Here is a 57,671-nt window from a genome sequence, read left to right on the forward strand (position 1 = left end):
AGACCAGCAGTGGGCCACGCTAACCCAGTTGAGGACCTGGCATACCAACCTGATCAACACAAACATCCGCTAGCGACACGACCCGCCTTCCCGAAACCCGGTATACACCGAGGCCACCAGCCTGAAACCCCTCAAACCAACCTGAAAGATGGGAGCTGGGCTCAACTAGAACGACCTGCGGGCCTGCGCTAGGGTGGAACGCGCTGTCACCAGCCGCGTTGGCGACAGGCCGCCTTAGCTCAGTCGGCAGAGCGATTCACTCGTAATGAATAGGTCTGGGGTTCGATTCCCCAAGGCGGCTCCCATGTAAGGCCAGATCAGAGGGCCAGGCCTAGCCCGGCCCTTTCTCCGCTCAGTGCTGGCGTGCGCCTATCATGCGTCTAAGGCATGGCTTTGGCTCACCTGAACCGGGTAGACCAACCAGGGGTGTGGCATCCGCGGTTTTCCTCTGCCGGTGTCGTTCTGTGCCCGCGAACGCCCGCACTGTAGGGAAAGCATCTTGGCCAGGGTTAGCTGTTGACAAATAGCTCGCCTGGGTCGACGCCCAGAGCGGCCGCGAGCCGGTGGATCACGTCAAGTGTCGGATTGCGGATACCTCGCTCAACTCCAGAGACATAGGTGCGGTCTAGGCCGGCTGTATGGGCGAATTGTTCCTGGCTCAGCCCCTGGACTGCACGCAACGCCCGCAGGCGAGCGCCGAACGCGGCGCGGTGAGGAGATGGACCTGGCACAAGCCCCACGGTTACGTATAGGCTGACGATAAGTCTACGGACTATGAGTCACATCGACGCGGGGAGTCCCAAATGCCTGTATTCGCTTACCAACCGTGCATCGGATGCGTCAAATGCGCTCCGGGCGTAAGAGGCGCAGGGCGCGCAAGCTGGATTTGGCTGCTGCACATTGTCACATTCGGTATCACTTTGATCGTGGCAAAGGCTATGCGCTGTCCAAGATGCTCACATACAAGGTTTGTCAACAGCCATGTTCCCACCGGGACTGCCGAGGTCTCACTCTGACGCTCGCGTGGATTACGGCCCAGGACATCAAGCCGCGCGACGTTGTCAAATGCGATGAGTAACGGCCAGGCGGAGCAGCCAAAGTGTGTCGATACGTCGGTGCGCGCAGGAGTAGGAGCAAGGGCCAACGCTCACATCCTGTTCAACAGTGGATGAGGCCACTTTGGGAAGGGCGCTTTGCCGGCGGCGGCTCGCCGTGCTCGCCCTGGTCACACCCTTTGGTACTTGGTCCAGAGCCGCCGTTGGGTCGAGCCGCTCGGGGTGGTGTGTGAGTGTTTCCCCATTTTGCCGGTGGCCGCCGGAACCCCCTTCTGGCCGCATTCTTGACGCCACTGACGTCGGCGGCCAAGGGCCAAGCCGCAGCACCACCGGGCGGTCGCTCCGGGCCTAACTAACTTGGCATCAAAGCAGGTCGAGGGGCCACGACCTAGCACCAACGCAGGTCAAGCCGCCACGACTTAGCACCAACGCAGGTCAAGGGGCCACGACCTAGCACCAACGCAGGTCCGAATTCTGGAGGCAACGTGTCTGGCCTGGTCACGGCCACGACCCCAGAGCCCCGACCTGTTTTGGTGCTAGGTCACGGACGGTCAGCCTGTTTTGATGCTAGGTCACGGCCGGTCAGCCTGTTTCGATGCTAAGTCACGGACAGTCAGCCTGTTTTGGTGCTAGGTCACGGCCGGTCAGCCTGTTTTGATGCTAGGTCACGGACGGCCAGCCTGTTTTGATGCTAGGTCACGGCCGGTCAGCCTGTTTTGATGCTAGGTCACGGACGGTCAGCCTGTTTTGATGCTAGGTCACGGCCGGTCAGCCTGTTTCGATGCTAAGTCACGGACGGTCAGCCTGTTTCGATGCTAAGTCGCGGCCGGTCAGCCTGTTTCGATGCTAAGTCGCGGCCGGTCAGCCTGTTTCGATGCTAAGTCGCGGCCGGGCGACCTGTTTCGATGCTAAGCCATGGACGATGAACCGGCGACAGTGACAGCGCTGGCCGTGTTCGGCATGGGAGGCGGCCAGACCGCGTCAAATCGGGTCTTTCCTGCGCCCAATGACGGCGCAGACTGCCGCCTACCCCTCGACGAACAGCTTGAAGAGCGGCGCCAGCTGGGCAAACTCGATCAAGAAACCGTCGTGGCCATAGTCCGAGCGCACCGTGAACAGCGGCAAGGCTTTCGGGATGTGCTTGGCCACGGTGGCCGATTCGCCCGGCAGGTACAACCGGTCAGAATCGACCGCCAACACCAGCGCCTCAGCTGTGACCTGACCTAGCGCCGCCTCGACGCCACCGCGATCACGGCCCACATCGTGCGACAGGATCGATTCGGTGAGGCGAATATATGAATTGGCGTCAAAACGCAGCGCCAATTTGGCGGCCTGGTACTCCAAATAAGACTGGACGGCGTAGCGACCGCCACCGCCCAGAGGCTGTTCGCCACCCTGGGCGTCTTGGCCAAAGCGGGCGTCGAGTTCGGCAGCCGAGCGGTAGGTGGTGTGGGCGATCTGCCGGGCAATGCCTAGTCCAATGTGGGGGCCGTCCCCGTCTGGTTGGTCGTAGTAGTCGCCGTCCAGATAGAAGCGGTCATTGCGAATGGCCGCGATCTGGGCGTGTGCCCAGGCGATTTGGTCAGCCGAGGACCGGGCCGTGGTGGCTATAGGAACGATCTTGGCCACCCTGTCCGGGGCGCTGACCGCCCATTCGAGGACTCTCATGCCGCCCATCGACCCGCCAACCACCAGCGCCCAGCGATTGATGCCCAGATGATCTGCCAAGGCCATTTCCACTGCGACCTGGTCTCGGATGGTGATGTAAGGGAAGCGGGCTGCCCATGGACGGCCGTCAGGGGCCAAGGAGGCCGGCCCGGTGGTGCCCTGACAACCGCCCAGGGTATTGGGGGCCACTACGAAATAGCGGTCGGTGTCGACTGGTGCGCCGGGGCCAATCAGGCCGGTCCACCACCCGGCAGTGGGATGGCCCGGCCCGGCCGGGCCGCGAATGTGGGAATCGCCGGTCAAGGCGTGCAACACCAGCACGGCGTTGGTCTTTTCCTGGTTCAAATTGCCCCAAGTCTCAAAGGCCACCGTGACATCGAGACTGCCGCCACGCTCGGGCTCAAAACGGCCTAAGTCAGCGAACTGCCTTTGGCCCACCGGATCGCCGGGCTGCCAGGCGCCAGTTGCCGGCACGGCCTGGCCGGGCTTGGGCGAAAGGCCCTCGAAACCAGGCTCCGGCGCGACTGCCGGGTTCGGCTCCAGGCCCGCCTGCGGCATCGGCCCACTCGCTGGCCCACTGGCCGGCCCCAAGCCAACACCATCTTCGCCACTCACTATTCTGATCCTTTCGACGCAAGGCCGGCCCGCACCCGGGCCGCGGCTTCGAAACCCAATTCCAGGTCGGCAAGAATGTCTCCTAGTCCCTCTAGGCCCACCGACAGCCTGACCAGTCCGGGAGTGACGGCTGAGAGCTGCTGTTCGGCGGGAGAGAGTTGCGCATGGGTGGTTGAGGCCGGATGGATTACCAGTGAGCGGACATCGCCAATGTTGGCCACGTGAGAATGCAGGTGGAGGGCTTCGACAAAGGCCTTGCCAACCTCGGCGCCGCCGTCCAGTTCGAAACTGAACACCGCGCCGGCACCCTTGGGACAGTATTTCTGGGCCAAATGGTGGTAGGGACTGGACGGCAGGCCGGCGTAGTTGACGCCCAGCACGTCCGTCCGGGCTTCGAGCCACTGGGCCACGGCCAGGGCGTTGGCCACATGCCGCTCAATTCGCAGGGACAGGGTCTCGATGCCCTGCGCTATCAGGAAGGCGTTGAACGGCGAGATGGCCGGACCCAAGTCACGCAGCAGCTGGGTCCGGGCTTTGAGGATGTAACTCAAATTGGCGCCAAAGTCGCCGCCCGGGCCAAACTTCTGGCCAAAAACCAGCCCGTTGTAGGCCGGATCGGGTTCGGTGAAACCTGGGTATTTGCCTGCCCCAGCTGCCGCGTAGTCGAAACGACCGGAGTCGACAATCACCCCGCCCAGCGCCGTGCCGTGCCCGCCCAAGAACTTGGTAGCCGAATGAACCACCACGTCAGCGCCCCATTCAAACGGCCTGATCAAGTACGGCGTGGCGGTGGTGTTGTCAATGATCAACGGCAATTGATGATCATGGGCCACCGTTGCCACGGTCTCAATGTCGAAGATGTCGGTCCTTGGATTGGGAATTGCCTCGCCAAAAAAGGCCTTCGTGTTTGGCTGCACGGCGGCGTGCCAAGCCGCCGGATCGGTTGGGTTGGCCACAAAGGTGGTGGTGATGCCGTAGCGGGGCAGGGTGTTGGCTAGCAGCGAGTAGGTGCCGCCGTAAAGCGAGGGGCTGGCCACAATGTGGTCGCCACTTCCGGCCAGGTTCTGCAGAGCCATGGCAATAGCGCTAGCTCCAGAGGCCGTCAGCAGGGCGCCAACGCCGCCTTCCAGCGAGGCCACGCGCTGCTCCACCACCTCTTGGGTGGGATTGGTCAGCCTGGCATAGATGGGGCCCAGCTCATCCAAGGCGAACCGACTGGCCGCCTGGTGGGCCGAATCAAATACAAACGCGGTGGTTTGAAAGATCGGCAAGGCCCTAGAGCCGGTGGTTTGATCCGGCGCCTGGCCGGCGTGGATTTGGCGGGTTTCGAAAGACCATTGTTGGGCCTGAGACTGTGACATTGTGCTGGCTCCTTGGGGGTGCGCTTGAAGGCTTATTTGACTGGGCGCACGCCCCTCGGTGGCTGGTTAGTCTTGGCCACGCGGCAGCAAAGCTACAGAGGTTTTGGAGAAAACGGGCAGTCGAGAACGCGCGCTATGGGGTTAGCGGCACATTCGACGGCTCAACATGGACCCAACCCTAGACCATGCCTGGCCGGGAGACGCCAGGACGTCCGCATGTCGAGACAGTTTTGTGTCCGATGCCGGCCCTCGCCCTGGCGTTGACCTAGCCTTGGCAATAGGAGAGGTAAAGTTGTGGCACACCTGGCCACGAGCCAGCCAGGAACCCGGTGATAGCCAGGTTCCGGTCGCGTTGGCCTCGGTCGGCAGACCGCTGACCTAAGGAGACGCGGCAGACAAGCACAGTTTGGTGGTGGTGAGCTGGTTTCGATAGCCAGTTCACTCAAGTAACGGGCCAGCCGGCCCGTGATCATAGTGACCAAGGCCAGCCCAAGGGAGGCGACAATGACAACTTTGTCAGTTGGCGACGCGGCGCCAGATTTCGATCTTGCAACTAGCGAAGGCCCCAATCTGTCACTGGCGGACTTTACCGGTCGCCGGTTTGTTCTCTATTCCTATCCCAAGGCCGGCACTCCAGGCTGCGCCATGCAGGCAAACGATTTCCGTGATGCCAGTGACGCCTTCGAAGCAGCGGGCTACGCCATCATCGGGATTTCGCCAGATCAACCCGCGGCCCTGGGCCGGTTCGCCGAAGACCTCAACCTCGATTTCACTTTGCTGTCTGACCCTGACCACGCCGTGCTCGAGGCCTACGGCGCCTGGGGCGAACACGAGTTGTTTGGCCGCAAGGTGATTTCGACCATTCGGTCCTTCTTCGTAGTCGAGGCCGATTCAAAGCTGGCTTTGGTCGAATACTCGGTCAAGGCCCCCGGTTCGGTCGCCCGCTTAGCCGAGAAGCTAGGGGTCGCCTGGCCCTGAGGTCGAGCCTACCCATAGGCCGACCCCTGATCAGCTCTCTTGCAGCGAGGTCGAGCCCTCGCATAACCCTCTTGTCGCGAGGTCGAGCTTTGGCATAACCCTCTTGTCGTGAGGTTGAGCTTTGGCATAACCCTTTTGTCGCGAAGTCGAGCATCGGCACAACTTGCCATGTGGCCAGGTGCGCACAACCTCTCCAATGGTTGATGGTGTCGCCGAATTGGGCGTTAACGATGTTGTTAGTGTTGAATTTGTGGGACATGGGTTTATTGTTAACGGGTTCGTTCGATCTGGGCAGCCATTTTTGGGCTGACAGGCAAGGAGATCTATGCGTCGCCTAACCTCGCGAGGTACCCGTTTGGGCCTTGCGCTTGGCCTGGGGCTAAGCCTGACGGCGGTGGGCCTGCCGGCGTTGGCTGACCCAAATGACTCAGATCCAGCTGTGGTTGAGGCACGTCGCCAAGAACAACTGGCCGCCGCCTCCGTGGCCCAGATCGAGGCAATGCTGGACTCCCTCAGGGAAGACACAGCCCTGAAACAAGCTGCTGCCGGCCTCGCAGCTGAGGCCTACAACAAGGCCAAAGAGGACCTCGAACTGGCGACCGAGGCCGCCGAAAAGGCCAAGACCGACTCTGAAGAGGCCCAAGAGGCTTTAGCTCAGGCGCGCGGCGCCCTGGCGCGAGTGGCTGTGGCGTCGAGTCAATCCCAGGCCGGGCTGGGTCCAATGGAGCCGTTCTTGGCCAAGGACGGTTTCGTTGAGGCAATTGACCGCAGCGCCATGCTGTCTCTGGTAGGCACCCAGGCTGGCCGGGCCAAATCCCGCCTGGAGGTGGCTGAGCAAAGCGCCTCGTCCGCTGCCCTCAGGGCCGAGCAGGCCGAGGAGCTGCGGGCCGAAAAGGCCAAGGAAGAAAGCAAAAAGGCCGCGGTTGCCCATCAGGCGGCGCTAGACGCCGCCGAGGCCCTGACCGCAGCTGAAGTGGAGCACACCCGTCTAATCGAGGTCTTGGCTGAGAAGAAGAACTCGACTGTCCAGGCCGAACGGAAAGCCGAACAGCGACGCATTGAAGAGGCCAACAGACGAGCTCAAGAGGCACGCGAACGTGAAGAACGGGCCGCGCTTAGACCGCCACCTTCGCCGCCCGGTGGTGGTGGCGGTGGCTCCGGTGGCGGTGGTGGCTCCGGCGGTGGTGGTGGCTCCGGTGGTGGCGGCGGCTCCGGCGGTGGTGGTGGCTCCGGTGGTGGCGGCGGCGGCGGTGGCTCCGGCGGCGGTGGCGGTGGCTCTGGGGTGGCCTCAGATGCGGCTGCAGCTGCGGCGGTGGCCTGGGCGCGCCAACAAATCGGCAAACCCTATGGCTGGGGCGGCACCGGCCCATACAGCTTTGACTGCTCGGGACTGGCCATGATGGCCTGGCGCAACGGCGGCGGCAAATCGATTCCCAGGGTGGCAGCCGACCAGTACTACGCCGCTACCAAAGTGTCATACAGCGCCATGCGGCCGGGGGACCTGATCTTCTGGGGTAGCCCAATCCACCATGTGGCGATCTACTCCGGCGGCGGCAACATGATTGAGGCGCCCAGTTCCGGACAGCTAGTGCGCGAAATACCGATCCGCTGGGCCGGTACTGTCACCTGGGCAGGCCGCTACTAACCGGCCTTGAGCCCAAAACCCCAGCCGCAGGTGATACCCGCGGTCAGACAACTGGTCAGTGAGCGGTGCCAGCTGCCTCTGCGGCCTTGAGGCGCTCGTAGGAACGATGAACCTCGGCCTCGGCGCCGGCCCGGTCGGTCCAGTGAGAACCCTCAACGGACTTACCCGGTTCAAGGTCCTTGTAGATCTCAAAGAAGTGCTGGACTTCAAGGCGGTGGAACTCGCTGATGTCATCGATGTCCTGCCGCCATGAGGCGCGTGTATCGCCGGCTGGCACACAAACAAGTTTGTCGTCGCCGCCGGCCTCGTCGCGCATGCGGAACATACCAAGGGTCCGGCAACGGATCAGACAGCCAGGGAAGGTCGGTTCATCTAGCAGCACCAAAGCGTCGAGCGGGTCGCCGTCCTCGCCCAAGGTGCCGTCGATGTAGCCGTAGTCGTCCGGATAACGAGTGGCGGTGAAGAGCATCCGGTCGAGGCGAATGCGACCGCTGACGTGGTCAATCTCATACTTATTGCGGGAACCCTTGGGGATTTCGATGGTGACATCAAACTCAAGCGGTTGACCGGCGGGGGTCTCACCGCGCACGGTCTTAAGTAGTGGGGTGTACGTTTTTTTTGGCGCTGCCATCTTGCGTCTCCCTGGCTTGGGTGAGTGTGTGTATCCAACACTAGTCCGGACCGGGCCATCCGCCTCAGGAAATACCTGTCAAGCTAGTGATTGTGAAGGTCCGCCGAATCATCCAGGTCGGGGTGGTCGTGGCCGCGCTCACCCTGTTCGGCTGGTTGCAGACGGACGCCACTTCGGCCGCCTCACCAGGACCAATGCTCTATCAGCCGGAACCGGTTGCCCAGCCGCTGGACTTAGAGGCGCCCATTGCGACCACTGACCAGGTCCAAGGGCTGGCCTCGAGTCTGTTGACACCGGAGCGGACCGGCGCCGCGTTGGGCCTGGCGGTGTTCGATCTGGTCACTGGCGAGGCCATCTACCAGGTCGATGCCAACCAGGGCCACATACCGGCATCGACCATGAAAATCCTGACCGCCACGGCCGCTCTCGACACCTTTGGTTCTCAGGCCACGCTGGCGACCGAAGTGCTACTTTCGGTCGTCGATCAAGGGCAGGCCACGGTCTACCTTAGAGCCGGCGGTGATGTCACCCTGAGCCCGGATCAAGGCCAGGTGGGGGAGATCATGGGCCGGGCCGGCTTGGCCGAACTGGCCACCGAAGCCGCCGTCAATCTCAGATCGCGCGGTGCAGGCGAAGTCGCGGTCATACTCGACGACACGATTTTCACTGGACCGACCACTTTACCTGACTGGGGTTGGTGGCCCGGGGCCCCCTGGGCCGGCCCCATTACGGCAATGGCCATCAACGGCGGCCACGACGGCGCCGGGTTTGATGACACCAGCTACTCGATCGATTCGGCCTTGGCCGCCGCCCAGCAATTCGCCGCCCTGCTAGGTCAAGCCGGCCAAGACGACCAATTGGCCTTGCCCACCTTCGAGGTCGCTGGGCCAGTCACACGGGGCCAGACCTCCGGCGGCGCCCAAGTCATCGCCAGGGTCGAATCAGCTCCAATTGGCCAGCTGGTGGCCTACATGCTGGAGCATTCCGACAACGTCTTAGCCGAGGCCCTGGGCCGTGTCACGGCCGTTGAGCTGGGTTTGCCCGGTTCGTTCGAAGGCGCCGGGCAGGCCATTGTCCAGGTGGTTGGCGAACTTGGCCTGCCAACCACCGCGCTGGTGGTGATGGACGCCTCCGGGCTGTCGCCGGGCTCGCGCGTACCACCGGCCACCTTGGCTGAACTGCTGGCCGCGGTGGCCAAACCGGCTGACCTTGAAGGGTCAGCTGAACTAATCGGCGTCTTGAGAGGACTGGCCGTGGCCGGCCTAGAGGGCACCCTGGCCGGACGGCTGACAGAGGCCCCGGGGGCTGGCAACGTCAGAGCCAAAACCGGCACCCTCACAGGTGTGGCCGCACTAGCCGGAATTGTCCAGACCGCCCAGGGTCGCGAATTGGCTTTCGTGCTGATGGCCGACCAAACCTCCCAAGTCCCTTATGGTCTGGTGCGCGACTCAATTGACCAATTCACCTCTGGTTTGGCGGCCCTGGGGGGATAGCGGCCCTTTGGCCCGCCCTGGTCGCACTTGCCCCCTCACCTTGGCCGGGACGATGGCCGAGCGTTAGGGTTGAAAGCGTGGATTTGGCCATCAATTATGCAGTCGCGGTCGCCCTCGGTACCCGTTTGGTCAGGCCCGGACCGGCCATAGCCCAAGATGAAGCCGCCCACTTGGTGGCAGACCTACACCGGGCCTCGGCCGCCGCACTTGGTTCGGTCGCGGAAATCACCGGCCTGGATCAGGCTTGCGAAGCCGCCGCCAATGTGCCGGTAATGGTGATTGACCGGCGCGGTTTTGTCCGGGCCAACGTTCAGTTGGCCGAATCAGTGGTCAATGTCGCCCTAGCCGACCAGGAGCTGTCCTGGCTGGCCAAATACGGCGCCGGTGTCCAGCTGGGCAGCGCTTTGGCCCTACTTTCTGCCCGGGTCTTGGGCCAGTACGACCCATTCCATCAGGGCCCCAACGGTGCCAAAGGCAGGGTCCTATTGGTTGCCCCTAACGTTTATCGTTTCGAGTGTTTGGTTCGAGCCAACCCGCGCGATTTCCACCTTTGGATTTCCTTGCACGAGCTGACCCACGCCGCCCAGATCGCTGCCGCGCCCTGGCTACCGGACTGGATTAGCGACCGCCTGGCCGAGCTTGTCGCCATCGACGACCAGCCGGGCGCGATCAAACGCCTGACCCGGGCGGCGCGTCAGCTACCGGACCTATTCGCTGACAAAACTGATGTGCCACCAAAGATGGTTGGCCTACTCAGCCCGGCCCAGGCCTACATTTTCCAAGAGGTCACAGCCGTTATGTCGCTACTTGAGGGCCATGCTGATGTCATCATGGACTCGGTTGGGCCCAAAGTGGTGCGATCGGTAGACCAGATGCGACACCGCTTTGATGCCAGGCGCGTGGCCGGCGGCCGCCTCGACCGGGCCGCCCGGCGCCTGATTGGCATTGAAGCCAAAACCGCCCAATACGTCCAAGGCGCCGACTTTGTTCGCGGCGTCTTGTCAGAGGTTGGCCACGAGGGTTTGAATCTGGTTTGGTCCGGTCCGGACGCCATGCCAACCACCACCGAATTAGATGATCCGGCTGCTTGGTGCCAAAGGGTGGCCAAAGCCACATGACCGGACCCGATCCGGCGGTGGCGGCCATCCGCCTGGCGGTGCGACAATCGCTCGCCGGCCTGCCGGTTGGCAGCACCGTGCTAGTGGCCTGTTCGGGTGGCACCGATTCGTTGGCCTTGGCCGCCGCCACCGGCTTTGTTGCCCCCCGCCTTGAGCTCAAAGCTGGCGCCGTGGTGGTTGACCATGGCTTGCAGGCCAAGTCCGATGACGTCGCCAACCAGGCCGCACAGGCTTGCCGGGCCATCGGTTTGGCTCCGGTGGAGGTGGTCAAGGTTCAACTCAAGGGCCCAGCCAATGTTGAGGCGGAAGCCCGTGACCAGCGGTATCAGGCCTTAGAGGCGACGGCCGCGGCCCACCAGGCGGCTGCGGTGCTATTGGGCCACAGCCTCGACGACCAGGCTGAAACAGTCCTACTAGCCCTGGGCCGTGGATCGGGCCTAACTGCCCTGGCCGGCATGCCCGCCGCCAGGGGCCCTTTCATCCGGCCGCTGCTTGGCATCACCCGCCAACAGACCGAACGGGCCTGCCGGGCGCTAGATCTCCAGCCTTGGCAAGACCCGATGAACCAGCTGGGCGGGCCGGGCTATTCGGCCAGAGTCCTGCTGCGCCAGCACATCCTGCCCCAGCTCGAAGACGCCCTTGGTGGCGGCGTGGCGGCCGCCTTGGCTCGTACGGCCGGCCAGGTGCGCCAGGATCTTGACTATCTTGACTCTGCCGCGGCCCAGCTCCTAACCCGGGTGACCAGCGGCGGGCAAGTTGACGCCAAAGTGCTGTCGCAGGCCAAGCCAGCTTTACGGCATCGGGCGATCAAACAAATGGCGCTCGAATGGGGCGCCGACCCAGCCGCCCTCAGTGCCGCCCACGTCAAGGCCCTCGACGCCTTGACCACGGCCTGGCACGGCCAGGGGGCGGTAGCACTGCCCGGAGGCGTCAAGGTTGGCCGCGAGTGTGGCAAGCTTGTGGTCTTGGAAACGGCGGTGGCCCAAGCGGTGAAGGAGATTCCAAGTGGATCGCGGTGACATGGGTAACAAACTGGCCAAGATCCTGCTAAGTGAGACGGAGATCGCCGCCCGGCTAGATGACCTGGCCAAGCAAATCGACACCGATTACGCCGGGCGTGAGGTTCTGCTGGTGGGGGTGCTCAAAGGGGCGGTCATGGTGATGGCCGATTTGTCTCGCCGGCTTCACACCGAGGTGACCATGGACTGGATGGCGGTGTCCTCGTATGGCTCTGGCACCAAGAGTTCCGGTGTGGTCCGCATCTTGAAGGATTTGGACGCCGACGTGCATGGACGTCATGTGTTGGTGGTTGAGGACATTGTCGATTCGGGGTTGACGCTGTCTTGGTTGACGGCCAATCTGCGTTCGCGCGGCGCGGCCACAGTCGAGGTGGCGGCTTTGCTGCGCAAACCGGCGGCGGCCCAGATCAACCTGCAAATCAAGTACGTCGGGTTCGACATCCCGGACGAATTCGTGGTGGGATACGGCCTGGACTACGCCGAAATGTTCCGGAATCTGGGGTTCGTAGGGACCCTGGCCAATCACGTCTACGAAAACTGAGCGACTGAGTGAGCGAAGAAAAGAAGCAGCATCCTCTGAAGAAGCCAACGGCGCGCACAGTTTGGCGCGCGCCTTGGCTTTGGATCATGGTCATGATGCTGATGGTTTGGCTGGTCGCCCGGTCAATGCTGGCACCGTCACCGTCCAAAATCGACACCTCAGATGGGCTCGCGCTGCTGGCCAGTGGCAATGTCGCCTCGGTCAAGGTGGTCGACGGCGAGCAGCGGGTCGAAATGAAGCTGGACAAGGACTTCAAGGACAAGGGCAAGGTGGTTGAGTTCTTCTACGTTGTGCCCCAAGGTCCAGACGTGGTGGCAGCAGTGGCCAAGGCTGATCCAAAAGGCGGTTTCAATTCTGAGGTGCCATCGCAGTCGTGGTGGGGCTCTCTACTAATGACGATGGTGCCGCTGCTGCTAATCCTGGGCCTGTTCTGGTTTGTCATGAGCCAGATGCAAGGAGGCGGCTCACGCGGCGTTATGGGCTTTGGCAAGTCGAAGGCCAAACTGGTTTCGAAAGAGTCACCCAAGGTCACTTTCGCTGATGTGGCCGGTGTCAACGAGGCGGTCGAGGAACTTGAGGAAATCAAGGAGTTTCTGGCTGAGCCGGCCAAATTCCAGGCTGTTGGCGCCAAAATCCCGCGGGGTGTGCTGCTTTACGGTCCACCAGGAACCGGCAAGACCTTGCTGGCCCGGGCTGTGGCCGGCGAGGCCCAGGTGCCGTTCTACTCGATTTCCGGCTCGGACTTTGTTGAGATGTTCGTTGGCGTGGGCGCCTCACGGGTGCGCGACTTGTTTGAACAGGCCAAAGCCAATGCCCCGGCGATCGTTTTTGTCGATGAGATCGACGCCGTTGGACGCCACCGCGGCGCTGGCCTTGGCGGTGGCCACGATGAACGCGAACAGACTCTGAACCAACTGCTAGTGGAGATGGACGGATTCGACGCCACCACCAACGTCATTTTGATCGCGGCGACCAACCGGCCGGACATATTGGACCCGGCGCTGTTGCGGCCAGGCCGCTTTGACCGGCAAATCACAGTGGGGGCGCCGGATCTGAAAGGCCGGCAGGCCATTTTGGAGGTGCACGCCAAAGGCAAGCCAATGGCCGATGACGTTGACTTGGCTTTGGTGGCCAAGCGAACGCCAGGTTTCACTGGCGCTGACCTGGCTAATGTGCTCAATGAAGCGGCCTTGCTGACGGCCCGGGTGGGACAAGCCCAGATTTCGAACCACAACCTCGATGAGGCCATCGACCGGGTGGTGGCCGGGCCACAACGCTCCTCAATGATCATGACTGAGGCTGAGAAGAAAAACACGGCCTATCACGAGGGCGGCCACGCCGTCGTGGCTACAGCCCTACGCAACACCGATCCGGTGACCAAGGTTACGATCCTGCCGCGCGGGAGGGCTTTGGGCTACACCATGGTGATGCCAACTCAGGACAAGCATTCGGTTACCCGCAACGAGTTGCTGGACCAACTGGCCTACGCCATGGGCGGGCGCGTGGCCGAGGAAATGATTTTCCACGATCCAACGACCGGGGCTTCGAACGACATCGAAAAAGCCACCCAAACCGCTCGCAAGATGGTAACCGAGTTTGGCATGAGCGCCACGCTGGGGGCGGTTCGCTACGGTCAGGGTGAAGGCGAGGTCTTTCTGGGCCGCGACTATGGTCACCAGCGTGATTACTCCGAGGCGGTGGCGGCTTCGATCGATTCAGAGGTCCGGGCGCTAATTGAGCAGGCCCACACCGAGGCCTGGCAAATCCTGGTGGAAAACCGTCAGGTTTTGGACCGTTTGGTCCTGGAGCTGTTGGAGAAGGAGACTCTGAACGAAAGCCAGCTGGCAGTTGTCTTCGAGGGCATCATCAAACGCGATCACCGTCCGGTCTGGCTGTCATCTGAAGAACGGCCGGTTTCAACCGACGGCCCGGTGCTGACCCCGACCGAGCGCCACGGCGATCAAGCCAGCGGGTCTAAGGAAGCTCCGTGAACCAGGTGGCCGGGCAGTTTGACGCCGCCCGGGTCGAGGCCGCCGTGCGTGAACTTCTCACCGGAATTGGCGAAGATCCTGATAGGGAGGGCCTGCGCCAAACCCCGGGCCGGGTGGCCAGGGCGGCTAGGGAGATCTTCGATGGTCTGGGCCGCGACCCGCGGGCCGAGCTCCAAGCCGTTTTCGACGTTGGCCATCAAGAGTTTGTACTGGTCAAGGACATTGCCTTCTATTCGATGTGCGAACACCACCTGATGCCCTTCCACGGCTCGGCTCATGTTGGCTACATCCCCGGCCCGGATGGCCGGATCACTGGGCTGTCCAAACTGGCCCGTCTGGTCGACATTCTGGCTAAGCGCCTCCAAGTACAAGAGCGCCTGACCAGCGAGGTGGCTGATTCGGTGATGGAGTGCCTGGGCGCACGCGGCGCTATTGCCGTGATCGAAGCCGAACATCTGTGCATGTCGATGCGCGGCGTCAAGGCGCCCGGCGCCAAGACCGTCACCAGCGCGGTGCGCGGCATGCTGCGCTCGGCCGCCACCCGGGCCGAGGCCATGAGCCTGATCCTGGGCCAGCCTTGATGCTGCGGCCGGCGCCGCTGCCTGGGGCTTTGGCCGCCTTGGAGCGTCCGCTGGTGATGGGGATATGTAACGTCACGCCAGATTCGTTTTCCGATGCCGGCCAGAGCCTCAGCCTCGAAGCGGCGGTCGAGCACTGCCAGGCCATGTTGGACCAGGGCGCTGACCTGGTTGACATTGGCGGCGAATCGACCCGGCCGGGCGCCGGCAGGGTGGCACCAAGCGAAGAATTGGGTCGGGTCATCCCGGTAATCAGGCGTCTAGCCAGCCAGGGCGCGGCGATCTCGGTTGACACCACACGGGCGGCGGTGGCGGCGGCCGCGGTCGAGGCCGGCGCCATCGTCATCAACGACGTTTCCGGTGGCCTGGCAGACCCAGCCATGTTTGGTGTCATGGCAGCCACCGGTGTGGTTTCGGTGTTGGCACACTGGCGGGCGCCTTCAGCACAAATGGACGCCTGCGACCGCTACAACGATGCGGCCGGCGAGGTTTGCGCCGAACTGGCCGCCCGCCTGGCGGCGGCAGTTGCCGCTGGTGTCAAGGCCGAGGCCGTGGTGCTCGACCCGGGTCTGGGTTTCGCCAAAGTGGGCCACACAAACTGGCAGGTCTTGGCCGGCTGGGACCGGTTAGCGGCACTGGGCCTCCCGCTCCTGGTGGGGGCCTCGCGTAAGCGTTTCTTGCGCCTACCGCTTGGGTTCGAGCCCCAAGCCGGGCCCAAGTGGGATCAGCTAGACCAGGCCACGGCCACAATCTCGGCTATGTTGACCAAGGCCGGTGTTTGGGGCTTGCGGGTCCACAACGTCCCGCTGACGCGTCAGGCCATCGCCATGGCAGCTGCCATGGCCACGCCCCCGGCCTGAACCACCGGCGCAAAAATCGGTCAGCTCGCTAGATGGGCGAGTCGCAACACCACGACCGTCGCTCTAGGGTGGATCATTGGCCCATGCACCCATTGCGGGGTGGGAATGGAGAGCCCCTCGACGTCCTTGAGCTGAAAGGTATCAGCGCGTGTGGCTTCCATGGTTTGCTGCCGGAGGAAAGAGCCAGCGGCCAGGCTTTCGTAGCTGATGTCTCGCTACATTTGAACACTTCTGCCGCGGCCGAGACCGATTCGATTGAGCACAGCGTTGACTACGCCAAGGTCTGCCAGGACGTTACTCGCGTCATCGGCGGCAAACCTTACAACCTGCTTGAAACCCTGGCCCAGGCCATCGCCGGCGTGGTCTTGACGAACCCATCCGTCGAGGTGGCCGATGTCGCGCTGCACAAGCCTTGGGCGCCAATTGGCGTGCCGGTTGACGATGTCGTCTTGCGGGTCAGGCGCCAACGCCGCGGGCGGCATGTAGTCGAAGACCCGCCCGGACCGGAAGCCTTGGACTACCAGTTGTTCGAAGGCGAGCCAGCACCGCCAGGCCAAGTCGATCCGGGCCCCGCCCCCACTTTGGTCCGCGCTGAAGACCAGGAAGCTGCGGCCGGGCCGCATTTGACAGGCAACTGGGGGCAGCAGCCGGACGGCACCGCGCCAGCCCCTGCCCGCCCCAGCCGGGCCACGGCCACCTGGGAGACTCGACCGGCCAAGTGGTCGTACTCCTCAAAATGGCGCCGCTGGGAAGCCGAGCCCGCCCAGGCCTCAAATCAGCCCAGCACTAGGCCACCGTGGTTGGCCTTTCACCCCCATTTGCCTGTTGGCCAAGCCGCGCCGCCTGGGCCTTGGACCCCGCAGGTGCCACCGGAACAGGTCGTATCAGAGCCATCGACTCTAATCCCCTCCACCTGGTCTCAGCCCGTCGAACCAGATGGACCTAGCGATGTGCCACCTCTCGAGGCGCCAAATGTGACCGTTGGGCCACCACCGGCCGAATCGCTAGTCGACACCACGACCATGGCGCCGGCCGAACCCCTGGCCAGGACTCTGGCCGAAGACCCAGCCCAACCTCCAGCCATGACCCAGGCCCAGGCGAACTTCGATTGGGCTTTGGTTGATTCGCTTGATCAACGGCCCAGCGAACCGGTCGACGCGATTGTGGCGCTGGGAGCCAACGTTGGTGACGCCTTGGCCACGCTGCGCAGCGCCATCGACGCCTTGCGCGCGCTCAACGGGCTGTGGGTGGTCGGAATCTCGCCGCTGGCCCGCACCGCCCCGGTTGGCGCTGAAGATCAACCTGAGTTTTTCAACGCCGTGGTCCATGTCCGCACGGACCTATCGGCCCGGTCGCTTTTCCGGTTGCTGGCACTGATCGAGGACGCCCACGGCCGTGTCCGCCACCAAGAGTGGGGGCCGCGCACGCTTGACCTCGACTTGATCGCTTACGACTGCCTGATTGCCGGGGATGACGAACTGACCGTGCCGCATCCCAGGGCACACCAGCGGGCCTTCGTCTTGCTGCCCTGGGCCTATATGTATCGACGGGCATTTTTGCCGGGCGTTGACGGCGGCATGGTGGCGGCGCTGGCGGCCAAAGCGCCAGACCGGGCCGGCGTGCGCTGGCTGGCGACTGATTGGATCAACACTGATCAAGTTGTCACCGGCGGCTACAACCAGTTTGGCACCGGTGACCAGACCGCCTTCGCCGCCTGGGGTGCCTGGGCCAGCTGAGCTGACTCTGTGTGCTTGGCCGGCCCAAGGGCCGCCACTCTTAGTGGGCGAGTAAGCCGGTGCCAGTTGCCCACCAGTGACTTGGGGCACTGGGGTCAAACTAGGATTGGGAACTGTGCAGCCAACCAAATGGTCCACTATCGCCGTCACGGTGGTGGTTAGCGGTGTGGTCGCATGGGCCGGCCTCGATCTGACGGCCAGCCGGGCCGCCCGTTTTACCCAGGTGCCCTGGACCGTGCCGGCAGCACTGGTGGTAGTGGCGGTAGTAGTGGTGCTCCTGGCCTGGCCCGTCAGGCAATACGTCAAGGGCAAACGCCGCCAGGTTGACCGCCTGCGGGCTGCCACGGTGGTGGCCTTGGGCAAGGCCTGCACCTTGGCTGGCTCGGCTCTAAGTGGTTTGTACGGCGCGGTCACGCTCACCCTAATGGCCAAAGTCATCGACGGGGCGCCCGGGCGGTGGGCCTGGCAGGCAGGGGCGGCCTTACTGGGCGCGATTGTGCTAACAGTCGGTGGCCGGCTGACGGAGTGGTTCTGCCAGCTGCCGCCCAGCGAAGGGCCGCCTGAGACACAGCCAGACGGCTCGCATCCACAAGCGGCTTGAGGAAAAGGGGAGAAAGTGCAACGACAACCGGTAGCTTTTGGCCTGATCGGCGTGGGCCGGGTGGGCGGCCCCATTAGCCGGGCCCTGTCCGATGCCGGCTACCCGGTCGTTGGCGTCAGCGCTTACGACGAGGAGTCCCGCGAGCGGGCCGAGGTCATGCTGCCCGGTGTGCCGCTGCTTGAGGCGGCCGAGGTGGTAGACAAGGCCGCCTTGGTCTGGCTGACGGTGTCCGATGACGCCATCACGCCGTTGTGCCAAGAACTGGCCTCAAGCTGGCGGCCGGGCCAGGTAGTCGTCCACGCCTCTGGTGCCAGGGGTTTAGCGGCCCTAGCACCGGCGGCCAGGGCCGGGGCTATCACCTTGGCCATCCACCCGGCCATGACCTTCACCGGCACTTCTATCGATGTGGTCAAAATGCACCAGGCCCCCTTTGCCATCACCACACCGGTGGGCTTAGAGCCGTTGGCCGAGGCTTTGGTCCAGGCCCTAGGCGGCTGGCCTTTTGTGGTCCACGAGTCGGACAGGCCGCTCTACCACACCGCCCTGGCCCACTTGTCCAATCACCTGGTCACCTTGGTAGACCAGGCCAGGCAACTGATCCAGACGATCACCGGGGCTGATCCGCACGACCTGCTTGAACCCTTGGCTTTGGCCAGTCTGGAAGCGGCCTTACGCCACGGTATCGACGGACTATCCGGTGCGGTCTCTAGAGGCGATGTCACCACTTTGGTGACTCATCGCCAGGCTTTGGAAAACTGGGCGGCTAGCCGCGGCGGTCTAGTTAGCGGCGAGGTGGCGCTGGATGACCGGGCCAGCGCGGCGCTGGACACCGTTCGGACCTACCGGGAGCTGGCCCTGATGACGGCCCGGGCAGCTGAGCGGGCCGGGCGGATTGACGCTGCCGCGGTCGAGGCTATTGGGCAGGCGTTGGACTGAAGTGGCAGGCAGCGAACCTCTGCTGGCCCAAACCCAAGCCGAATTGGACCAGGCCCTGGGTTCTTCTCGGCGCACTGTGGTGATGACAATGGGGGCGTTGCACCAAGGCCATTTAGACTTGGTCGACCGGGCCGCCCAGTTGGGCGGTCAGCTAGTAGTAACGATCTTTGTCAATCCCTTACAGTTTGGGTCGGGTGAAGATTTCGAGACCTACCCGCGCCCCTTGGCAGCCGATCTGGCGGCCCTAAAAGGCCGGGGAGTGGCGGTGGTCTTTGCGCCAACGGTGGCGGAGATGTATCCCCGGGGCCAGGTCGCGGTTTCGGTCAGTACCGGGCGGCTGGGCCAAGTCTTTGAGGGAGCGGCCAGACCAACCCATTTCGACGGCGCCATGACAGTGGTACTGAAGCTGTTGCAGCGTACTAGAGCGTCAACGGCCATATTTGGCCAAAAAGACGCCCAACAGCTGGCCTTGATCCGGCAGATGGTGGCTGACCTGGACCTAGGTGTCAAAATCGTGGCCGTTCCGACCCGGCGCGAGGCGGACGGACTGGCCATGTCTTCCCGCAACCGGTACCTTGACCCGGCCCAGCGCCTAAACGCCCTGGCCCTGCCGCGAGCCTTGGCAGCCGGCGTCGAGGCGGCCGGGCGGGGCGAAGCAGCCCCGGCCGTACTTCAGGCCGCTCGGCAGCGCCTTGGCCCGATGGGGCAGGGGATGGCCTTGGACTATCTCGAACTAGTCGAACCGGCCGGATTCGAAAAAGTTGACGCCACCTACGGTGGACCGGGCCTGATCATCGCTGCTCTGAAGCTTGGACAGACCCGGCTAATCGACAACGCACCCATTACTCTGGGCAACCGGTGATTCTCACCGGCAGCCCAGAACAGGAGCAGCGCTATCTGGTCGCATCTTCGCGGGTAGCCGCTTGACGGCTACCGCGTGCGACACGACGGAGGGTGTTTTTCAACACCCTCCTGACCCCCGCTAATCTGGTGGGCGTGAATTCGAGCCCGCCCAGTGGTGGATCCGACCTTCAAGACCTGTCAGAACACCAGCAGGTGCGGCGGGCCAAACGCCAAGCCATTTTGGATCGGGGCGAAGAGGCCTACCCGGCGGCGGTGCCAATCGACAGCTCAATTGCTGCTGTGAGGGCCGCGCACGGTGGTCTTGAGCCCGGCACCTACACCGGTGAGATCGTTGGCCTGGCCGGGCGGGTGATGTATCTGCGCAACACTGGCAAGCTCTGCTTCGCCACGCTGCAAGATGGGGCCGGCTTGCGCCTCCAGGCCATGATCTCCCTAGCCGAGGTTGGCGCCGAATCGCTAGCCAGTTACAAAGCCGAGGTTGACCTGGGCGACCACCTGTTTGTACACGGTCAGGTGATCACCTCCAAAAGAGGCGAGTTATCAGTATTGGCTGACAGGTGGACCATGGCGGCCAAAGCCTTGCGGCCCTTGCCAGTGTTGCACTCAGAGCTATCGGACGAATCGCGCATACGTGACCGGACGGCTGATCTGATAGTGCGCCAAGCCGCCCGGGACATTGCCCGCCAGCGCTCGCAATTGGTCCGTTCGGTCCGGGGCACAATGCATGGTCTGGGTTATGACGAAATCGAGACCCCGGTGTTGCAGACGGTTCACGGCGGTGCCCTGGCCCGGCCCTTCACCACCCACATCAACGCATACGGCATCGACCTGTATCTACGTATCGCCACCGAACTGTTCCTAAAGCGGGCCATGATTGGTGGGCTGGACAAGGTTTTCGAGGTTGGCAAGATCTTCCGCAACGAGGGAGCCGATTCAACCCACGCCCCAGAGTTCACCTCGATCGAGGTCTATGAGGCCTACGGCGACTACGACACAATGGCCACCCTAACCCGGCAGATTGTGCAGGACGCAGCCGTGGCGGTGACCGGCTCGACCACTGTGACTTGGAGCACCGATGGCCGGGTAATAGACCTAGGTGGCGAACAATGGCGCCAGATTTCTTTCTTTGGCTCGCTCAGCCAGGCCTTGGGCGAGTCAATTGGACCGGACACCAGCCGCGAAGAATTGGCCAAGAAGGCCCAGCGCCTCGAAGTCGAAGTCTCACCGGCCGCCGGCTCCGGCCAGCTGGCTGAGGCCCTGTTCGAACACCTTCTGGGTGATCAACTGGACCAGCCGACCTTTGTGCGAGACTTCCCGATTGACACTTCCCCGTTGACGCGGGCGCATCGTTCAACCCCTGGTGTGGCCGAAAAGTGGGATCTGTACATTGGCGGTCTCGAACTGGCTACCGCCTATAGCGAGTTAGTCGACCCGGTGATCCAACGCCAGCGGTTCGAGGCCCAGGCGGCTTTGGCCGCGGCCGGCGACCCTGAGGCCATGCGGCTCGACCAGGACTTCCTCGACGCCATGGAATACGGAATGCCGCCGGCTGGCGGCATGGGAATGGGCATCGACCGCCTGATGATGGTGTTGACCGGACTGGGCATTCGAGAGACAACTCTGTTCCCAATCGTGAAACCCCTGAACTGAACTACCGCTACCTTCTCTGCTCCACCTGTTTCCCTCCACTCGGTTCAAAGCCCCACCGCCCTCGACGTGGCCCCTACCAGCGGAAACATGCCGCTGCCCGCCATCGGCCATTTCCAAAACGGGGGCTAATCATTGGTTTTCAACAGCTATAATGTTCAGGGCCGGAAAACCTGAACCGGCCACCCAAATATCGATGACGAATTGGAGTTGTATTCATGGCGCAACGCGTGCAGGTACTCCTGGTCGACGACCTTGACGGTTCGACGGCCACGGAGACGGTGACTTTTGGACTTGATGGAGTTACCTTTGAAATCGATCTAGCCCAGCAAAATGCCGCCGATTTCAGGGCCGCGTTGGCTCCGTGGATCCAGGCTGGACGCAAGGTTGCCGGCAAGACCGGCCGGGCAGGTGCAACTCGCCGTCCGGTTGACGCCGAGACCGCTCGGATGCGTGAGTGGGCCAGGGCCAATGGCTACAAAGTTTCAGACCGAGGCCGGATCTCAGGCGAAATCCAAGCCGCCTACCGATCCGCCAACAGCTAGATAGCGGTGATATAAGTGACCTACACAATTGTTTTCCTGCGCCACGGCGAGAGCAAGTGGAACGCCTTAAACCTGTTCACAGGTTGGGTTGATGTTGAATTATCAGACAAGGGCATCAGCGAAGCTCGGCGCGGCGGTGAGCTGCTGGTCGAGAACAACATCCTGCCGGATGTGCTGCACACATCCTTATTGCGCCGGGCCATTATGACGGCCAACCTGGTGCTTGATGCGGCCGATCGCCACTGGATTGACGTCAGGCGGTCCTGGCGGCTAAACGAGCGCCACTATGGCGCCCTGCAGGGCAAAGACAAGACCCAAATCCGGGACGAATACGGCGATGATCAGTTCATGATTTGGCGGCGCAGCTACGACACGCCGCCTCCGCCAATCGAGCGCGGCTCGGAGTTCTCGCAGGACGCCGACCCACGCTACGCCGGGGAGCCGGAGGTGCTGACCGAGGCCCTGAAGAACGTACTGGACCGGGCTCTGCCTTACTGGCAGGACGGGATTGTGCCGGATTTGGTAGCCGGCAAGACGGTGATGGTGGCGGCTCACGGCAATTCGCTGCGGGCGCTGATCAAGCATCTCGATGGGATTTCCGACAAGGACATTGCCGGTTTGAACATTCCCACCGGAATCCCATTGGTCTATCACCTCGATGCCAACCTCAAGCCGACTAATCCGGGCGGCACCTACCTTGACCCAGAAGCGGCCGCCGCCTCGATCGCCGCTGTCGCCAACCAAGGCAAGAAGTAGGCCTCTTTGGTCGGTTTGACCTGCTAGTTCACCTCGACTCGTGAGCTGGTCAAGTCCACTTCGTGCTAGACTTGGCCAGTTCGCGAGAGGGGAAGTACCCAAAAACATGGCATTCGCTGTTGGAGAGACCGTCGTTTATCCTCACCACGGAGCGGCTCTAATAGAAGACATAACCACCCGCACCATCAGGGGCGTATCTAGGACCTATCTGAAGCTGCGTGTAACCCAAGGCGATTTGACCATTGAGGTGCCGGCCGAGAACGTTGAGCTAGTTGGCGTACGCGATGTGGTTGGGCCAGAGGGTCTTGAGCAGGTTTTCTCGGTGTTACAGGCCAATGTTCGCGAAGAACCAACTAACTGGTCCAGGCGCTATAAGGCCAATGTCGAGAAAATCGCCTCAGGCGACGTCATCAAAGTGGCTGAGGTGGTCCGTGACCTGTCCCGGCGCGACACCAACCGCGGCCTTTCGGCAGGAGAAAAGCGCATGCTGGCCCGGGCCCGGCAAATCCTGGTCTCCGAACTGGCCTTGGCGGACAAAACCGACGAGGAGGCGGCAGAGCGTCGCCTAGATGAGGTTCTGGCCGTCACGGTGGCATGAGCTACCGGACCGGCATTGGCTTTGATGCCCATCGTCTAGCCGCTGATGCGCGCCCGCTCCATTTGGCGCTGCTGCAATGGCCCGGCCAACCCGGCCTTGAGGGCCACTCCGACGGTGACGTCGTGGCCCATGCTCTAGTTGACGCCATCGCCTCTGCCGGCTGCCTTGGAGACATAGGTGAGCTTTTCGGCAGCGCCGACCCGCGGCATCGGGCGGCCAACTCGGCTCTCTTCTTAGAAGGCGTCCTTGATGAATTGACTCAGGCCGGCTACAGCCTGGTCAACGCCGCCGTCCAGCTGATTGGTAATCAACCCCAAATCGCTCAGCGCCGGGGCGAGGCCGAGGCCGCGCTGAGCCAGGCCGTTGGGGCGCCGGTCTCGCTCAGCGCCACCACCACCGATTCGATGGGCTTCACTGGTCGAGGCGAGGGGCTGGCCGCCATCGCCACCTGTCTGGTCCAGGCCAGCTAAGAAAAGGTAGATTTTCGCCATGGCCTTGAAGCTGTACGACACCGCCACCGGCGCGCCGCGGGACTTCGCGCCCCTGCAAAGCGGCCGAGTTGGCATCTACCAGTGCGGCGCCACCGTGCAAGGGCCGCCGCATGTTGGCCATCTGCGCCCGGCAGTTGTCTTCGACGTGCTGCGACGCTGGCTCGAACGCCAGGTGGGAGAAGTCACGTTTATCCGCAACGTGACAGACATAGACGACAAGATCCTGGCCAAAGCCAGCCAGGCTGGCCAGCCCTGGTGGGCTTGGGCCCATCGCTTCGAGCGCGAATTCACCGCCGCCTACCAGGCCCTGGGCGTGGCCCCTCCCAGCTATGAGCCGCGGGCCACCGGGCATGTGCCGGAAATGATTGCCTTCATCGATCGTCTAATCGAGCGCGGGCACGCCTATACGGGCGAGGTTGGCAACGTTTACTTTGACGTCGCCTCGTTTGGGGCATATGGCGAGCTGACCCACCAGCGTGTGGTTGATATGGCGCCGGCCGATGACGGTAACGTCACCGACAAGCGTTCCCCCCATGACTTTGCCTTGTGGAAGGCCTCAAAACCAGGTGAAGAGGACGCCTCATGGGCCACGCCTTGGGGGCGCGGGCGGCCCGGCTGGCATTTGGAGTGCTCAACTATGGCCCTGCGCTATTTGGGTGAGAGTTTTGACATTCACTGTGGCGGGCTTGATCTGCGTTTTCCGCATCACGAAAACGAGCAGGCCCAGTCACGGGCGGCCGGTTACGGCTTTGCCCAATTGTGGTTGCATAACGGGCTGCTAACCGAGGCTGGCGTCAAAATGTCAAAGTCGTTGGGCAACTCGTGGCTGTTAGAAGAGTTGATCAAACAAGTCGAACCGGTGGTGGTGCGCTACGCCCTAACGGCCGCCCACTACCGCTCGACTTTGGAGTTTTCCATCGACACGCTGCACGAATCGGCCGCCGCCTGGGAGCGTGTAACTGGCTTTGTCCGCCGAGCCTCGGAGCGCTGCCAGGCCGGGGACCTAGACCAGGTGGCGTTACCGGAGGGGTTCGTCCAGGCTATGGATGACGACCTCAACACCGCTGGGGCCTTGGCCCAGGTCCATGAGGCCGTGCGCCGCGGCAACACCGCCCTAACCGATTTCGACAACGCTGAACTGGCCTTGGCACTGACCGAAACCCGGGCCATGCTGGCGGTGCTGGGGTTAGACCCATTGGCGCGGCCGTGGGATCAGGCCGGCTCGGTCGATCAGGCCTCGACCGCACTAGACGCCCTGGTGACCGAGCGGCTCGAAGCCCGGGCCAAGGCCAGGGCCGCCCGTGACTGGGCCAAGGCTGATTCGATCCGCGATGCCCTGGCCGGGGCCGGCATCCAGGTCGAAGACTCCCCGGCCGGGGTGCGTTGGCAAATCGACCAGCCCGGCCCCAACGGCAGTACCAGTCCCTGACCAGCCCTTTCGCCGCTAGGCCGAGGTTTCACCTAGGCTTGTGTAACGTGCCAGGCAATTCCAAGCGGCGCGGAGCTGTGCGCAAACCAGGGTCAAAGAAGGGACCGGCCACCGGCAGCGGTGGCAAGTCTCGCCGTGCCCTCGAAGGCAAGGGCCCAACCCCCAAGGCGGAGGCCCGGCCCTACCATCCGGCAGCCAAACGAGCGGCCGAGGCGGCCGGGCGTCAGGCCCAAGCCAAGGCCAAAGCTCGGCGTCAAACGGCTCCGAGCGGCGGCGATAGGCCGGTCGGTGGAGCTGGCGACTATGTAGTCGGTCGCAATTCCGTGCTCGAGGCCTTGCGGGCCAGGGTACCGGCCCTGCGGCTGGACCTGGCCATCGGTCTAGACCCAGACGACCGAGTGACCGAAGCGATCAGGTTAGCCACCGACCGGGGCTTGCCGATCGAAGAATTGCCAAAGCCAGACCTAGAGCGACAATGCCGCAGTTCTTCTCACCAAGGTATTGCCCTCAAAGCCGTGCCCTACCAGTACGCCAAAGCGGCCGAACTGCTTGACAGCGCCAGCCGGCGCGGCCAAACCCCGTTGATCGTGGTGCTCGATTCGGTCACCGATCCGCATAACCTAGGTGCGGTCTTACGGGCCGGGGCGGCATTTGGCGCCCATGGTCTGGTCATCCGCGAGAGGCGCTCGGCCCAGATGGGTCCAACCGCCTGGAAAGTCTCGGCCGGCGCCGCCGCCCGGATCCCGGTGGCCCGGGCCACCAACCTGGTACGCACCTTGGAGTTCTTCAAGGATGAGGGTCTGTTTGTAGTTGGTTTGGACGGTCGAGCCAAGGACAATGTGGCCGGGCTTCCGGTGGCGACCTCCGGCCTGGTACTGGTGGTCGGGTCGGAAGGTAAAGGCCTGGCCCGCCTGACCCGCGAAGCCTGCGACCTGACCGCGGCCATCGAAATCCAGGCCGCCACTGAATCGCTCAACGCCGCCGTGGCCGCCGGCATTGCGCTGTACGAGGTAGCCAAAGCCCGCCGCCAGCCAAGCCCAGCAGAGTGACCGGCCCACCCCTCAGTCCAACTTGAGGTCGGGGCGCGAGGCTGAGCTTTGGCACAGTCCGGCCTAACTGAGTTAGTCAGGGTGGGAGCCGTCGGTCAAGGGCAGCTCGTCGGTGTTTTCCAGGATTAGTGATTCCTCGTCGCGGCGGTGACGCAAGATCGAGTCGATGTAGTTCTGGACAGCCTCAGCCATAGGCACATGGCGGTTTTGGTCTTGTGACATGAACCAGCGGTGGTCCAGAACCTCGTGGTAGATCTGAGAAAGTTCGAGTTTGCCGCGTAGCTCGGGCGGAACCGCCCGGACGGTCGGCTCGAATACGTCAGTTAGCCAGTTGTGGGCAACATAGTCCTCATCCAGGTCGCTTTGACCGGAAGAGGCGCGGTAGGTGTCCAAATCGTTGAGCAGCCGCCGGGCCTGGTTTTCCTGTACATCCAGGCCGGTCAAGCGGAAGAGGCGGCGCTGGTGGTGACCGGCATCGACCACCTGGGGTCTAATCCGCACAGCCGAACCGCTTTGGTTGGACACCATGGACAACTCGGCCACGTCGAAGCCCAGTTCATTCAATCGGTTGATGCGCTCTTCGAGGCGCCAAGGGGCGTCTTGATCAACCGTCTCCTCGGCGGTCAGCGCGGTCCAAAGTTGGTGGTAGCGATCAACCAAGAAGTCACCAATTGCCACCGGGTCAATGTCGCCCTCCAGCATCTGGCCGGCCTCAAGGTCCATCAGCTCACCGATCACGTTGACGTGGGCCAATTCGAGGTCGTAGAGCCGTTGACCCTGGGTCAGCTGCTCGTGCAGATCGCCGGTTTCAGCATCGACCAAATAGGCCGCAAAGGCGTGGGCGTCACGTCTAAACAAGGTGTTGGACAGTGAAACGTCACCCCAGTAAAAGCCAATCAAATGGAGGCGAACCACCAGCAGGGCCAGGGCGTCAAGCAGCCGGGTGGCAGTCTCCGGTCTGAGACGTTGGGCCAGTAAGGCCCGGTACGGCAATGAGAATCTCAGGTGTTGGGTGACCAAGGCCGCGCCCAGGTCCTCGCCGTCCTGGCTGCTGCGACCGGCCACCACCGCCACTGGCTCGACACTAGGCTCGTTTAGTCCCTTGAGGTCTTTGAGCAACTGGTATTCGCGCCGAGCCACCGACTCGGTGATCTCTTTGACAGCCAAAACCCGGTCAGATAGGCGCACAAATCGCACCACATGTCGCGAAATACCTCGCGGCAAGGCCACCACCACCGAATCTGGCCACTCCTCCAGCGGCAGATCCCAGGGCAGGGAGAGCAGGGCCGGGTTCGGCTCGGCCGCGGTGATGGTCAGAGGTCCAGGCACCAAAAACGCCGTCCTACTGTCTTAGACGCGGCGGCCTCACCGCCGGCTGGCCGGCCAGCCCAGGGCGGGACCGCGCGCCCGGTTGTACTTGTCTGTTGCTCCTAGCCGTCCAGCCGTTCACCGCTGGCGGAGGAGAAGGTGTGTTGGGCGCCGGGGTTGATCGCTACGTAGACCGCTTCGCCCTTCTTGGGCACTGAGCGTGGGTCCACCCTGGCAATCAGCTCGCCACCTTGCAACGTAGTAGTCTCCGGGTCATCGCCAATAATCGAACCGTAGGCGTAGGCATCCGAACCCAGCTCTTCGACAATGTCGATTTGGACCGGGATGGACCCTGGGGCCTGCTTGTCTGACACCGTCACGTTCTCAGGCCTAAAGCCCAAAGTGACCTTGCCTACATCGGCCGGGGTTAACCCCGCCACAACGGCCGGGGCCAGCGGCAACTGGGCGCCGCCCACCTGGGCTGAGTCTCCAGTCACCGGGAAGGTACCAAGGTTCATGGCCGGCGAGCCAATAAAACTGGCCACGAAAACGTTACCTGGCGTGTCATACAAGGTCAGCGGCGTGCCAACCTGTTGCAGCAAACCATCTTTGAGCACCGCGATGCGGTCACCCATGGTTAGAGCCTCGGTCTGGTCATGGGTGACGTAAACCGTGGTGACGCCTAGCCGCCGCTGCAATGAGGCAATCTGGGTGCGGGTCGAGACACGTAGCTTGGCGTCGAGGTTCGACAGCGGCTCATCCATCAAAAAGACCCGCGGCTGGCGCACAATTGCCCGGCCCATGGCCACACGTTGGCGCTGGCCGCCGGATAGAGCTTTGGGCTTGCGGGCCAAATATTCGGTCAGGTCGAGAATCTTGGCGGCCTCTTCGACCCGCTGGCGGATCTCCGCCTTGGGCATACCAGCGATCTTGAGGGCAAAGCCCATATTGTCGGCCACTGTCATATGCGGGTAAAGGGCGTAATTCTGGAAGACCATGGCGATATCGCGGTCCTTTGGTTGGACGTCGGTGACATCGCGTTCGCCAATCAGAATGCGGCCGTCGTTGACTTCCTCCAGGCCAGCCAGCATACGCAACGAGGTTGATTTGCCGCAGCCCGAAGGCCCAACCAAAACCAGGAATTCGCCGTCTTCAATGTGGAGGTCGAGGTGGTCAACGGCGGGAGTCTCAGAGCCCGGATAAATCCGGGTGGCTCCATCAAAAGTTACAGTCGCCATTTACTTGTCATCCCTTCACCGGCAGGTACGTGCCGGACGATCCGTTGTGAAGGCGTCACCTACTTGGCGACACACCTGCTCAGCCGTTGAGCATTGGAGGCCATGATTCCACACCAGGACTGGTCGCAAAAGGGACCTTTTCGCTGGTACGCAGATTTGAGACGGCCGATGCCGGGCCGCGTCCCAAGCCCAAAGCCTTACGCCGGTGCGGCGCGTCCTACTGCCGTCGGTTGCGTCCCACGGGACTGGTCCGCCAGCCGCCTAGGTCACCAGCCGGCACCAACCTGGATCTTGCCGGTGAAGCCGCCGCCCTTTTTACCTGGGTAGAAGTAGAGAATACCGGTGGCGTTGTCCCGGCCTAGAACGTCGTTTATCCGGTCGCCGTTCAGGTCCGCCCCACCGATCAAGGCGTAAGCATTCCAGCCGTGGCCAACTTGACGTTTGCCTGAGAATCCGCCTTTGCCGTTGCCGGCGTAGAGGAAAAGGTAGCCATCCGGGTCAATACCGAGAATGTCGGCTTTGCCGTCACCGGTCAGGTCGCCGCCGGGAACCAATTGGAAGCCCAGCCAACCGTAACCAACTTTCGGATAGGGGGATTTGAAGCCGCCTTTGCCGTTGCCGGCGTAAAGGAAGAGATCGCCGCTGGACTTATTGACAGCCAGCAGGTCGGGGTTGCCATCGGAGGTTAGGTCACCACTGGGGATGACGTTGTAAGCCGACCAGCCATGGCCAATTTGGACCGGGTTGGTTAGGTAGCCGTTGCCGCGGCCGGCAAAGAGATACATATTGCCAGCCGCGTCCATACCGAGCAGGTCGTTGCGGCGGTCGCCATTCCAATCGCCTGGGGCGTACATGGTGACGCCTTGAAAACCAGTGCCAACTAGCAGCGGGCTGCCCAGCCGGCCGTTGCCCAAGCCGGGGAAGACCAATAGGCCGCCGTCTGAGGCCCTGACCGCCACCACGTCAGCCCGGCCGTCGCCGGTCAGGTCCGGGCTCAAGATGATCTGGCTCATAGACGGGATGTAGATGGGCGGTGGTGGCGGAGTCGGAGGGATGTCGCCCAGCTTCGCCAGGGCCGCCTGGACATTCAAGATGCCATAGCCGGTGTTGTTGTTGTGGGAGCCGTTGCCCTTGGCCGTAGCGGTCAAGACGCTGGCGACTTGGGCCGGAGTCAGGCTCGGGCTCAGACGCAGCACAATGGCGGCGGCAGTCGCCACTAACGGTGCGCTAAACGAGGTGCCGTCCTGGTAGGCCCAAGAGTTTTGCGTAAAGGTGGCAACCGAAACACCTGGGGCGGCAATGTCGACAGCCGAGTTGTAGGTTGAGAAACTAGCCACGGCACCAGCTGAATTGGTTGCCGCCACTGAAATGACTGGGGCATAGGCCGCTGGGTAAACCACAGGGTTGGCCACGCCGTTGATCGAGGTGTTGCCGTAGTTGCCGGCGCTGGCCACCACCACCACGTTCTTGGAAATGGCATAGTCAACGGCAGCCTGGAAGTTGGAGGGCATGGCCGTACCGGTGAAGCCCAACGACATGTTGATCACCCGAGCACCGCCCGTATCAACCGCGGCGTAAATCGAGTTGATAATGGCCGTGTCTGTCATCAGCTGGGTCGAAGCACTGGAAACCTTGTAGACAATGACCTTCTGATCCCAGCCGGCACTGGCCAGCAAAGTGCCGTTATTAGTGCAGCCGCCCATCAAGCCGGCAGTGGCCGTGCCGTGATAGGTGACCCCGTCGCTGCCCATGTTGGTTGGGTTGACGTTGGTGTTGTTGTCGCCGTAGTTGTAGCCGGCCACGATCTGGCCGCATTGGGCATCGGGGTGGTTCATCTGGAAGCCAGTGTCAATATCTGCGATTGGCGCCATTGACGACTGGTTGGCCACCGTCAGAGCCGGCCAGGCACCTTGGAAGTTGGCGCCGCCAGCGCCGGTGAAGTAGGCGTACTGGTTGGCTAGGGCCGGGTCATTTGGGTTCCCGGCGTACATCGGCTCGGCCGTGAAGCCATAGTCAACTGCCTCAACTAGGCCGGCATTGACCAGTTCGTCCGCGACCGCTTGCGAAGTGCCGACGTCACTGGTGGTGATTTCCATGGTGACGTCGCGCTGGCCGCCCCCGTCTAGATCGGCTTCACCCAGTCTGGGTGAATTAGTGACCTCCGCCACCTTCTGCTCGATCTGGTCCTGGCTGACTCCATCGGCCGGGATCAGGACGAGCCGTTCGCCATCAACATTGGCCTCATCGGGGTCCAAGGCAGGACCATCGGCGCTGGCGGCCGGGCTCGGGGCAGCATAGGCCAGGTTGTCGCTTTCGAGGGCAAGAGGCGCCACCACTACGGTCAGAGCGACGATAACCGCGACGTGGGCAAATCGAGTTTTGAAGCGAACCACTAGCGAGTCTCCATTTCGGTCCGGGGGCTGTCGCGTGGCATCTGAAACGTTACGTGTAGACCCTATCGAATCCAAGTGCCGAAGAGTATTCCTCCCAGGGAGAAAGCGGTTAGTACTGGAGCACCAAAAAGCCCAGGAATTGGCACATTTCGGCCGGGTCCTGGACCCTGAATTGGGCCGCAGTTGTGCCCGGACCTACTCTGATTGAGACATCGGTCGCCTCGAGGGTTCGCAGCGCTAGCTCGTCAGTGACATCGTCGCCGGCAAAAGCCACCACCGAGACGTCAAGATCGGTTCGCAGCTGGCGTAGCGCGCCGGCTTTGCCGGCCGGTACAACCGAGATCTCAACCACGTTTTTGCCAGCTAAGACGTGGCCTTGCAACTCCCGGCCCAAGTCCTCCGCCTCAGCCGAGATGCGGGCGGCGGTGCCGGCATCGGACACCAGGCGAGTGTGCAAAACGTGGGCGAACGGTTTGTGCTCTACCCAGGCGCCGGCTGGTTTGCCCGCGGTCACAACCAGTTGTTCAAGTCCTTGTTCAATCTGCTCCAGGCGCTCTTGCTGAGCGGGGCTGAGCTCCTGGGGGATCAGGCAGAGGTGCTGGTCTTTGACCTGGCCAAATTCTGCCCCATGGGAGCCGGCCAAATGAGTGCCCTCTGGTGGCAGCGCCAGTCTGGCCAGGTCATTGATGGGGCGGCCGGAAACCAGGGCCAGTTGCAGTGAGGGCACTTGGGCCAGGGCGTGAAGTGCCTTGGCGCCGGCCGGCAGAACGCGGGAGTCCTCCGGGTCGTCAACCAGTGGCGCTAGGGTGCCGTCGAAATCCAAGGCCAGCAAGGCCCGCTGGGCCCGGGTCAGGCGATCAGCCGCAGTTGACCACCAGGCCGCTGGCGTCACTGGATTTCCTGAGGTGGAAAGACCTCGGGAGCCAAGGCGTGCAAGAAGGAGCCAGCCCAAGCGTTGACGTCATTGGTCATGACGCGGCGGCGCAGGGCATGCATGCGGCGGCGTTGTTCGCGCGGCGTCATGTTGACGGCCTGGACAATGGCGGATTTCAGGCCGTTGATGTCATGTGGGTTGACCAAAACGGCTTGCTTCAGTTCCGAGGCCGCGCCGGTGAATTCCGACAAGACCAAAGCGCCGCGGCCGTCAACTCTAGTAGCGACATACTCCTTGGCCACCAGATTCATACCGTCGCGTAGGGCCGTGACCAGCATGACATCGGCCGCCAAATACATCGCCGCCATCTCTTCGAGACCCCGGTTTTGATGCAAGTAGTGGATGGCTGGTGAGGCCAGAGTGCCGAAGTCGCCTGTGATCCGGCCAACGGTGGTTTCGACTTCCTTTTTCAAACGCCTATAGGCGCTGACATTGCCGCGCGACGGGCTGGCTACTTGAACCAGGACAACCCCCGGCATGGGCAGGCGGTCTTCTCGCAGAAGCTCTTCATAGGCCTTCAAGCGGTGCGGGATGCCTTTGGTGTAGTCGAGCCTATCAACGCCAAAAAGGATGGCGTCAGGGTTGCCCAGCTCGGCCCTGATTTCTCGCGCCCTGGCCTGAACGCGCGAGCTGCGGGCCAGCGCGTCAACGGCCCCAGAGTCGATCGAAATGGGGAAGGCCATGGCTTGGACGTGCCTAAGCGCGCCGTTTTGACCGGGCACCATGATGGACTGGGAGCGAGTGGTCAATCCGGTGACGCGACGGACACAGCTTCTGAAGTTGGCCGCGTCCTGCGGCCGCTGGAAGCCCAGAATGTCGGCACCGAGCAGCCCCATCAGGATTTCGCGCCGCCAAGGTAGCTGGGCGAAGAGGGCCTCGGGCGGGAAGGGAATGTGGTTGAAGAAACCGATCCGGACATCGGGGCGGATCTCGCGAATCATGGCCGGCACCAACTGGAGCTGGTAATCATGGACCCAGACCACACCGTTGGGGGCTACTACCTCGGCTGTGGCCTCGGCAAAACGGCGGTTGACCTGCCGGTAGGCCTCATGCCACTCGCGGTGATAGGACGGCTGGGCGATGACATCGTGATAGAGCGGCCACAGCGTCGCGTTGGAGAAGCCTTCGTAGTATTCGGCGATTTCCTGTTCACTGAGCGGCACCGAGAACGATGTCACGCCGTCAACCGTGATTGGGTCGAAGACCACATCGGCCGAGCCGGGCCAGCCGACCCAGGCGCCCCGGTGGGCTTTTAGGGCCGGTTCCATGGCCGTAACTAAGCCGCCGGGCGACCGTCCGGTGGTAACAGAACCGTCGGGATTTGTGGTCACGTCAACCGGAAGCCGGTTGGCAGTCACCACCAGGTCAAACTGGCCAACATTCAATTGATGCTCCTACCGCCGGGTGGGCCGCGTCCATCGTGGCGCTACGCGCGGCTGTGACCACAGCCTCAGGGGAAGGTGTCGTCAACCGCCGCCCTCGCTGCTGGTATCTGTCACCAGCTGCTTAAGTCATGGTACTCCATCGCCTTGACTCAGCCGGTGGCACAGCCAGACTTGGTGGCCAATGGGCGCGGCCCAGTCCACCTGAGGTGGCGACGTGGCATTGTGGAAGCGGTACAGCGGCCGCCAACAGCGAGGAGCAAGTATGACCGAGCCAGCGGTCGTGATAAAAGACCTAGTGGTGGTGCGCTCCGGTCGAGTGGTGCTGCCCGGATTATCGATGGAGGTCCCAACCGGACAGATTGTCGGGTTGCTAGGACCATCAGGCGGTGGCAAGTCAACCCTGATGCGGGCCATTGTCGGTGTTCAGATCGTCAAATCCGGCCAAGTCACGGTGCTGGGCCGGCCGGCCGGAAACGCCGACTTGCGCCGCCAAGTTGGCTACATGACCCAGGAGCCGTCGGTCTACAAAGACCTGACAATCCGGGAAAACCTGAGTTACTTTGGCGCCCTGATGGGAGCTGGTGCCAAACAGGTCGAAGCCGTTATCGAGCGAGTCCGTCTGGCCAGCCACGCCCATCAGACAGTGGCCAATCTCTCCGGTGGGCAGCTATCAAGGGTCTCGCTGGCGGCCGCCTTACTAGGCCAGCCCAAATTGCTGGTGCTAGACGAACCAACAGTTGGACTGGACCCGGCCCTGCGACGCGATTTGTGGGATCTGTTTCGCCAGCTGGCGGCGGAAGGTGTGACTCAGCTGCTTTCCAGCCACGTCATGGATGAGGCCGCCCGCTGCGACCGGCTGGTCCTGCTGCGCGAAGGCCGAATTCTGGCCGACGGCACTCCAGATGGCATTTTGGCCAAAACCGGTGCGACAGATATCGAGGCAGCTTTCCTGGCCCTGGATGACGGTGCTAGGCGGGAAGGTGATCAGTTATGACCGGCCGCAGCACTCTGGCCACCACCCGCCGTGTGCTCAGCCAGCTGAAACACGACCGGCGCACTATTGCCCTAATCATTGTGGTGCCGTGTGTCATTTTGGGTCTGATCGCTTGGATGTTTCACGGTCAAACCGTGCGCGGTCCTACCGGCCCGCCTGTAATTGACCAGTTTGGGCCCATGCTGTTGGCCATTTTCCCAGCTGTCATCATGTTCCTGGTGACCTCGGTAGCGACTCAACGCGAGCGCACCAGCGGCACACTCGAACGGCTTATGACCACGCCGTTGGCCAAGGCCGATTTTGTCTTTGGTTATGCCATTGCTTTCGCCATTGCCGCAGCCGTGCAGGCCACCGTGGTGACCACTTGGGCGGTTTGGGTTTGTGGCATGAACGTCAAAGGTCATGTCTGGGAAGTCGTCGTTATCGCAGTGCTGGACGCCGTACTTGGATCGACCCTGGGCCTGGCTGCCTCATCGCTAGCTCGGACTGAATTTCAGGCAGTGCAGATGATGCCGGCCATCATCATCCCTCAACTGGTGGTTTGCGGTCTGGTAATGCCGCGCCATCAGATGCCGCAGGTGCTTCAGTGGATTTCCGATGTGGTGCCGTTCACCTACGCCATTGAGGCCACCAATAAGGTCGCTGTGGCTGGTCAGTCCCTGGTTGATGCTGGCGGAGATGTCCTGTTGGTTTTGGCCTTTGTCGCCCTGGCGCTGGGCATTGGCGTGGCCACGCTCAGGCGGCGCACACCCTAAGGACGCTTGGCGAAGCGATCGAGCAGCGTTGTGTCGCCGGAGACGATCAGCAGGTCTTGGGGTGAAATCCGGGTTTGTGAGGTGGCGTATTCGAAGTCGTGGCCAGGCGATTTGACGCCAATCACATGGACGCCATACTTCTTTTGGATCTGGGATTGGGCCAAGGTAAAGCCAATGGTCTCCTTAGGCGGATGCATTTTGACCACGGTGAAGCCGTCCTCGAATTCGATGTAGTCCAGCAACCTTCCGGAAACTAGGTGGGCGACCCGTTCGCCGGCATCGGCCTCCGGCAAAATCACCTGGTGGGCGCCAATTCGGCGCAGAATGCGGGCGTGTTCAGAGGACACCGCTTTGGCCCAAACTTGCCGTAACTCCAAGTCGACCAGATTTGAGGTGATCAAAATCGAGGTCTCCAACTGGGTGCCAACCCCAACTACGGCCACCGGGAAGTCGCGCGCGCCGAGCTGCTCAAGAGCGTCGGGGTTGGTGCAATCGGCCTGCACCATTGGCAGGCGACCGGACCAGCGCCGGATCACCTCAGGGTCCGATTCGGCCACCAGGACATCGCGGCCCAGTCGCTCGACTGTCAGGGCTAGACGTGAGCCAAAACGGCCCAGGCCAATGACCAAGACGGCGCCGTCCGTTGGCACTTGGGCCTCAGCCGGAATGGTGTTGGTGGTTTGGTCCATGGTCGTTCCTTTTCGTCGCTGGTGGGCAATAGCTGGCTTTGACTGACAGGGGCTATCCAATCATTGGGCGTTCCTCCGGCAGGCGGATCAGCCGGCGCCGGTTTGACAGCGCCACCGATGCGGCAATGGTTATGGTGCCTAGGCGGCCAGCCAACATCAAAGCGACCAATACAAGTTTGCCAATGGCGGGCAATGTGGCTGACAGTCCGGTCGAAAGACCGCAGGTGGCAAAGGCTGAGATGGCTTCGAAGATGACGTAGTCGAGCGGGCCAACGCCCAGTAGTGACAAGGCGAAGGCCGCACTGACAACGAAGAAGACGCCGGCCACTGCCACGGTGATGGCGATGCGCAGGACTGATGGGTCGATCCTGCGGCCAAAGGCTTCCATATCCCTATCGCCTCTGGACTCGGCCAGGATGGCCAGTAGCATGACCGCCAGAGTTGTCACCTTGATGCCGCCTGCGGTCGAGGCCGAACCCCCGCCAACGAACATCATGGCCTCTTGGACCAAAATGGTGGCGGGCCGTTCATGAGCCAATGTCCAGGTGGAAAAGCCGCCAGAGCGAGTGTTGATCGACGCAAAGACGGTGTTGAGCAGAGTATCGGGGGTCGATACTGAGCCCAGCGTGGCCGGGTTGGTCCATTCAGTAATGGAAATGACAACGACGCCGAAGACCAGCACAGCCAGGGAGAAGCTCAGTGTCAGTTTGGTGTGCAGGTTCCAGCGAGAGGGGTGTCTCAAGTGGCGTGTCACGTCGATGATGACGGGGAAGCCAAGTGAGCCAACTAGGACACCCAGGCCCAGCGGCACCAGCACCCACCAGTCGCCAAGATGCGGCACCAGGCCGTGTTGGGTGGGCGCCAAACCGGCGTTGTTGAACGATGAGACAGAGTAAAAGACGCCATGCCAAATCGCTTTGGGCCAAGTCTCGCCGGCTGCGGCGAAGCGTGGGATCAAGATCAGGGCAATTATGACCTCAGCCACCAGGGAGATGACGGCAACGCCCCTGACCAGCAGGCCAACCTCGCCCAGGCGGTTTGAACCCCTTTCTGAGGCGATCATTAGCCTGGAACGCAGTCCCAGGCGACGCATCGTTACCAGCGACAGGATTGAACTCAACGTCATGATGCCCAGTCCGCCAATTTGGATGCCCACCAGCATGGCTGCTTGGCCAAAGGAGGACCAGTATTCGGCTGTGTCGACTGAGGTCAGCCCGGTGACGCAGACCGAGGATGTGGCTGTGAACAGGGCGTCGATGAAATGCGCGGCGCGGCCGGATTGGGTCGAAATCGGCAGCCACAGCACCAAGGCCACCAGCAGGACCAATGAGGTGAAGGTCAATATCGCCAAGCGGGGTGGCGACATTTGCCGCAGGCGCTCTCTAAAGCTGCGTCTGGGCGCCTGGCCTTCTACTGCGTTGGCACGCATGGCTTCACACTACTCACACCAGTCACTAGAGTGTGCATCTGTAACAATGATTACTCCAACGCAGGCACCGAACGAACGGCAATCATGAAAAGAGACCGGCAACAGTTTTACACCGTGGCCGAGGTGGCTGAGACCATGAGGGTGTCCGGCATGACCATCTACCGCTTGATCCGTGCCGGTGAGCTCCGGGCCCTGCGCGTTGGCCACTCCTACCGGGTGCCGGAAGAAGCCCTCAACGAGTACTTGGATTCGACTGCCCAGTTCCTGACCAACGAACAGGCCGAGGGGGCCTAGAAGGCACCCCGAAGCTTGGCACCTAGGTTCGGCCAAGTACCGGATCGTGCAGCTGGGGCCAGCCTCCAAGCCACTGACAGTTCCCGGTTCCAAGACTCGGGTAGAATGCCTATTTGGTTTAGCTGGCCGGCCGTCTCGCCCAGGTGAGCGGCTGGCCTGGACAATTCACCACACTGAGAGGACCGCATGGGTTCGGTTATCAAGAAGCGCCGCAAGCGGATGGCCAAGAAGAAGCACCGCAAATTGCTGCGCAAGACCCGCCACCAGCGCCGCAACAAAAAGTAGCGACCGGCGTTCTGCCCATCTCAGATTCTGGCTGGCTAGGTCTGGCCTGGCTCGACGAAGCGGCACAGCTCGGCGGACACTTGATCACCTAGCCGATGGCGCATTGTGGCCACGGCCTTTGGGTTCTGGTCAACCATGACAAAGCGGCGGTCAAGTGCCCCCGCCACCGCGCCGGTGGTGCCAGAGCCGGCAAAGCAATCCAACACCCAGTCTCCAGGATTTGATGATGCCTGGATGACGCGACGCAGCACCCCTTCAGGTTTTTGGGTGGGGTAGCCGGTTTTTTCTTTGCCGGTGGGCGAAACGATGGTGTGCCACCAGACATCGGTGGGCAACTTGCCCAAGGCCGCCTTCTCCTCAGTCACCAGGCCAGGGGCCATATAGGGTTCGCGGTCAACGGCCTCGGCGTTGAAGACGTAGCTGGTTGGATCCTTGACGTAAACCAGGATGTTGTCGTGTTTGGCCGGCCAGCGGCGCTTGGTCCGCCCGCCGTAGTCGTAGGCCCAAATGATCTCGTTTAGAAACGACTGGCGGCCAAAGAGCTGATCCAGCGCCACTTTGGCGTAGTGGACCTCACGGTAGTCCAGATGCAAATAGAACGTTCCGTCAGCTGCCAGCAGACGCCAAGCCTGCTCCAGTCGCGGCCACAAGAAAGCCCAATAGTCGGCAAAAACATCGTCAAAGTGGTGGACTTGGCCGGGCACAGTGGCATAGGTGAGACCGCGAAACCCAAGGCGCTGGCCGGCATCAGACAGCTCGGTTTTGACACTCTGACGTCGCTGGACCCGGCCGGTGTTAAACGGCGGGTCGATGTAGATCAGACCAAAAGCCGCGTCCGGCAACCGTTCTAACACCGGCAGGTTGTCTGCCTGGATGACCAAGTTGGGACCGTCGGGCCGCCAGGCCGCGGCCGCCTTCAAAGCTGAGGCATTGCGGGTCATGGCCTGGGGCCTTACCGGCCGGACCACAACCGACCCAGCCGGCGCCAGATTTGCCGCGTGACCAGCCAGAAGGCCCAAACCGTGCCCATCGAATAGACAGTTCGAACTGAGCGGCGCACGGCTCGGCGCCTGGCCCTGAACTCCCGCACCGGCCAGGCTGAGCGGGCGCAATAGCGCCTCAAACGCCGGTCGGGGTTGATACCGCAGGGGCTGCCCACCAGCGACAGCATTGGAATGTCATTGGCTGAATCGCCGTAGGCGAAGCTGGCCGCCAGGTCCAGCCCGCGCTCGGCGGCCAGTTCTTCAACGGCCGTGGCCTTGGCCGGACCGTGCAGCAGGCCACCGACCAGGCGACCGGTGTAGCGGCCGTCGATCCGCTCACCAATTGTGCCGCGAGCGCCGGTGGCGCCGATCCTGTCGGCAATGGTCTCAACTACTTCTGCCGGGCTGGCCGAGATCAGCCAGACCTCGTGGCCCAAGGCCAAATGCTTATCGATCAGGTCTTTGGCGCCGGGGAAAATCCGGGCAGAAAGGACCTCATCCCAGACATGCTCGGCGACTGATTCCATTACGGTCACCGGTTTGCCCGCAATCGCCTCCAGTGACTTGGTTTTGGTGGCTTCAACCCCGGCTTCAGACTCGCCAAATAGGACGTAGCGCAGGTTGATGCGGAAAAACCGGGCGACGTCCCTCAGCGAAATGACGCCGCGCTGTTTCAGGGCCACGCCCAGGTGGAACAGGCTGGCGCCGCGCAGGACGGTGTTATCGACATCAAAAAAGGCGGCCACCTGCTGGCCGTGGCCGGCCGGGGTGGGTAATTGCGCCTGTGACATCGTCCCCCAGTATGGCTTACGCCCGGCGCCAAAGGCGAACGCCAGGGTGGTATTTGACCGATGCCGGGGCTTACTTGACACTGGGCCTATGGCATCTGGCGACCTCACCATCATTCATCTGCTTCGTCACGGCGAGGTCGACAACCCCACCGGAGTGCTCTATGAGCGGCTGCCCGGTTTCAACCTTTCCAACAACGGCCGGGCCATGGCTGAGCTGGCGGCCGCCCACCTGGCCAAACCCGGCGGCCGCACCATCACCCAGTTGTATGTCAGTCCCTTGGACCGGGCCCAGCAGACTGCCCAGCCAGTCGCTCAGGCCCTGGGCCTAGAAATCCAAACCGAACCGGATGTAATTGAGGCCCAAAGCGATTTCGTTGGCACAGTAGTTGACCTGCCGCATCTGATCCGGCCAAAAGCCCTGATCAAGCTGCGCAATCCGCGCCGGCCAAGTTGGGGCGAGCCGTTCGAGCAAATCGCCGCCAGAATGCTGGGCGCGATTGGCCGGGCTCGTCAGGCCGCACAGGGCCAGGCGGCCGTAATTGTGTCCCACCAATCCCCGATCTGGCGGGCCCGGCTCAAAGCCGAAGGCCGGCCGGTTTGGCCCATGCCGCGGGGACGGGCCTGCTCCTTGGCCTCGGTCACTTCATTGACCTACGAAGCAGACAAACTAGTTGAGGTTGGCTACGCCGAACCGGCGGCCCAGCTGCTGCCTGAAAAGCTGCGTTAGGGCTGATAGGTCAGCCGCAGGAGACCTGGGCCAAGCGGCTGTAGGCCTGACCTCTACTTGTCGCCCTGGCCCGATCCGCCCTGGCCGCCATTAGGTTTGCGGTTCTTGCGCTGCTGCTCGGCGATGCGACGGAGGAACTCGGGGTCGTCATCGGGCGCCAAGGGAGCGGCCGGCCGGCGCGGTCTGGGGCGGCGAGGCTTGGCAATCTTGGCCACCAGCAGCCAGGCAATAGCGCCAACGTACGGTGTCAGCAGCACAATCATGGCGATCCAGGCCAACTTAGGCACGGATGTACGTTCAACCTCGTCGTCTTGCACGCAGTCGATCAGCGCGTACAGCAGCAAAGCCGCCGGCAAGACAAAGACAAAAACGATCCGGACCACGCTGCTAGCCTATCGGCTGCGGCCGCGGCGGGTTATGTGCCAGTCCCCTGCCAGTTGGGTCAGGCCGGCCAGAGACCCAGATTGGCTAGGGCCAAGCCCAAAATGAAGGCGTAGGCCAACTGGACCACGCCGGTACCTTTGAGCACGGTGACAAGTTCTTCTCCGGTGGCGTCGTTGTAAACCGCGCCGGCCAACCGGGCCGTGGGCACAGCCATTACCAGGGTGGCCAGGACGTGCCAGCGACCCACCGCCATCACCACTACTAGGGCCATGGCCAGCCACATCTCCAGCTGGTAAACCAACCGAGCCCGTTCGTCACCCAATTTGACTGCCAGAGTGCGCTTACCGGCGGCCGCGTCAAGATCCAGGTCGCGCAGGTTGTTGGCCATCAAAATGGCGCAGGCCAACAGGCCCATGGCCACTGCCGCCACGATGCCACGCCAGGTCAACATCGAAAACTGGACGTACAAAGTGCCAAGCGTGGCGACCAAACCAAAGAAGATAAAGACCATGACATCGCCCAGGCCGGCGTAGCCGTAGGGACGTGGGCCGCCGGTATACAGCCAGGCCGCCACCACGCAGGCACCGCCAACTGCGGCCAGCCACCACAGCCCGGTCAAGTAGCACAGGTAGATACCAGCCAACCCGGCCACGGCGAAGCTAAGCCAGGCCGCCGCCTTGACCGTCCCAGCCTTGGCCGCGCCGGAGCCCACCAACCGCCTAGGTCCGTCTCGTTCCTGGTCGGTGCCACGCACGCCGTCCGAATAGTCGTTGGCATAATTGGCGCCAACCTGCACGGCTACGCCCACTAGCAAAGCCAGTCCGGCCAGGGCCCAATTGGGTGTCCCGATCTGCCAGGCGGCCCCCACCCCAACCACAACCGGGCTGATGGCTGCCGGCAGAGTTCGCGGGCGCGCGCCTTCAACCCAGTCCTTCAGATTTGCCACGCAGGCTACCCTAACCGTTCCAGGCCACCGGCGTCCTGCAACTGCTGGGCCAGGCCGGCGGCCGCTAGCCGGTCGGGTTTGCCAGCGGCGTTCAGCGGCACCCCTTGCACGATGCCGAGTCCTCGCGGCGCCCAGACCGCCTGACCTTGGGTTTTGGTCCAGTGGCGGAGGGTTTGAAGGCTGAGTGGGGCACTTGGCACGACCAAGGCAACTACGGCCTGGCCCCAGTGTTGGTCTGCCACTGCGGTGACAACCACTTGGGTCACATCTGGGTGGTTGGCCAGGACCTGCTCTAGTAGTTCCGGGGCCAGTTTGTAGCCGCCGGTTTGGATGACGTGGTCGGCCCGGCCCAGGACTTCGATCCGGCCGGTCTGGTCGATTCGGCCCAAATCTGAGGTCAAAAACCAGCGCTGGCCGTCCTGGTCGACCCTGAAACCATCTGAGGCCCTGAGCTTTGCGCCGGACCCGACGTAACCCAAGGCCAGCATGGGCCCAGTGACCTTGAGGATGCCGTCAGCTGACGGGCCGTCGCTTTGCCCGGCCAGGCCAACCCGGGCGCCGGCAATGGCAAAGCCGTCGTAGACAATGCCGCCGCATGTCTCGGCCATGCCGTAAGTCTGGATCAGGCGCAGTCCGTAGGTCCGGGCTCGGGCGGCCAGACGCTGCGGGGTCTGGGCGCCGCCCACCAAAACAGCGGTGAAACCAGCCAGAGCCTCGACGGCGGCCGGAGATTCCAGCAACCGGTTGAGCTGGGTTGGCACCAAGGAGACATAGCGCCGGCCGGAACCCATAGCATCGGTCGCCTCGACAAAGCTTTGGGCGCCAAATGAGCCGGCCAAGGCGGTCGGAGCCCGTCCGGCCAGGACGGCCCGGGCCACCACATTCAGGCCTGCAATCTGACTGGTGGGCAGGGCCAGCAGCCACTGACCAGGGCCACCGACGGCCTCAGCGCTAGCCTGGGCGCTGGCCCGCACGGCAGCGGCGGTCAGGGCCACCAATTTTGGTTGGCCGGTCGAGCCCGATGACTCGACCATGACACCGGCACCGGCAGGCCAAGCCAGATCAGCTGGCCAGCGCGGGGGCACCACGGCCAGGGGGCCGGGATGGTCAGGATCCAGCACCTGCTCTAGGGCTCGTACCAGGTCATCGAGATCGCCCGGCCGAACCACCGAGGTATCTCCCTGGCGGCCGGAGGGATCCGGCCCAGGCCCGACTGACAGATTTGAGGCCACAGGCCAAACCTAGCCCAAGCCTTCTGGCCCAACGCTGCCAGCGACGAACTGGCGCCGCGCCGGACCTGGGGCGGGACCTGCCGCTGGCGGCGTACTAGCGTTGACGTGCCCCGGTTGCGCGGCCGGCCGGCCGGCTGGTCACATAACTCAGTGAAGGGTCACACCAAATCAATGATTGCGCGTCTTCCCCTCAGAGCTGTATCCGGGGTTGCCATCGCTGTCTTGGCCGTAGGTACGTTGGTTGCGGGCTGCGGCAAGAAACCGGTCGATCCGGTACCGGCCAAGCCCAGAGTGGCGCCAACGATGCCGGCCCCGGCGCCCGAACCGGTCAGGGAGCTGCTTTGGCCACTGACCGCCATACCCGGGCCAATTGTCGAACGGCCGGCCCTGGCCGTCAAAATCGAGAACTCGCCGCAGGCCAGGCCGCAAGCCGGGCTGAACCAGGCCGATGTGGTCTGGGAGGAGGTTGTCGAAGGCGGCATCAGCCGGTTTGTGGCGGTTTTCCACTCCCAGCTGCCTGAGTCAGTCGGACCAATTCGATCAGTCAGACCAATGGACGGCCCTATCGCCGGGCCAACTGGCGGCCTGTTGGTCTTTTCCGGCGGCCAGAGCCGTTTCATTTCAATCGCCACCGAGGCCGGTCTCCAGGTCTTGGGGCATGATCAAGGCGCGGACGGTTTTTTCCGTGATCCGGGCCGGCGCGGTGAGCATTCGCTAATGGGCCGCCCGGACGAGTTTCTAGCCCAGGCCAACGCAGAACACCAGGCCCCGCCGGAACCGGAGTTCCAATTTGCCCCAAGCGCTGAAGAGGCTACTGCCGTGGTGGTTGGCAGCGCCGGGATGACAGTTGATATCAGGCTGTCTGGCTGGTCAAATCCGGGTTGGGATTGGGATGAGGCCCTAGGGGCTTGGCTGCGGCGGGAAGGCTCGGACCAAGCCACAGTTGAAGGTGGCCAGCAGATTATGACCACCAACCTGGTTGCACTCAAGGTTGAGGTTCGAATGGCCGGTGGCACCGACGCGGCCGGCAGCCAAATCCCCGAATCGATTATGGTTGGCTCCGGCCTGGCCTTGGTCGCCTGCGAAGGCAAGACTATGGACGCGACCTGGTCGAAGGAATCGGTCACGGCGCCGGTTGTGCTGACCAGCCCTGACGGCCAGCCGATCCTGCTGTCACCGGGTAACACCTGGGTCGAACTGGTGCCGGTGGGAGATGGCTCTTGGACCGTCAGCTAGCCGGTCGCAACAAGCCCCTTTGGCCGGCCGATCCTGCTGTCACCGGGTAACACCCAAGCCGAGCTGATGCCGGTGGTCGGCCGCGCCCGGGCTAGAGGATCTGCTTTCTGAACGGCTCCCATTGAGGCGGCCGGTGCTGCAAGAAGGCGTCACGTCCCTCGCGCCCCTCAGCTGTGCCGTAGGCCAATCGAGTTGCCTCCGCGGCGAACATTTGTTGGCCGGCCAGGCCGTCGTCTTCGAGGTTGAAGGCGAATTTGAGCAGCCTGATGGCCTGCGGCGACTGCCCGGCGATCAATCGCGCCCAGCCAATGGCGGTCGGCTCGACCTCGTCGTGGTCCACCGCCCGGTTGATCGCGCCCCAGGCCTCGGCCTGTTCGGCCGTGTAGGTCTGGGCCAGGAAGAAGATTTCCCGCGCTCGCTTTTGCCCTACCTGGCGAGCCAGCAGAGCGGCGCCGTAGCCGGCGTCAAAGCTGCCCACGGTGGCATCGGTTTGTTTGAACCGCCCATGTTGGCGGCAGGCCAAGGTCAAATCCGCCACTACCGCCAGCGAGTGACCGCCGCCGGCCGCCCAGCCGTCGACCACGGCGATTACGACCTTGGCCATAGTCCTGATCAGATGCTGGGCTTCGAGCACATGCAATCGGCCCGATGCCGCCTGCCGGGCTTGGCCAGACCTTTCACCTGGGAGCGGGTTTGGACTGGAGTCGCTGGTTGGCGGTTCTGCGCCGCCACTGGGCGGTTGTGGCTCGGCGCCGGCCGCGCCAATGCTGCCCGGTTGATCCGTAACTGGGTCGGTTCTGGCGTACTCGTAGCCACTGGTACCTCTGAAGCGCTGGTCGCCACCTGAGCAAAAGGCGTAACCCCCGTCTTTGGGGCTGGGCCCATTGCCAGCCAGGAGAACAGCCACCACATCTGGCACCTCAGCGGCGTGACGCAGTGTGGCGATGAGTTCATCAACGGTGTGGGGACTGAAAGCATTGCGGACCTCAGGCCGGTTGAAGGCAATGCGTAGCCAAGGGGCAGGTTGGCCATCTTCCCAGCCTCGGTGGTACGTCAGGTCGGTCAGATCCTCAAAGCCATCGACGCTACGCCAGGCGCTTGGGTCAAAGCCGTCGGAAACAGTGCCGGTCATGGGCCACAAGGCTAGCGCCGCGCCCCTTGCCCCGCGACTGCGAGCTCTGTCTGGCCCCCAACTCGCGAGTCCGAGCTTTGTCAGCAACTCTTGCTCGCGTGGTTGAGCCATGGCATGAAAAGGTCGGGGCGAAGCCAGGCTCGTTGTCTCGCGCCGTGTTTTGGGGCGATGCTGGGCATCGCCAAAAACACATGCCCGGAGCCAATCCCAGACAACAACCCAGGCCTCGCCCCTAGCCCCGCGACTGCGAGCCTTGACAGCACCTCTTGCTCGCGGGGTTGAGCCTTGGCATCACCATGCCCCTTGGCTGCTCGGCCGGATCTCCGGTGGCTGGGCTGCCTCGCTTTGCCTAGAGTGGATGGCTATGACGCCCGTCACCTTCGACTTGCCGCTGCGTACGCGCTTTCGTGGTTTGACCCGGCGCTACGGCATGGTTTGGCACGGCGAGGTTGGCTGGGCCGAATTCTCTCCCTTTGAGGAATACAACACGGACCAATGCCGGCCGTGGCTAATGGCCGCATTGGAGGCGGCGCACCAGCCCGCGCCGCCACCGCTGAGACGCCACGTCCCGGTCAACATCACTGTCCCGGCTGTTGGCCCAGAACAGGCTGCCGCGATAGTGGCCAGTTCGGGTGGTTGCCAAACGGCCAAAGTCAAGGTGGCCGAGCCAGGGCAAAGCATCGAGCAGGATGTCAATCGGTTGGCGGCGGTCCGCCAGGCGCTCGGCCCGTCCGGCAATATTAGGGTCGATGCCAACGGCGCCTGGACCACCGAGCAGGCCATTGACTACCTCAGCCGGCTCGACCGGGCGGCCGGCGGCCTGCAATACGCCGAACAACCCTGCGCCGGCGTCGAGGAACTGGCGACGGTGCGCCGCCGCACCAAAGTGCCGATCGCCGCTGACGAATCGATCCGCCAGGCAACCGATCCCTATTTGGTGGCTCGGCTCGAAGCCGCCGATGTGGTTGTGCTTAAAGTCCAGCCACTGGGCGGGGTGCGAAGCTGCTTGGATTTGGCCGCCGCCATTGGCCTGCCGGTGGTGGTGTCCTCGGCCGTTGAAACGGTGGTTGGGATAGCCCAAGGCCTGGCCCTGGCCGCCGCCCTGCCCAAGGCAGAGCTAGCCTGCGGCCTGGCCACCGGCCAACTCCTGGCCCAAGACCTGGCTAGGGACCTATTTCCAGTGGTCAATGGCCAGATCGAAGTGGCGCCGGCCCGGGTCGAACCGGACCTACTCAGACAGTCCCAAGCCGATCCGGCGACCAACCAACGCTGGCAGCGCAGGCTGGCCAAGGTCACGGCCCTCCCCGATCAAGGTCAAAGGCCATGAGCCGGTCAATAGTCCAGGCCCGGGCCCTGGTTGATGGTCTGATCCAAGGCGGCGTGCGCTGGCTGGTGATCTCGCCGGGCTCACGCAGCGCCCCTCTGGTCTATGCCGCCGCCCAGGCCGAGGCGGCCGGCCGCCTCGAGTGCTTGGTGCGAATCGACGAACGCGTTGCCGGTTTCGTCGCCATCGGGTTGACCTGGGCAAATGCCGGCACAGTGGCTCTTGTCTGCACCAGTGGCACGGCCGCGGCCAACTACCACCCGGCCGTCCTTGAGGCCTCGCATTCGGCCCTGCCTTTGGTGGTGCTGACGGCAGACAGGCCCCCAGAACTCCAGGGCGTGGGCGCCAACCAGACCACCGACCAGGTTGGCCTCTACGCCGGCGCCGTCCGGGCCAGTTTCGATCCCCAGATCGAGCAAGGTGCCAAAGCCTGGCGTGCGGCTGGTCGCCAGGCCGCCTTGGCTGCCCTGGGGCTGCGCTCGGCCTGGCCCGGACCGGTCCATATCAACACCCAGTTCCGCGAACCGCTGGTACCGGAAACCGACTGGTACCAAGGTTCGGCCTGGCCTGAGGAGGCCGATGCCGGAGCTCAGGTTTGCGGCCAAAGCTCCAGCTGGCGTGGTCAAGGCGGGCAGCTGGAAGCCCTCGAGCTGGCGCGGGGCCCAAACACTTTGGTAGTGGCCGGTGCTGGCGCCGGCCCGGCCGCCCGAACCTTGGCCGAACAGGCCGGCTGGCCGTTACTGGCCGAGCCTGAATCCGGATCTTGGGGTGGGCCAATGGCTATCACCGCTGGTCGTTTGCTGGTTGGCCAGCCGCCCGGCCTTGACATCTGGCTAGGACAGGAAATCGAGCGCCTAGTGATCTACGGGCGGCCGGTTTTGACCAGGCCAATCACGGCCATCGCAACGGGCGGCCGCCTTGAAGTAATTGGCGTGCATTCAGGTGGCGGGCCGTGGTTTGACCAGGGCCGGGCCGCCCAGCTGCTGGCCGGTTCAATCGAAGTACCCGGCGAGGCAACTGCGGGGGAAAATGCCTGGCTGAAGTCATGGCGGGCCGCCGGCCTAAGGGCATGGGCGGCCGTTGAACAACACTTGGCGGCCAAACCGCTCAGCGGACCGCTGGTGGCTGCGGCCGTGACCCGAGCATTGTCGACCGATCCCTTGGTGGTGAGCTCGTCCAGTGCCGTCCGTGACCTGGATTTGACGCCCCCAACTGGTGGCTCCATCTATGCCTTGCGCGGGTTAGCCGGCATCGACGGGACGGTCTCGGCCGCCACCGGCCTGGCCTTGGGGCTGGGCCGTCCGGTGACGGCGCTGCTAGGGGATTTGGCGCTATTGCATGACTGTGGCGGCCTGGCCGTCGGTTCGCTGGAGCGTGTGGCCGACCTGCGGCTGGTGGTGCTCAACGACCAGGGCGGATCGATTTTCGAGGCTCTCGAGGTGGGCCGGGAAGGCCTGCGCCCGGTTTTCGAACGGTATTTCGCCACGCCGCAAAACCTCGACCTGACCGCCTTGGCCACCAGTTTTGGTGCCGACCACCACCTGGCCGGGAGTTTGCCTGAACTAGAAGTCTTGCTAGCCGGGACCTGGTCAGGTCGCCAAATCATTGAGCTTCGGCTGGAGCGGTCGATTCGACATGATCTTGAAAAGCGCCTGCGCCAGGCGGCGGCGAGGGCCTTGGCCAATGAAAAGTAGACTGTTTCCAGCATTGGCCCTGAAATGAGGCGGGTTTGGCAAATCCAGTGCGGTTCCATCCGAAGCGCAAGGCCGGCCTCGAAAGGACACCTAGAGCATGACTGATTCCGACGCATCGGGCCCGCCTCCCGCTCCTCGAGTGCCAAGCCCCAGGTTGGGTATTGGCCAGCCTGGGAGCTATGAGCCTGCCCCCGGGGGACCGGACACCGGAGAGCTGGTTGAAGATACCTTCCCGGCAGCGCCGCCGGTCCAAGATGGTCGCGTTCGGTCAGATCAACCTGATGCAAAGACCATGTCCAGAAGGTCTCAAGCGGCCACCCAACCGGGCTCGGAGCGGCCGGTGCCACCAGCCGGGCCCCAGGTCCGCAGCTCAAGTCAGCCTCAGCCTTTCCAGCGGCTACGGTTTTCCCGGCCCGACCAGCCAAACCAGAGCCATCCGGCGACCCAACCAACCCAAGGGGCCAAGGCTCCTGCGTTGGTTCAGCCGGTCGAGGCCGCGCCGCCGGCTCGTTCAGGCCAGCCCGGCCGACCAGGCGAATCCACACCAGCGGCTCAGCCGAGCCAGCCAGCGCCTCAGCTGAGCCAGCCAGCGCCCCCCACACCAGCGGCTCCACCACCCGGGCCGGCCCAGCCCGCGGCGCCAACCCTGCCACCCCGACCGGTTCCGCCGGCTGTGAACTTCTCAGCACCGACTGGGCCATCTGTCACAAGCACCAACCCGCCGTGGCCTGCTGGGACATGGCAAGGGCCGGCATCGGCCGGCGAAGCACCTACACCACCACCTGGCCGCCAGGTTCCGGCCCGGCACTCCCTAGGCCCGGGCGGCGGCGCCCGCGCCGGACAAGGCCCGCCTGCCGGCTGGGTCGTGCCGCCACTGCCGCCCCAGCCCAGGCCTGCCCGGCCCATGGCTCCGCCGCCGCCCCACCCGCCTGGTCCGCCGGCCCAGGCCGGGACCACCACCCAACCACCTAAGGCTGGCGCCTCACTGTCGACAGTCTGGGTAATTGCCCTGGTCTGTGCGCTTTTTGTGGGGGTCTGTTCAGCTGGCACAACCTGGTGGCTGGCCCGGTCCAACCCCTCGACAGCCGGGCAAACCAGTGACGGCAGCGACACGCTAAAGGGGCTGACCAGCGGCCAGAACACCCCGGAGGTGCCGAAAACCGATGGCGGCAACGGCCCGGACTGGGTCACAATTGCGGCCAAAGTCCAGCCCACGGTGGTGGCAATCCAAACAGAGGTTGATTCCGGCTACGGCGCCCAGGGCTCCGGGGTCATCATCAATTCGCAAAAGGGCTATATCGTCACCAACAACCATGTCGTGGCCGGAGCCCAAAGAATCCAGGCGGTCTTGGTCGACGGCCGGATCTTCGCTGCCACCGCCCTGGGCACGGACCCGACCACTGACCTGGCCGTGCTCCAACTGGATAACGTGCCGGACGACCTGGCTGAGGCCACATTGGGCGATTCCGATGCCCTGGTAGTGGGGCAAAGCGTCTTGGCGGTGGGCAACCCATTGGGTCTTGATAACACCGTCACCCAAGGCATTGTCTCCGCCCTCAACCGGCCGGTCACAACCGAACAAGCTGGTGGCGCAGCCCAAGGTGAGTTGGTCGTGACCAACGCCGTCCAGGTTGATGCCGCCATTAACCCGGGTAACTCAGGCGGGCCGCTGTTCGACGCCGACGGCCAGGTCATCGGCATCAACTCGTCAATTGCCACGATGGGTGGCAACGGCGACCAGACCGGCTCAATTGGCCTGGCCTTTGCCATCCCGGTCAACCTGGTTAAGGTGATCGCGCCGCAGCTGATCGAATCTGGTGCGGCCATCCACCCTCTGCTTGGAGTTGAGTCGACCGACGCAGTGGTCGAAGTTGCCGGCCAACACCGAGCCGGCGCTGCCATTGCCAAGGTCCAAAGCGGATCGCCGGCAGCGGCCTCCGGGATCCAGGCTGGCGACGTTATCTATGCCGTTGACGGCCGGCCAGTCAACGGATCCTTGGCGCTGACCGCCACGATTAGGTCAAGGAGTCCCGGCTCCGATGTCACCATTTCGCTTGTCCGCGACGGCCAACCGCTTGACATCACCGCCACACTTTCAGCCAAAGACGGCTAGGAGCTATCAAGCGCCTGGCGCATGGGTTGAAGCTTGGCTTCGGTCTCAGCCAGTTCCTCTAGAGGAATCGAGCCGGCCACAATACCGCCGCCAGCCCAGAGTTTGACCTGGTCGCGCTGGGCGGAAAACTGGCCGCAGCGCAAGGCAATACACCATTCCCCGTCGCCATTGGCACCCATCCAGCCAACTGGGCCGGCGTAGCGTCCACGATCTGCGCCTTCGAGCCGCTTGATCAGGGCAGCTGCCGCCGGCGCTGGGGTGCCGCAAACTGCGGCCGTCGGATGAAGCACGCCGGCCAACTCGACCGACCAAGGAGCATCGAGTCCGTGACGGCCGGTCAGGTCACCGACCACGTCCGTGGCCAAATGCATGACGTTGGGTAGGTGCAGCACAGAAGGGGAATCAGGCCAACTGAGCGCTTCGACGTAGGGTTCGAGGGCCTCAATCACTGAGGCGACCGCGAAATCGTGTTCTTCGAGGTCCTTTGACGAACGGGCCAAGGCTGCGGCGCGGGCCAGATCAGCTGTGTCATCACCGGTACGCCGGATTGTGCCAGCCAGGACCCGGCTGGTGATCAGACCGCCCCGGGAGCGCACTAGTAGTTCGGGCGTGGCGCCAACGTGGCCGTCAACGCTGAAGGTCCAACAGTCCGGATAGCTCCGGGCCAGGTTGTCAATCACCGACTTGATGTCAAGCGGCCGGTTGGCGCTGAGCACCACTTGGCGGGCCAACACCACTTTCTCAACCTCGCCCCGGCCAATCGCGGCCAGGCCTTGGTCCACCACGGCGGGCCAATTGGCACCCGCCACCGGACCTGGGCTTTCAGTCACCAGCGGCCAGTTGGCCGATGCCGGTGCCTTGCCTTCGCCTGGAAAGCTCTTCCAGGCCTGGTCCCCGGAGGAGGGCTCCTGGTCGCCTTGAGGTTGCCAGGCGGACGGCTGCGCCGTGGCCGTTGCAGCCGGATCTGACCGCAGCGCAGAGGCTTGGAGCAGCCAACGCTGGCCGTCTTGTTGAATGATGAGGTTTTGCGGCACCACCAGGGTAGAGGGCGTGTCGGAGTCATCGGCGAAGCCAAAGGTGCCAAAGCAGACCGGCCCCAAGGTGATGCCTCGCTGGCGATCTGGGGTTTCGCCATCGGCCAGGGAATTGGCCAAAACCTGGCGCCACCAGGCCTGGGCCTTGGTAAACCGGTCCGGGCCATAGAAATCAGCCCTGGCCGCCACGCCCCAACCGATCAGACCCTCCTGGCGGCGCCACCAGACCAAAGGCTCGCCAATTGCGGTCGAAGCGGTCAAGGGTGGGTTGGAGTCAACTTGGCGCAGGTGGAAACGCAGAGAGACAGCCATGGCCCACCAAGCTTAGGCCACGCCAGGGCGGCCACAGTCGAAGAGGTGGTTTGGCCTGTCCCAGGTTCGTCTGGGCGAGAACGATTTCCGGTTTCGACGACTGGGTGTTTTTTCGGTTTTGTGGAGTCTTGGGGCCTTTGTGGTGTAGAAATCAGGGCTGTGACTACTCCCGCCCTTGACAAGCAGCCCCTGGTCGTCGCTGCCATGTTTGATCAGGTCGCCAAGCACTATGACTTGGCTGACTCCGTTTTGACCTTTGGCTTAGAAAGGTATTGGCGCCGGGCCGTTTGCCGCTCCCTCAAACCGGGCTTGGCGCGGTCAGTTTTGGACTTGGCGGCCGGCACCGGCACCTCCTCCCTGGCCCTGGCCGATACCGCCTCAAGGGTGGTGGCCTGCGATTTCTCCCAGGGCATGGTGCGCCAAGGCCAGCGCCGGATTGGACACCCCGGTGTGGCCTTTGTTGGCGGAGACGCTACCTGTCTGCCTTTCGCGCCTGGGGTTTTTGACGCCGTCACGATCTCCTTTGGATTGCGCAACGTGGTCGACGTGCCCACGGCCTTGGCCGAAATGCGCCGCGTAGCTGCCCCAGGCGGCCAGCTTCTTGTGCTCGAGTTCTCGAAACCCAAGGCCAGATGGCTGCGTTTGGTCTACCGGATCTACCTGCACCACATCCTGCCGCTGCTGGCTCGTCTGGTCACATCCAACCCGGCCGCCTACAGCTATCTGGTCGATTCGATTGATAGCTGGTACAGCCAATCCGAGCTGACCAAGGAGATAGAACAAGCCGGCTGGCAAAACGTGCAACACCGCGACCTGACCGGCGGTGTTGTGGCACTTCACACCGCCTTTGCCCCAACCACCTAATAAAGTAGCTATCTCATGTCAAAAATAGACCGGCCTGGACCCAAAATGGTACCCAAATCGATGGGTAAACCCACTGGTCAAGAACGAGTTTGGCCCCAGGCCAGTTAGGATTGCCAACTTTGCGATCAAGCGGCCCAAGGTTCTGTAGAATCGCCTACGTCTGGTCAACATATCCCATGAGAGGCGTCGAGGTTGGTTGCTAAATCTGCCGAAGACGCCGAGGTCTTGATTGTCGGCGCTGGGCCGGCCGGTTCAACGGCCGCAGCCCATTTGGCTAATGCCGGTGTCAATGCCTTGGTTCTTGAAAAGGCCAGTTTCCCCAGGCAAAAAGCATGTGGCGACGGTCTGACGCCGCGCGCCGTCAAGGAGCTGGCCACATTGGGCATCTCCACCAAGCCAGAACTGGGCTGGGTTCGCAACCGCGGGCTGATGGTCTTTGGCGGCGGCCATACCCTAGAACTACCCTGGCCAACGATTGACTCCTTCCCCAACTACGGTCTGTCAATGGCTCGGGAACGATTCGACCAGCTCCTAATTGACCACGCCCTGGCCAGGGGCGCCACCTTCCGCCAAAACACCACCGTGACCGACGCGGTCCGCCACCCTGGTACCGGCCGTGTCACAGGTGTCAAAGCCCGCACCGAAAACGGCGAGCGCACCTTCAAGGCCCGCTATGTGGTTGACGCTGGCGGCGTGGCCGGGCGAGTGGCCAATGCCGCCGGGCGCAACACCAACCCGTCCAAGCCAATGGGCCTGGGTATCCGGGCCCGGGTCAAGTTGTCCCAGGCCCCCAGCCCGGATCGGCTTGAGTGGCTCGAATCGCACCTAGAGCTGTGGGAGGGCGAAGGCAAGAACCGCCGGCTAATGCCCGGCTATGGTTGGGTATTCCCCGAGGCCGGCAACATTATCAACGTTGGCGTGGGAGCGGTTGCTTCTAACGCCAACCGCCGGCAGGGCTCGCAGCGCGAGTTGTTGGACCGCTGGCTACCAGAGGTCAAAGAACGTTGGGGCTTTGGCGAGAACGACGTGGTTGACCCCCCTCGCGGCGCCGCCCTACCGATGGCTTTCTCCCGCCAGCCGCTCTACAACGGCGGGCTGTTGCTGCTGGGAGACGCCGCCGGTTTGGTTTCGCCTTTCGACGGCGAGGGCGTCTCATACGCTATGCAATCAGCCAGGTTGGCGGCTGATGCCATGATCCAAGCGCTGCGCCGGCCCACCCCGGACAGCGCCGAAAGGGCAATGCGGGATTATCCCGCTCGCCTTAAAGCCGATCTAGGAGGATACTTCTCTCTGGGTCGGGTATTTGTATTCCTGATCGAACACCCAAGGGTGATGCACTGGTGCACCACCTACGGACTGCCCCGGCCAACGCTTATGCGCTTGGTCATGAAGTTGTTGAGCGACCTGTACGAGCCTCGCGGTGGTGATTGGATGGACCGTCTAATCGCAACCGCCGCACGGTTGGCACCGGCGCCATGAGGCTTGGTTTCGAGACCACATGACTGGAGGAGAAAATGTCTAATCCATATGTGCCCATCCTGGTGTTGGGGGTCTTTGCGGCCCTCTTAGCCATTGGTGGGCTTGGGGCCAGCTGGGTCCTGGGTCCCCATCGCTACAACCGGGCCAAGATGGACGAATACGAATGCGGTATCGAACCGAGCCCACACCCCCAGTCCGGTGGCCGCTTTCCTGTGCGCTTCTACCTGGTGGCGATGAGCTTCATCATCTTTGACATTGAAGTGGTCTTCCTATACCCATGGGCGGCCAACTTCAGGCAACTTGGTCCGTGGTCGGCCATCGCCATGATGGCGTTCTTGGCCCTGATCACCGTGCCGTTCGTCTATGAGTGGCGGCGCGGCGGACTCGATTGGGACTGACTTAGGGAGGAAACGTGGCAGACGGTATAGAGAGCAAACTGCCTCAAGGTATTGCGCTGACATCCGTTGAGCGGCTGATTGGCCTGCTCAGGGCCGGTTCGACCTGGCCCGTAACTATGGGCTTGGCCTGCTGTTCGATTGAGATGATGGCGGCCGGCACCGGGCGCTTCGACATCTCCCGCTTCGGCATGGAGGTCTTCAGGGCTTCGCCCCGCCAGGCCGATCTGATGCTGATCAACGGTCGCATGTCGCACAAGATGGCACCGGTGGTGCGCCAGGTCTACGACCAAATGGCGGACCCGAAATGGGCCATCTCGATGGGCTCATGCGCCAGTTCGGGCGGCGTCTTCAACAACTACTCAATTGTCCAGGGCGTGGATCACGTCATCCCGGTCGATGTTTACATCCCCGGATGCCCGCCGCGCCCGGAGATGTTGATCCACGCCATCTTGGAACTGCATGAACAGATCAAGAAGGAGCCTTTGGGCAAGGACCGGATCAAGGTGGCTAGGGCGGTCGAACAGGCCGCGTTGGAGGCGGTTCCCGCTAGCGAGATGAAGGGGCTGTTGGCATGAACGCTGATCTTCCCGCAAGTAGCGGGGCCGAGGCTGTGCCGGCCGAGGTGACCGATATCCGGCAAGGGGCTTTCGGGGCGCACGATGCCGGCGATACCTCCGGTTTTGGCGGGCTGACCAGAACGGTCCAGTTCCCGCCGCCGGCCAGCCGTCCCTACGGGGGCTGGTTTGACCGGGTGGTTGACATTTTTGAAGAGGTTTTGGCTGAGCAATCGATCAGCCAGGCCCTTGAGAAAGTCGTAATCGAACGCGACGAGCTGACCCTCTTCATTGATCGCCAGCATCTGGAGACTGTGGCGCTGATCCTGCGCGACGACCCGGACCTGCGTTTCGAGCTGTCACTTGGGGTCAGCGGCGTGCACTACCCGGGCGACAAAGACCGCGAGTTGCACGCCGTCTACCACCTCATGTCGTTGACCCACGACCAGCGCATTATTCGCCTGGAGGTGACCATGCCGGATGCCGACCCGCATGTGCCGTCACTGGTCAGCGTCTATCCGACCCAGGACTGGCACGAGCGCGAGACCTACGACATGTTCGGAATCCGCTTTGACGGCCACCCGTCGCTGACCCGGATTTTGATGCCGAACGACTGGGTTGGTCACCCTCAACGCAAGGATTACCCCCTAGGTGGGGTTGACGTGCAGTTCAAGGGCGCCACGGTACCCCCGGCCGATCAAAGGAGGAACTATTCATGACCGGCCAATTTGCCGCGCCGCTGCCTGATGACACCACTGGCGAGGAATACATCGCACTTGGCAGCGATTGGGATGAGATTGCCCACGAGGTCGCCCGGCGCAAAGAAGAGCGTGTAATTGTCAACATGGGGCCGCAGCACCCGTCGACTCACGGCGTGTTGCGGGTCATTTTGGAAATGGACGGGGAAACCATCACCGAGACCAGGCTTGGCTTGGGCTTCTTGCATACCGGTATCGAAAAGACGATGGAGTTCCGCACCTGGGCTCAGGGCGCGGTTCTTTCGACCCGGATGGATTACGTCTGTTCTATTCACAACGAGGCGGCCTACTGCTTCGCGGTGGAGAAACTGGCTGGTCTAGCAGACCAGATTCCTGAGCGCGCCCAGATCATTCGGGTGCTGATGATGGAACTGGCCCGCGTGGCCTCCCACCTGGTGGGCCTGGGCTCGTCTGGTAACGAGCTTGGCGGCACCACTTTGATGACGATCGCTTTCCGCGAGCGCGAAGAAATCTTGCGCTTCTTTGAGATGGTCACCGGCCAGCGACTCAACCCCGGCTATTTCAGGCCGGGCGGGGTCTCTCAAGACCTGCCAGAAGGCGCCTTGAAGTGGTTGAAGGGCGTTTACCCCTCCATGGTCAACGGTCTCAATGACTGGGACAACATGGTCATGACTAACCCGATCTGGAAGGCGCGCATGTGCGACATCGCGCACCTTTCCTTGGCTGGCTGTATGGCCTTGGGCGTAACCGGGCCAATCCTGCGCGCCACCGGCCACCCGCTTGACTTGCGTAAAGACCAGCCCTATTGCGGCTACGAGAACTATGACTTCGATGTTTGCACGGCCGAGACAGCTGATGCCTATGGCCGCTACTTGGTGCGCTCAAACGAAATGCGCGAATCGATGAAGATCGTGGCCCAGTGCATCGACAAGCTCGAGGCCTTGGGTCCAGGACCGGTCCTGATTGACGACCCGCAGCTGGGCTGGCCGGCCCGGATGTCGGTTGGCCCGGACGGCCAAGGCCAATCGCCGGAGCATGTCAGCGAAATCATGGCCACCTCGATGGAGTCGCTAATCCGGCACTTCAAGCTGGTCACTGAGGGCTTCAGAATCCCGCCTGGCCAATGCTTCAGTGTGATGGAACATGCCAAGGGCGTCTATGGCGTGCATTTGGTGTCCGATGGCGGCACTCGCCCCTACCGCGCCCACATGCGAGAGCCTTCCTACAACCACCTCCAGACCATGGGGGTGATGTGTGACGGTGGCACCATCTCGGACGTGATTGTGGCGCTCAGTTCGATCGACCCGGTGATGGGAGGCGTGGACCGATGAGCTACTCCGCTGAAATTCAACAGCAGTTGGCCAAAGACGCAGCCGAAATGGTGGCGCGCTACCCTTCGCCGCGTAGCGCCTTGTTGCCGCTGCTGCACCTGGTCCAATCGGTCGACGGATTTGTCTCACCCGACGGGATTGGCTTTTGCGCTGACACCCTGGACCTGACTCAGGCCGAGGTTAGCGCTGTGGCCACTTTCTACAGCCAGTTCAAGCGCAAGCCCAATGGCAAATACCACTTGGGTGTCTGCATCACCTCGCTTTGCGCCGTTATGGGTGGTGACGCCATCTTTGACCGGCTGTCGGAATACCTCCAAGTTGGTAACGACCAAACCACCGCAGACGGCATGTTCACCTTGGAAAAGGTCGAGTGTAACGCCGCCTGCGACTTTGCTCCGGTGTTGATGGTGAACTGGGAGTTCTTCGACAACCAGACGCCTGAAAGTGCCGTCAAAGTGGTCGACGAGCTCAAGGCCGGCAAGCCGGTTTGTCCAAGCCGGGGTCCCGAT

At 62.9% G+C, this 57,671-nt stretch carries 54 protein-coding genes and 1 tRNA gene (1 of these 55 running past the window's edge); 37 read left to right on the forward strand and 18 right to left on the reverse strand.

The features are described from left to right. The first annotated feature begins 228 nt into the window (after positions 1-228). Positions 229-301 (forward strand) — tRNA-Thr (locus tag FWD29_01600). 208 nt (positions 302-509) lie between these two features. Here the strand turns inward: FWD29_01600 and FWD29_01605 are convergent. The 3 genes from FWD29_01605 to FWD29_01615 form a co-directional block, all read right to left on the reverse strand. Further along, a complete protein-coding gene (locus tag FWD29_01605; protein ID MCL2802639.1) occupies positions 510-680 on the reverse strand; it encodes a helix-turn-helix domain-containing protein in 171 nt (56 codons plus the stop codon). Between the two features lie 1,401 nt (positions 681-2,081). After that, positions 2,082-3,338 (reverse strand): homoserine O-acetyltransferase, encoded by a 1,257-nt coding sequence (locus FWD29_01610; protein ID MCL2802640.1) that lies wholly within the window; start codon positions 3,336-3,338, stop codon positions 2,082-2,084. Next, positions 3,338-4,699 carry a PLP-dependent transferase gene (locus FWD29_01615; protein ID MCL2802641.1) on the reverse strand — a complete coding sequence of 454 codons (1,362 nt, stop codon included), beginning with the start codon at positions 4,697-4,699 and terminating at the stop codon, positions 3,338-3,340. Before FWD29_01615 ends, FWD29_01610 begins: the two co-directional genes overlap by 1 nt. 504 nt (positions 4,700-5,203) lie before the next feature. On the opposite strand from FWD29_01615, the gene FWD29_01620 reads away from it, so the two are divergent. Both FWD29_01620 and FWD29_01625 read left to right on the forward strand, forming a co-directional pair. Beyond that, complete coding sequence (locus FWD29_01620; GenBank protein MCL2802642.1) at positions 5,204-5,677, forward strand: peroxiredoxin; 474 nt, start codon at positions 5,204-5,206, stop codon at positions 5,675-5,677. Positions 5,678-6,002: 325 nt separating this feature from the next. After that, positions 6,003-7,322: an NlpC/P60 family protein gene (locus FWD29_01625; protein MCL2802643.1), complete on the forward strand. Its 1,320-nt coding sequence runs from the start codon at positions 6,003-6,005 to the stop codon at positions 7,320-7,322. A 55-nt stretch (positions 7,323-7,377) separates the two neighbouring features. On the opposite strand, the gene FWD29_01630 is transcribed toward FWD29_01625, so the two are convergent. Then, on the reverse strand, positions 7,378-7,953 hold the full coding sequence (locus tag FWD29_01630; protein ID MCL2802644.1) for an inorganic diphosphatase: 576 nt from the start codon (positions 7,951-7,953) through the stop codon (positions 7,378-7,380). A gap of 92 nt (positions 7,954-8,045) precedes the next feature. On the opposite strand from FWD29_01630, the gene dacB reads away from it, so the two are divergent. The 18 genes from dacB (at position 8,046) to rlmB (ending at position 26,205) form a co-directional block, all read left to right on the forward strand. Beyond that, entirely contained in the window at positions 8,046-9,446 is a 1,401-nt protein-coding gene (gene dacB, locus FWD29_01635; protein ID MCL2802645.1) for a D-alanyl-D-alanine carboxypeptidase/D-alanyl-D-alanine-endopeptidase, read from the forward strand. 77 nt (positions 9,447-9,523) lie between these two features. Further along, complete coding sequence (locus FWD29_01640; GenBank protein MCL2802646.1) at positions 9,524-10,564, forward strand: zinc-dependent metalloprotease; 1,041 nt, start codon at positions 9,524-9,526, stop codon at positions 10,562-10,564. After that, complete coding sequence (gene tilS, locus FWD29_01645) at positions 10,561-11,583, forward strand: tRNA lysidine(34) synthetase TilS (protein MCL2802647.1); 1,023 nt, start codon at positions 10,561-10,563, stop codon at positions 11,581-11,583. The genes FWD29_01640 and tilS overlap by 4 nt, the downstream gene beginning before the upstream one ends. Next, positions 11,570-12,124 carry a hypoxanthine phosphoribosyltransferase gene (gene hpt, locus FWD29_01650; protein ID MCL2802648.1) on the forward strand — a complete coding sequence of 185 codons (555 nt, stop codon included), beginning with the start codon at positions 11,570-11,572 and terminating at the stop codon, positions 12,122-12,124. The genes tilS and hpt overlap by 14 nt, the downstream gene beginning before the upstream one ends. Before the next feature lie 86 nt (positions 12,125-12,210). After that, positions 12,211-14,115 carry an ATP-dependent zinc metalloprotease FtsH gene (gene ftsH, locus FWD29_01655; protein MCL2802649.1) on the forward strand — a complete coding sequence of 635 codons (1,905 nt, stop codon included), beginning with the start codon at positions 12,211-12,213 and terminating at the stop codon, positions 14,113-14,115. After that, complete coding sequence (folE, locus tag FWD29_01660) at positions 14,112-14,696, forward strand: GTP cyclohydrolase I FolE (GenBank protein MCL2802650.1); 585 nt, start codon at positions 14,112-14,114, stop codon at positions 14,694-14,696. Before ftsH ends, folE begins: the two co-directional genes overlap by 4 nt. Next, complete coding sequence (folP, locus tag FWD29_01665) at positions 14,696-15,553, forward strand: dihydropteroate synthase (protein ID MCL2802651.1); 858 nt, start codon at positions 14,696-14,698, stop codon at positions 15,551-15,553. Before folE ends, folP begins: the two co-directional genes overlap by 1 nt. An 83-nt stretch (positions 15,554-15,636) precedes the next feature. Then, complete coding sequence (gene folK, locus FWD29_01670) at positions 15,637-17,289, forward strand: 2-amino-4-hydroxy-6-hydroxymethyldihydropteridine diphosphokinase (protein MCL2802652.1); 1,653 nt, start codon at positions 15,637-15,639, stop codon at positions 17,287-17,289. A gap of 115 nt (positions 17,290-17,404) precedes the next feature. After that, positions 17,405-17,890, forward strand: coding sequence for a DUF3180 domain-containing protein (locus tag FWD29_01675; protein MCL2802653.1), 486 nt, complete (start codon positions 17,405-17,407; stop codon positions 17,888-17,890). A gap of 15 nt (positions 17,891-17,905) precedes the next feature. Then, entirely contained in the window at positions 17,906-18,826 is a 921-nt protein-coding gene (locus tag FWD29_01680) for a DUF2520 domain-containing protein (GenBank protein ID MCL2802654.1), read from the forward strand. Position 18,827: 1 nt separating this feature from the next. Then, positions 18,828-19,688: a pantoate--beta-alanine ligase gene (gene panC / locus FWD29_01685; GenBank protein MCL2802655.1), complete on the forward strand. Its 861-nt coding sequence runs from the start codon at positions 18,828-18,830 to the stop codon at positions 19,686-19,688. 134 nt (positions 19,689-19,822) lie between these two features. Continuing rightward, complete coding sequence (lysS, locus tag FWD29_01690) at positions 19,823-21,340, forward strand: lysine--tRNA ligase (GenBank protein ID MCL2802656.1); 1,518 nt, start codon at positions 19,823-19,825, stop codon at positions 21,338-21,340. Positions 21,341-21,555: 215 nt separating this feature from the next. Then, entirely contained in the window at positions 21,556-21,882 is a 327-nt protein-coding gene (locus FWD29_01695; GenBank protein ID MCL2802657.1) for an Lsr2 family protein, read from the forward strand. A 15-nt stretch (positions 21,883-21,897) separates the two neighbouring features. Continuing rightward, complete coding sequence (locus FWD29_01700) at positions 21,898-22,638, forward strand: phosphoglyceromutase (protein ID MCL2802658.1); 741 nt, start codon at positions 21,898-21,900, stop codon at positions 22,636-22,638. A gap of 106 nt (positions 22,639-22,744) precedes the next feature. Further along, on the forward strand, positions 22,745-23,236 hold the full coding sequence (locus FWD29_01705; protein ID MCL2802659.1) for a CarD family transcriptional regulator: 492 nt from the start codon (positions 22,745-22,747) through the stop codon (positions 23,234-23,236). After that, on the forward strand, positions 23,233-23,706 hold the full coding sequence (gene ispF / locus FWD29_01710) for a 2-C-methyl-D-erythritol 2,4-cyclodiphosphate synthase (GenBank protein MCL2802660.1): 474 nt from the start codon (positions 23,233-23,235) through the stop codon (positions 23,704-23,706). The genes FWD29_01705 and ispF overlap by 4 nt, the downstream gene beginning before the upstream one ends. Positions 23,707-23,725: 19 nt before the next feature. Continuing rightward, entirely contained in the window at positions 23,726-25,156 is a 1,431-nt protein-coding gene (gene cysS, locus FWD29_01715; GenBank protein ID MCL2802661.1) for a cysteine--tRNA ligase, read from the forward strand. A gap of 47 nt (positions 25,157-25,203) precedes the next feature. Next, the gene (rlmB, locus tag FWD29_01720; protein MCL2802662.1) at positions 25,204-26,205 is read left to right on the forward strand and encodes a 23S rRNA (guanosine(2251)-2'-O)-methyltransferase RlmB; all 1,002 of its coding nucleotides are present in this window, start codon (positions 25,204-25,206) and stop codon (positions 26,203-26,205) included. A gap of 72 nt (positions 26,206-26,277) precedes the next feature. Here the strand turns inward: rlmB and FWD29_01725 are convergent, their stop codons facing one another. From FWD29_01725 to FWD29_01745, 5 genes are all read right to left on the reverse strand, one after another. Then, positions 26,278-27,534 (reverse strand): DUF4032 domain-containing protein, encoded by a 1,257-nt coding sequence (locus tag FWD29_01725; protein MCL2802663.1) that lies wholly within the window; start codon positions 27,532-27,534, stop codon positions 26,278-26,280. Between the two features lie 101 nt (positions 27,535-27,635). Further along, on the reverse strand, positions 27,636-28,751 hold the full coding sequence (ugpC, locus tag FWD29_01730; protein ID MCL2802664.1) for a sn-glycerol-3-phosphate ABC transporter ATP-binding protein UgpC: 1,116 nt from the start codon (positions 28,749-28,751) through the stop codon (positions 27,636-27,638). A gap of 266 nt (positions 28,752-29,017) precedes the next feature. Then, the gene (locus FWD29_01735) at positions 29,018-31,144 is read right to left on the reverse strand and encodes a S8 family serine peptidase (GenBank protein MCL2802665.1); all 2,127 of its coding nucleotides are present in this window, start codon (positions 31,142-31,144) and stop codon (positions 29,018-29,020) included. Between the two features lie 109 nt (positions 31,145-31,253). Further along, positions 31,254-32,036 (reverse strand): trehalose-phosphatase, encoded by a 783-nt coding sequence (gene otsB, locus FWD29_01740; protein ID MCL2802666.1) that lies wholly within the window; start codon positions 32,034-32,036, stop codon positions 31,254-31,256. Continuing rightward, positions 32,033-33,463, reverse strand: a complete 1,431-nt coding sequence (locus FWD29_01745; GenBank protein MCL2802667.1) for a trehalose-6-phosphate synthase — start codon at positions 33,461-33,463, stop codon at positions 32,033-32,035. Before FWD29_01745 ends, otsB begins: the two co-directional genes overlap by 4 nt. A gap of 262 nt (positions 33,464-33,725) precedes the next feature. Between FWD29_01745 and FWD29_01750 the strand changes: the two genes are divergently transcribed. Both FWD29_01750 and FWD29_01755 read left to right on the forward strand, forming a co-directional pair. Next, positions 33,726-34,457 carry an ABC transporter ATP-binding protein gene (locus FWD29_01750; protein ID MCL2802668.1) on the forward strand — a complete coding sequence of 244 codons (732 nt, stop codon included), beginning with the start codon at positions 33,726-33,728 and terminating at the stop codon, positions 34,455-34,457. Continuing rightward, positions 34,454-35,212, forward strand: a complete 759-nt coding sequence (locus FWD29_01755) for an ABC transporter permease (GenBank protein MCL2802669.1) — start codon at positions 34,454-34,456, stop codon at positions 35,210-35,212. The genes FWD29_01750 and FWD29_01755 overlap by 4 nt, the downstream gene beginning before the upstream one ends. Here the strand turns inward: FWD29_01755 and FWD29_01760 are convergent. Together FWD29_01760 and FWD29_01765 are read right to left on the reverse strand one after the other, a co-directional pair. Continuing rightward, positions 35,209-35,901, reverse strand: coding sequence for a TrkA family potassium uptake protein (locus tag FWD29_01760; protein MCL2802670.1), 693 nt, complete (start codon positions 35,899-35,901; stop codon positions 35,209-35,211). The genes FWD29_01755 and FWD29_01760 overlap by 4 nt on opposite strands. Before the next feature lie 52 nt (positions 35,902-35,953). Next, on the reverse strand, positions 35,954-37,330 hold the full coding sequence (locus FWD29_01765; protein ID MCL2802671.1) for a TrkH family potassium uptake protein: 1,377 nt from the start codon (positions 37,328-37,330) through the stop codon (positions 35,954-35,956). Between the two features lie 84 nt (positions 37,331-37,414). Here FWD29_01765 and FWD29_01770 point away from each other — a divergent pair, with 84 nt between their 5' ends. Then, a complete protein-coding gene (locus FWD29_01770) occupies positions 37,415-37,624 on the forward strand; it encodes a helix-turn-helix domain-containing protein (protein ID MCL2802672.1) in 210 nt (69 codons plus the stop codon). Between the two features lie 186 nt (positions 37,625-37,810). Further along, positions 37,811-37,909: an AURKAIP1/COX24 domain-containing protein gene (locus tag FWD29_01775; protein ID MCL2802673.1), complete on the forward strand. Its 99-nt coding sequence runs from the start codon at positions 37,811-37,813 to the stop codon at positions 37,907-37,909. A 35-nt stretch (positions 37,910-37,944) separates the two neighbouring features. Here the strand turns inward: FWD29_01775 and FWD29_01780 are convergent, their stop codons facing one another. Next, on the reverse strand, positions 37,945-38,850 hold the full coding sequence (locus FWD29_01780) for a site-specific DNA-methyltransferase (GenBank protein MCL2802674.1): 906 nt from the start codon (positions 38,848-38,850) through the stop codon (positions 37,945-37,947). An 11-nt stretch (positions 38,851-38,861) separates the two neighbouring features. Further along, positions 38,862-39,683 carry an HAD-IB family hydrolase gene (locus tag FWD29_01785; GenBank protein ID MCL2802675.1) on the reverse strand — a complete coding sequence of 274 codons (822 nt, stop codon included), beginning with the start codon at positions 39,681-39,683 and terminating at the stop codon, positions 38,862-38,864. An 88-nt stretch (positions 39,684-39,771) separates the two neighbouring features. Between FWD29_01785 and FWD29_01790 the strand changes: the two genes are divergently transcribed. Then, entirely contained in the window at positions 39,772-40,410 is a 639-nt protein-coding gene (locus FWD29_01790; GenBank protein MCL2802676.1) for a histidine phosphatase family protein, read from the forward strand. 53 nt (positions 40,411-40,463) lie between these two features. On the opposite strand, the gene FWD29_01795 is transcribed toward FWD29_01790, so the two are convergent. Genes FWD29_01795 through FWD29_01805 form a run of 3 tightly spaced genes read right to left on the reverse strand, consistent with a single transcriptional unit; the run spans position 40,464 to position 42,972 of the window. Further along, positions 40,464-40,793 carry a PLD nuclease N-terminal domain-containing protein gene (locus FWD29_01795; GenBank protein ID MCL2802677.1) on the reverse strand — a complete coding sequence of 110 codons (330 nt, stop codon included), beginning with the start codon at positions 40,791-40,793 and terminating at the stop codon, positions 40,464-40,466. A gap of 59 nt (positions 40,794-40,852) precedes the next feature. Continuing rightward, positions 40,853-41,740 (reverse strand): 1,4-dihydroxy-2-naphthoate polyprenyltransferase, encoded by an 888-nt coding sequence (locus tag FWD29_01800; protein MCL2802678.1) that lies wholly within the window; start codon positions 41,738-41,740, stop codon positions 40,853-40,855. A gap of 5 nt (positions 41,741-41,745) precedes the next feature. After that, positions 41,746-42,972 carry an AMP-binding protein gene (locus FWD29_01805; protein MCL2802679.1) on the reverse strand — a complete coding sequence of 409 codons (1,227 nt, stop codon included), beginning with the start codon at positions 42,970-42,972 and terminating at the stop codon, positions 41,746-41,748. A gap of 171 nt (positions 42,973-43,143) precedes the next feature. On the opposite strand from FWD29_01805, the gene FWD29_01810 reads away from it, so the two are divergent. Then, a complete protein-coding gene (locus FWD29_01810) occupies positions 43,144-44,208 on the forward strand; it encodes a DUF3048 domain-containing protein (GenBank protein ID MCL2802680.1) in 1,065 nt (354 codons plus the stop codon). A gap of 91 nt (positions 44,209-44,299) precedes the next feature. On the opposite strand, the gene FWD29_01815 is transcribed toward FWD29_01810, so the two are convergent. Next, the gene (locus tag FWD29_01815; protein MCL2802681.1) at positions 44,300-45,340 is read right to left on the reverse strand and encodes a 1,4-dihydroxy-2-naphthoyl-CoA synthase; all 1,041 of its coding nucleotides are present in this window, start codon (positions 45,338-45,340) and stop codon (positions 44,300-44,302) included. Positions 45,341-45,704: 364 nt separating this feature from the next. On the opposite strand from FWD29_01815, the gene FWD29_01820 reads away from it, so the two are divergent. From FWD29_01820 to FWD29_01830, 3 genes are all read left to right on the forward strand, one after another. Further along, positions 45,705-46,667, forward strand: coding sequence for an o-succinylbenzoate synthase (locus FWD29_01820; protein ID MCL2802682.1), 963 nt, complete (start codon positions 45,705-45,707; stop codon positions 46,665-46,667). Beyond that, positions 46,664-48,358, forward strand: coding sequence for a 2-succinyl-5-enolpyruvyl-6-hydroxy-3-cyclohexene-1-carboxylic-acid synthase (gene menD, locus FWD29_01825; protein MCL2802683.1), 1,695 nt, complete (start codon positions 46,664-46,666; stop codon positions 48,356-48,358). Before FWD29_01820 ends, menD begins: the two co-directional genes overlap by 4 nt. 904 nt (positions 48,359-49,262) lie before the next feature. After that, positions 49,263-50,471 carry a trypsin-like peptidase domain-containing protein gene (locus FWD29_01830; GenBank protein MCL2802684.1) on the forward strand — a complete coding sequence of 403 codons (1,209 nt, stop codon included), beginning with the start codon at positions 49,263-49,265 and terminating at the stop codon, positions 50,469-50,471. Here the strand turns inward: FWD29_01830 and FWD29_01835 are convergent. Next, complete coding sequence (locus FWD29_01835; GenBank protein ID MCL2802685.1) at positions 50,468-51,817, reverse strand: isochorismate synthase; 1,350 nt, start codon at positions 51,815-51,817, stop codon at positions 50,468-50,470. The two genes, FWD29_01830 and FWD29_01835, sit on opposite strands and share 4 nt — an antisense overlap. 159 nt (positions 51,818-51,976) lie before the next feature. Here FWD29_01835 and FWD29_01840 point away from each other — a divergent pair, with 159 nt between their 5' ends. From FWD29_01840 to nuoE, 7 genes are all read left to right on the forward strand, one after another. After that, on the forward strand, positions 51,977-52,681 hold the full coding sequence (locus tag FWD29_01840; protein MCL2802686.1) for a class I SAM-dependent methyltransferase: 705 nt from the start codon (positions 51,977-51,979) through the stop codon (positions 52,679-52,681). A gap of 192 nt (positions 52,682-52,873) precedes the next feature. After that, positions 52,874-54,160, forward strand: coding sequence for a geranylgeranyl reductase family protein (locus FWD29_01845; GenBank protein MCL2802687.1), 1,287 nt, complete (start codon positions 52,874-52,876; stop codon positions 54,158-54,160). 35 nt (positions 54,161-54,195) lie between these two features. Beyond that, entirely contained in the window at positions 54,196-54,558 is a 363-nt protein-coding gene (locus FWD29_01850) for an NADH-quinone oxidoreductase subunit A (protein ID MCL2802688.1), read from the forward strand. Positions 54,559-54,632: 74 nt separating this feature from the next. Then, positions 54,633-55,133 carry an NADH-quinone oxidoreductase subunit B gene (locus tag FWD29_01855; GenBank protein MCL2802689.1) on the forward strand — a complete coding sequence of 167 codons (501 nt, stop codon included), beginning with the start codon at positions 54,633-54,635 and terminating at the stop codon, positions 55,131-55,133. Continuing rightward, entirely contained in the window at positions 55,130-55,831 is a 702-nt protein-coding gene (locus FWD29_01860; GenBank protein MCL2802690.1) for an NADH-quinone oxidoreductase subunit C, read from the forward strand. The genes FWD29_01855 and FWD29_01860 overlap by 4 nt, the downstream gene beginning before the upstream one ends. Then, complete coding sequence (locus FWD29_01865) at positions 55,828-57,162, forward strand: NADH-quinone oxidoreductase subunit D (protein ID MCL2802691.1); 1,335 nt, start codon at positions 55,828-55,830, stop codon at positions 57,160-57,162. The genes FWD29_01860 and FWD29_01865 overlap by 4 nt, the downstream gene beginning before the upstream one ends. Beyond that, positions 57,159-57,671 carry the 5' portion of an NADH-quinone oxidoreductase subunit NuoE gene (gene nuoE / locus FWD29_01870; protein ID MCL2802692.1) on the forward strand. 171 nt of this gene lie beyond the right edge of the window, so the window shows 513 of its 684 coding nt (coding positions 1-513); it begins with the start codon at positions 57,159-57,161; the stop codon falls past the right edge of the window. Before FWD29_01865 ends, nuoE begins: the two co-directional genes overlap by 4 nt.

The sequence above is a fragment of the Micrococcales bacterium genome (genome assembly GCA_009784895.1).
Classification (GTDB): domain Bacteria; phylum Actinomycetota; class Actinomycetes; order Actinomycetales; family WQXJ01; genus WQXJ01.

Coding starts and splice junctions, on each gene's coding strand:
- FWD29_01615 (MCL2802641.1), bottom strand. CDS start 4,699: ATGTCACAGTCTCAGGCCCAACAATGGTCTTTCGAAACCCGCCAAATC.
- FWD29_01620 (MCL2802642.1), top strand. CDS start 5,204: ATGACAACTTTGTCAGTTGGCGACGCGGCGCCAGATTTCGATCTTGCA.
- FWD29_01625 (MCL2802643.1), top strand. CDS start 6,003: ATGCGTCGCCTAACCTCGCGAGGTACCCGTTTGGGCCTTGCGCTTGGC.
- FWD29_01630 (MCL2802644.1), bottom strand. CDS start 7,953: ATGGCAGCGCCAAAAAAAACGTACACCCCACTACTTAAGACCGTGCGC.
- tilS (MCL2802647.1), top strand. CDS start 10,561: ATGACCGGACCCGATCCGGCGGTGGCGGCCATCCGCCTGGCGGTGCGA.
- ftsH (MCL2802649.1), top strand. CDS start 12,211: ATGGTCATGATGCTGATGGTTTGGCTGGTCGCCCGGTCAATGCTGGCA.
- folP (MCL2802651.1), top strand. CDS start 14,696: ATGCTGCGGCCGGCGCCGCTGCCTGGGGCTTTGGCCGCCTTGGAGCGT.
- folK (MCL2802652.1), top strand. CDS start 15,637: ATGCACCCATTGCGGGGTGGGAATGGAGAGCCCCTCGACGTCCTTGAG.
- FWD29_01695 (MCL2802657.1), top strand. CDS start 21,556: ATGGCGCAACGCGTGCAGGTACTCCTGGTCGACGACCTTGACGGTTCG.
- FWD29_01705 (MCL2802659.1), top strand. CDS start 22,745: ATGGCATTCGCTGTTGGAGAGACCGTCGTTTATCCTCACCACGGAGCG.
- ispF (MCL2802660.1), top strand. CDS start 23,233: ATGAGCTACCGGACCGGCATTGGCTTTGATGCCCATCGTCTAGCCGCT.
- cysS (MCL2802661.1), top strand. CDS start 23,726: ATGGCCTTGAAGCTGTACGACACCGCCACCGGCGCGCCGCGGGACTTC.
- ugpC (MCL2802664.1), bottom strand. CDS start 28,751: ATGGCGACTGTAACTTTTGATGGAGCCACCCGGATTTATCCGGGCTCT.
- FWD29_01750 (MCL2802668.1), top strand. CDS start 33,726: ATGACCGAGCCAGCGGTCGTGATAAAAGACCTAGTGGTGGTGCGCTCC.
- FWD29_01755 (MCL2802669.1), top strand. CDS start 34,454: ATGACCGGCCGCAGCACTCTGGCCACCACCCGCCGTGTGCTCAGCCAG.
- FWD29_01760 (MCL2802670.1), bottom strand. CDS start 35,901: ATGGACCAAACCACCAACACCATTCCGGCTGAGGCCCAAGTGCCAACG.
- FWD29_01765 (MCL2802671.1), bottom strand. CDS start 37,330: ATGCGTGCCAACGCAGTAGAAGGCCAGGCGCCCAGACGCAGCTTTAGA.
- FWD29_01770 (MCL2802672.1), top strand. CDS start 37,415: ATGAAAAGAGACCGGCAACAGTTTTACACCGTGGCCGAGGTGGCTGAG.
- FWD29_01775 (MCL2802673.1), top strand. CDS start 37,811: ATGGGTTCGGTTATCAAGAAGCGCCGCAAGCGGATGGCCAAGAAGAAG.
- FWD29_01780 (MCL2802674.1), bottom strand. CDS start 38,850: ATGACCCGCAATGCCTCAGCTTTGAAGGCGGCCGCGGCCTGGCGGCCC.
- FWD29_01785 (MCL2802675.1), bottom strand. CDS start 39,683: ATGTCACAGGCGCAATTACCCACCCCGGCCGGCCACGGCCAGCAGGTG.
- FWD29_01790 (MCL2802676.1), top strand. CDS start 39,772: ATGGCATCTGGCGACCTCACCATCATTCATCTGCTTCGTCACGGCGAG.
- FWD29_01810 (MCL2802680.1), top strand. CDS start 43,144: ATGATTGCGCGTCTTCCCCTCAGAGCTGTATCCGGGGTTGCCATCGCT.
- FWD29_01815 (MCL2802681.1), bottom strand. CDS start 45,340: ATGACCGGCACTGTTTCCGACGGCTTTGACCCAAGCGCCTGGCGTAGC.
- FWD29_01820 (MCL2802682.1), top strand. CDS start 45,705: ATGACGCCCGTCACCTTCGACTTGCCGCTGCGTACGCGCTTTCGTGGT.
- menD (MCL2802683.1), top strand. CDS start 46,664: ATGAGCCGGTCAATAGTCCAGGCCCGGGCCCTGGTTGATGGTCTGATC.
- FWD29_01830 (MCL2802684.1), top strand. CDS start 49,263: ATGGCTCCGCCGCCGCCCCACCCGCCTGGTCCGCCGGCCCAGGCCGGG.
- FWD29_01835 (MCL2802685.1), bottom strand. CDS start 51,817: ATGGCTGTCTCTCTGCGTTTCCACCTGCGCCAAGTTGACTCCAACCCA.
- FWD29_01850 (MCL2802688.1), top strand. CDS start 54,196: ATGTCTAATCCATATGTGCCCATCCTGGTGTTGGGGGTCTTTGCGGCC.
- FWD29_01860 (MCL2802690.1), top strand. CDS start 55,130: ATGAACGCTGATCTTCCCGCAAGTAGCGGGGCCGAGGCTGTGCCGGCC.
- FWD29_01865 (MCL2802691.1), top strand. CDS start 55,828: ATGACCGGCCAATTTGCCGCGCCGCTGCCTGATGACACCACTGGCGAG.